Source organism: Staphylococcus sp. HMSC068G11, from assembly GCF_001815825.1.
Lineage (GTDB): Bacteria > Bacillota > Bacilli > Staphylococcales > Staphylococcaceae > Staphylococcus > Staphylococcus epidermidis.
Map to the genome: position 1 here is coordinate 199,534 of NZ_KV822098.1, position 57,671 is coordinate 257,204.

General features: G+C 33.1%; 55 protein-coding genes, 1 tRNA gene and 1 pseudogene (2 of these 57 only partly in view). 4 read left to right on the forward strand and 53 right to left on the reverse strand.

Features of this window, described 5'->3' with window-relative positions:
* From coaBC to gmk, 3 genes are all read right to left on the reverse strand, one after another.
* A protein-coding gene (coaBC, locus tag HMPREF3058_RS09110; RefSeq protein WP_002491373.1) for a bifunctional phosphopantothenoylcysteine decarboxylase/phosphopantothenate--cysteine ligase CoaBC crosses the window boundary here: on the reverse strand, positions 1 to 1,082 show its 5' portion. It extends 118 nt beyond the left edge of the window; only the first 1,082 of its 1,200 coding nucleotides appear in the window; it begins with the start codon at positions 1,080 to 1,082; its stop codon lies off the left edge, out of view.
* A 538-nt stretch (positions 1,083 to 1,620) separates the two neighbouring features.
* A complete protein-coding gene (gene rpoZ / locus HMPREF3058_RS09115) occupies positions 1,621 to 1,833 on the reverse strand; it encodes a DNA-directed RNA polymerase subunit omega (protein WP_002491402.1) in 213 nt (70 codons plus the stop codon).
* Positions 1,833 to 2,456 (reverse strand): guanylate kinase, encoded by a 624-nt coding sequence (gene gmk / locus HMPREF3058_RS09120; protein WP_002446251.1) that lies wholly within the window; start codon positions 2,454 to 2,456, stop codon positions 1,833 to 1,835. The genes rpoZ and gmk overlap by 1 nt, the downstream gene beginning before the upstream one ends.
* Positions 2,457 to 2,725: 269 nt before the next feature.
* On the opposite strand from gmk, the gene HMPREF3058_RS09125 reads away from it, so the two are divergent.
* Positions 2,726 to 4,423, forward strand: coding sequence for an Rqc2 family fibronectin-binding protein (locus tag HMPREF3058_RS09125; protein ID WP_002486622.1), 1,698 nt, complete (start codon positions 2,726 to 2,728; stop codon positions 4,421 to 4,423).
* A 62-nt stretch (positions 4,424 to 4,485) separates the two neighbouring features.
* Here the strand turns inward: HMPREF3058_RS09125 and HMPREF3058_RS09130 are convergent, their stop codons facing one another.
* From HMPREF3058_RS09130 to bshC, 31 genes are all read right to left on the reverse strand, one after another.
* Positions 4,486 to 4,893: a VOC family protein gene (locus tag HMPREF3058_RS09130; RefSeq protein WP_002446249.1), complete on the reverse strand. Its 408-nt coding sequence runs from the start codon at positions 4,891 to 4,893 to the stop codon at positions 4,486 to 4,488.
* A 540-nt stretch (positions 4,894 to 5,433) separates the two neighbouring features.
* Positions 5,434 to 5,640 carry a hypothetical protein gene (locus tag HMPREF3058_RS09135; RefSeq protein WP_002475937.1) on the reverse strand — a complete coding sequence of 69 codons (207 nt, stop codon included), beginning with the start codon at positions 5,638 to 5,640 and terminating at the stop codon, positions 5,434 to 5,436.
* 25 nt (positions 5,641 to 5,665) lie between these two features.
* Complete coding sequence (gene pyrE / locus HMPREF3058_RS09140; RefSeq protein ID WP_070731375.1) at positions 5,666 to 6,277, reverse strand: orotate phosphoribosyltransferase; 612 nt, start codon at positions 6,275 to 6,277, stop codon at positions 5,666 to 5,668.
* Positions 6,278 to 6,970 (reverse strand): orotidine-5'-phosphate decarboxylase, encoded by a 693-nt coding sequence (gene pyrF / locus HMPREF3058_RS09145; protein ID WP_002457397.1) that lies wholly within the window; start codon positions 6,968 to 6,970, stop codon positions 6,278 to 6,280.
* Between the two features lie 34 nt (positions 6,971 to 7,004).
* Positions 7,005 to 10,178 (reverse strand): carbamoyl-phosphate synthase large subunit, encoded by a 3,174-nt coding sequence (gene carB, locus HMPREF3058_RS09150; protein ID WP_002446245.1) that lies wholly within the window; start codon positions 10,176 to 10,178, stop codon positions 7,005 to 7,007.
* Positions 10,171 to 11,271 carry a carbamoyl phosphate synthase small subunit gene (locus HMPREF3058_RS09155; protein ID WP_002491407.1) on the reverse strand — a complete coding sequence of 367 codons (1,101 nt, stop codon included), beginning with the start codon at positions 11,269 to 11,271 and terminating at the stop codon, positions 10,171 to 10,173. The genes carB and HMPREF3058_RS09155 overlap by 8 nt, the downstream gene beginning before the upstream one ends.
* Positions 11,272 to 12,549: a dihydroorotase gene (locus HMPREF3058_RS09160; RefSeq protein ID WP_002446243.1), complete on the reverse strand. Its 1,278-nt coding sequence runs from the start codon at positions 12,547 to 12,549 to the stop codon at positions 11,272 to 11,274.
* A 17-nt stretch (positions 12,550 to 12,566) separates the two neighbouring features.
* On the reverse strand, positions 12,567 to 13,448 hold the full coding sequence (locus HMPREF3058_RS09165; RefSeq protein ID WP_002491376.1) for an aspartate carbamoyltransferase catalytic subunit: 882 nt from the start codon (positions 13,446 to 13,448) through the stop codon (positions 12,567 to 12,569).
* A 25-nt stretch (positions 13,449 to 13,473) separates the two neighbouring features.
* Positions 13,474 to 14,781, reverse strand: a complete 1,308-nt coding sequence (locus HMPREF3058_RS09170; protein ID WP_002446242.1) for a uracil-xanthine permease family protein — start codon at positions 14,779 to 14,781, stop codon at positions 13,474 to 13,476.
* A gap of 232 nt (positions 14,782 to 15,013) precedes the next feature.
* A complete protein-coding gene (gene pyrR, locus HMPREF3058_RS09175) occupies positions 15,014 to 15,541 on the reverse strand; it encodes a bifunctional pyr operon transcriptional regulator/uracil phosphoribosyltransferase PyrR (RefSeq protein ID WP_002491393.1) in 528 nt (175 codons plus the stop codon).
* A 301-nt stretch (positions 15,542 to 15,842) separates the two neighbouring features.
* Positions 15,843 to 16,760, reverse strand: coding sequence for an RluA family pseudouridine synthase (locus HMPREF3058_RS09180; RefSeq protein WP_002446240.1), 918 nt, complete (start codon positions 16,758 to 16,760; stop codon positions 15,843 to 15,845).
* A gap of 2 nt (positions 16,761 to 16,762) precedes the next feature.
* Entirely contained in the window at positions 16,763 to 17,248 is a 486-nt protein-coding gene (gene lspA, locus HMPREF3058_RS09185) for a signal peptidase II (RefSeq protein ID WP_002457401.1), read from the reverse strand.
* Between the two features lie 88 nt (positions 17,249 to 17,336).
* Positions 17,337 to 17,807 carry a CHAP domain-containing protein gene (locus HMPREF3058_RS09190; RefSeq protein WP_002446238.1) on the reverse strand — a complete coding sequence of 157 codons (471 nt, stop codon included), beginning with the start codon at positions 17,805 to 17,807 and terminating at the stop codon, positions 17,337 to 17,339.
* 4 nt (positions 17,808 to 17,811) lie between these two features.
* Positions 17,812 to 18,609 (reverse strand): VOC family protein, encoded by a 798-nt coding sequence (locus tag HMPREF3058_RS09195; protein WP_002446237.1) that lies wholly within the window; start codon positions 18,607 to 18,609, stop codon positions 17,812 to 17,814.
* Between the two features lie 768 nt (positions 18,610 to 19,377).
* Positions 19,378 to 22,128 (reverse strand): isoleucine--tRNA ligase, encoded by a 2,751-nt coding sequence (gene ileS, locus HMPREF3058_RS09200; RefSeq protein WP_002490488.1) that lies wholly within the window; start codon positions 22,126 to 22,128, stop codon positions 19,378 to 19,380.
* A 313-nt stretch (positions 22,129 to 22,441) separates the two neighbouring features.
* Positions 22,442 to 23,098: a DivIVA domain-containing protein gene (locus HMPREF3058_RS09205; RefSeq protein ID WP_002446235.1), complete on the reverse strand. Its 657-nt coding sequence runs from the start codon at positions 23,096 to 23,098 to the stop codon at positions 22,442 to 22,444.
* Between the two features lie 22 nt (positions 23,099 to 23,120).
* Entirely contained in the window at positions 23,121 to 23,897 is a 777-nt protein-coding gene (locus tag HMPREF3058_RS09210; protein WP_044555208.1) for a YlmH family RNA-binding protein, read from the reverse strand.
* A 141-nt stretch (positions 23,898 to 24,038) separates the two neighbouring features.
* A complete protein-coding gene (locus HMPREF3058_RS09215) occupies positions 24,039 to 24,329 on the reverse strand; it encodes a YggT family protein (RefSeq protein WP_001830086.1) in 291 nt (96 codons plus the stop codon).
* An 11-nt stretch (positions 24,330 to 24,340) separates the two neighbouring features.
* Positions 24,341 to 24,934 (reverse strand): cell division protein SepF, encoded by a 594-nt coding sequence (locus tag HMPREF3058_RS09220; protein ID WP_002446233.1) that lies wholly within the window; start codon positions 24,932 to 24,934, stop codon positions 24,341 to 24,343.
* 13 nt (positions 24,935 to 24,947) lie between these two features.
* Entirely contained in the window at positions 24,948 to 25,616 is a 669-nt protein-coding gene (locus HMPREF3058_RS09225; protein WP_002457405.1) for a YggS family pyridoxal phosphate-dependent enzyme, read from the reverse strand.
* A 25-nt stretch (positions 25,617 to 25,641) separates the two neighbouring features.
* A complete protein-coding gene (gene pgeF / locus HMPREF3058_RS09230) occupies positions 25,642 to 26,433 on the reverse strand; it encodes a peptidoglycan editing factor PgeF (RefSeq protein ID WP_070731377.1) in 792 nt (263 codons plus the stop codon).
* A gap of 283 nt (positions 26,434 to 26,716) precedes the next feature.
* Complete coding sequence (gene ftsZ / locus HMPREF3058_RS09235; RefSeq protein WP_002446230.1) at positions 26,717 to 27,901, reverse strand: cell division protein FtsZ; 1,185 nt, start codon at positions 27,899 to 27,901, stop codon at positions 26,717 to 26,719.
* 32 nt (positions 27,902 to 27,933) lie between these two features.
* Positions 27,934 to 29,328 carry a cell division protein FtsA gene (gene ftsA / locus HMPREF3058_RS09240; protein ID WP_002446229.1) on the reverse strand — a complete coding sequence of 465 codons (1,395 nt, stop codon included), beginning with the start codon at positions 29,326 to 29,328 and terminating at the stop codon, positions 27,934 to 27,936.
* 105 nt (positions 29,329 to 29,433) lie between these two features.
* Positions 29,434 to 30,825, reverse strand: coding sequence for a cell division protein FtsQ/DivIB (locus HMPREF3058_RS09245; protein WP_002457408.1), 1,392 nt, complete (start codon positions 30,823 to 30,825; stop codon positions 29,434 to 29,436).
* Between the two features lie 15 nt (positions 30,826 to 30,840).
* On the reverse strand, positions 30,841 to 32,190 hold the full coding sequence (gene murD / locus HMPREF3058_RS09250; protein WP_002486280.1) for a UDP-N-acetylmuramoyl-L-alanine--D-glutamate ligase: 1,350 nt from the start codon (positions 32,188 to 32,190) through the stop codon (positions 30,841 to 30,843).
* Position 32,191: 1 nt separating this feature from the next.
* Positions 32,192 to 33,157 carry a phospho-N-acetylmuramoyl-pentapeptide-transferase gene (gene mraY, locus HMPREF3058_RS09255; protein ID WP_002491401.1) on the reverse strand — a complete coding sequence of 322 codons (966 nt, stop codon included), beginning with the start codon at positions 33,155 to 33,157 and terminating at the stop codon, positions 32,192 to 32,194.
* Between the two features lie 188 nt (positions 33,158 to 33,345).
* Positions 33,346 to 35,673 carry a penicillin-binding protein gene (locus tag HMPREF3058_RS09260; RefSeq protein ID WP_002475929.1) on the reverse strand — a complete coding sequence of 776 codons (2,328 nt, stop codon included), beginning with the start codon at positions 35,671 to 35,673 and terminating at the stop codon, positions 33,346 to 33,348.
* Positions 35,654 to 36,055 carry a cell division protein FtsL gene (gene ftsL / locus HMPREF3058_RS09265; protein WP_002446224.1) on the reverse strand — a complete coding sequence of 134 codons (402 nt, stop codon included), beginning with the start codon at positions 36,053 to 36,055 and terminating at the stop codon, positions 35,654 to 35,656. The genes HMPREF3058_RS09260 and ftsL overlap by 20 nt, the downstream gene beginning before the upstream one ends.
* A gap of 12 nt (positions 36,056 to 36,067) precedes the next feature.
* Entirely contained in the window at positions 36,068 to 37,003 is a 936-nt protein-coding gene (rsmH, locus tag HMPREF3058_RS09270; RefSeq protein WP_002446223.1) for a 16S rRNA (cytosine(1402)-N(4))-methyltransferase RsmH, read from the reverse strand.
* Positions 37,004 to 37,017: 14 nt separating this feature from the next.
* Positions 37,018 to 37,449, reverse strand: coding sequence for a division/cell wall cluster transcriptional repressor MraZ (gene mraZ, locus HMPREF3058_RS09275; protein WP_001830185.1), 432 nt, complete (start codon positions 37,447 to 37,449; stop codon positions 37,018 to 37,020).
* A 143-nt stretch (positions 37,450 to 37,592) separates the two neighbouring features.
* Positions 37,593 to 39,206 (reverse strand): bacillithiol biosynthesis cysteine-adding enzyme BshC, encoded by a 1,614-nt coding sequence (gene bshC, locus HMPREF3058_RS09280; protein WP_002491406.1) that lies wholly within the window; start codon positions 39,204 to 39,206, stop codon positions 37,593 to 37,595.
* Between the two features lie 182 nt (positions 39,207 to 39,388).
* Here bshC and HMPREF3058_RS09285 point away from each other — a divergent pair, with 182 nt between their 5' ends.
* Positions 39,389 to 39,829 carry an N-acetyltransferase gene (locus HMPREF3058_RS09285; protein ID WP_002446220.1) on the forward strand — a complete coding sequence of 147 codons (441 nt, stop codon included), beginning with the start codon at positions 39,389 to 39,391 and terminating at the stop codon, positions 39,827 to 39,829.
* Between the two features lie 106 nt (positions 39,830 to 39,935).
* Here HMPREF3058_RS09285 and HMPREF3058_RS09290 read toward each other — a convergent pair whose 3' ends face one another.
* From HMPREF3058_RS09290 to HMPREF3058_RS09310, 5 genes are all read right to left on the reverse strand, one after another.
* A complete protein-coding gene (locus HMPREF3058_RS09290) occupies positions 39,936 to 40,622 on the reverse strand; it encodes a YjjG family noncanonical pyrimidine nucleotidase (protein WP_002446219.1) in 687 nt (228 codons plus the stop codon).
* A 106-nt stretch (positions 40,623 to 40,728) separates the two neighbouring features.
* Positions 40,729 to 40,863: a beta-class phenol-soluble modulin gene (locus HMPREF3058_RS09295; protein WP_001830095.1), complete on the reverse strand. Its 135-nt coding sequence runs from the start codon at positions 40,861 to 40,863 to the stop codon at positions 40,729 to 40,731.
* Between the two features lie 55 nt (positions 40,864 to 40,918).
* Positions 40,919 to 41,053 carry a beta-class phenol-soluble modulin gene (locus HMPREF3058_RS09300; RefSeq protein WP_001830095.1) on the reverse strand — a complete coding sequence of 45 codons (135 nt, stop codon included), beginning with the start codon at positions 41,051 to 41,053 and terminating at the stop codon, positions 40,919 to 40,921.
* Positions 41,054 to 41,104: 51 nt separating this feature from the next.
* Complete coding sequence (locus HMPREF3058_RS09305) at positions 41,105 to 41,239, reverse strand: beta-class phenol-soluble modulin (RefSeq protein WP_002446218.1); 135 nt, start codon at positions 41,237 to 41,239, stop codon at positions 41,105 to 41,107.
* A 55-nt stretch (positions 41,240 to 41,294) separates the two neighbouring features.
* Positions 41,295 to 41,426 (reverse strand): beta-class phenol-soluble modulin, encoded by a 132-nt coding sequence (locus tag HMPREF3058_RS09310; RefSeq protein WP_001830076.1) that lies wholly within the window; start codon positions 41,424 to 41,426, stop codon positions 41,295 to 41,297.
* A gap of 351 nt (positions 41,427 to 41,777) precedes the next feature.
* On the opposite strand from HMPREF3058_RS09310, the gene HMPREF3058_RS09315 reads away from it, so the two are divergent.
* Positions 41,778 to 41,851, forward strand: a tRNA-Arg gene (locus tag HMPREF3058_RS09315).
* A 238-nt stretch (positions 41,852 to 42,089) separates the two neighbouring features.
* Here HMPREF3058_RS09315 and HMPREF3058_RS09320 read toward each other — a convergent pair.
* The 13 genes and pseudogenes from HMPREF3058_RS09320 to zapA form a co-directional block, all read right to left on the reverse strand.
* Positions 42,090 to 42,599: a YfcE family phosphodiesterase gene (locus HMPREF3058_RS09320; RefSeq protein WP_002446217.1), complete on the reverse strand. Its 510-nt coding sequence runs from the start codon at positions 42,597 to 42,599 to the stop codon at positions 42,090 to 42,092.
* Entirely contained in the window at positions 42,592 to 43,179 is a 588-nt protein-coding gene (locus HMPREF3058_RS09325; RefSeq protein ID WP_002446216.1) for an XTP/dITP diphosphatase, read from the reverse strand. The genes HMPREF3058_RS09320 and HMPREF3058_RS09325 overlap by 8 nt, the downstream gene beginning before the upstream one ends.
* A gap of 14 nt (positions 43,180 to 43,193) precedes the next feature.
* Positions 43,194 to 43,997, reverse strand: a complete 804-nt coding sequence (gene racE / locus HMPREF3058_RS09330; RefSeq protein ID WP_002446215.1) for a glutamate racemase — start codon at positions 43,995 to 43,997, stop codon at positions 43,194 to 43,196.
* Positions 43,998 to 44,159: 162 nt separating this feature from the next.
* Complete coding sequence (sdhB, locus tag HMPREF3058_RS09335; RefSeq protein ID WP_002446214.1) at positions 44,160 to 45,002, reverse strand: succinate dehydrogenase iron-sulfur subunit; 843 nt, start codon at positions 45,000 to 45,002, stop codon at positions 44,160 to 44,162.
* A complete protein-coding gene (gene sdhA, locus HMPREF3058_RS09340) occupies positions 45,002 to 46,768 on the reverse strand; it encodes a succinate dehydrogenase flavoprotein subunit (protein WP_002446213.1) in 1,767 nt (588 codons plus the stop codon). The genes sdhB and sdhA overlap by 1 nt, the downstream gene beginning before the upstream one ends.
* 153 nt (positions 46,769 to 46,921) lie before the next feature.
* Positions 46,922 to 47,536 carry a succinate dehydrogenase cytochrome b558 subunit gene (locus tag HMPREF3058_RS09345; protein ID WP_002457415.1) on the reverse strand — a complete coding sequence of 205 codons (615 nt, stop codon included), beginning with the start codon at positions 47,534 to 47,536 and terminating at the stop codon, positions 46,922 to 46,924.
* A gap of 140 nt (positions 47,537 to 47,676) precedes the next feature.
* A pseudogene (locus HMPREF3058_RS12455) lies at positions 47,677 to 47,870 on the reverse strand (hypothetical protein).
* Positions 47,871 to 47,901: 31 nt separating this feature from the next.
* Entirely contained in the window at positions 47,902 to 49,686 is a 1,785-nt protein-coding gene (uvrC, locus tag HMPREF3058_RS09350) for an excinuclease ABC subunit UvrC (protein WP_002486269.1), read from the reverse strand.
* A 97-nt stretch (positions 49,687 to 49,783) separates the two neighbouring features.
* Positions 49,784 to 50,098 carry a thioredoxin gene (gene trxA / locus HMPREF3058_RS09355; RefSeq protein ID WP_001830148.1) on the reverse strand — a complete coding sequence of 105 codons (315 nt, stop codon included), beginning with the start codon at positions 50,096 to 50,098 and terminating at the stop codon, positions 49,784 to 49,786.
* Positions 50,099 to 50,356: 258 nt separating this feature from the next.
* Complete coding sequence (locus tag HMPREF3058_RS09360; RefSeq protein ID WP_002499347.1) at positions 50,357 to 52,705, reverse strand: endonuclease MutS2; 2,349 nt, start codon at positions 52,703 to 52,705, stop codon at positions 50,357 to 50,359.
* A gap of 9 nt (positions 52,706 to 52,714) precedes the next feature.
* Positions 52,715 to 54,424, reverse strand: a complete 1,710-nt coding sequence (polX, locus tag HMPREF3058_RS09365) for a DNA polymerase/3'-5' exonuclease PolX (protein ID WP_002486265.1) — start codon at positions 54,422 to 54,424, stop codon at positions 52,715 to 52,717.
* 74 nt (positions 54,425 to 54,498) lie between these two features.
* Positions 54,499 to 55,020: a CvpA family protein gene (locus tag HMPREF3058_RS09370; RefSeq protein WP_002446207.1), complete on the reverse strand. Its 522-nt coding sequence runs from the start codon at positions 55,018 to 55,020 to the stop codon at positions 54,499 to 54,501.
* Positions 55,021 to 55,287, reverse strand: a complete 267-nt coding sequence (gene zapA / locus HMPREF3058_RS09375) for a cell division protein ZapA (RefSeq protein ID WP_001830081.1) — start codon at positions 55,285 to 55,287, stop codon at positions 55,021 to 55,023.
* A 258-nt stretch (positions 55,288 to 55,545) separates the two neighbouring features.
* Between zapA and rnhC the strand changes: the two genes are divergently transcribed.
* The gene (gene rnhC / locus HMPREF3058_RS09380; RefSeq protein ID WP_002446206.1) at positions 55,546 to 56,472 is read left to right on the forward strand and encodes a ribonuclease HIII; all 927 of its coding nucleotides are present in this window, start codon (positions 55,546 to 55,548) and stop codon (positions 56,470 to 56,472) included.
* Between the two features lie 51 nt (positions 56,473 to 56,523).
* Here the strand turns inward: rnhC and pheT are convergent, their stop codons facing one another.
* Positions 56,524 to 57,671, reverse strand: partial view of a phenylalanine--tRNA ligase subunit beta gene (gene pheT / locus HMPREF3058_RS09385; RefSeq protein WP_002446205.1) — the 3' end only. It continues 1,255 nt past the right edge of the window; the window shows 1,148 of its 2,403 coding nt (coding positions 1,256-2,403); its start codon lies off the right edge, out of view — the gene reads right to left on this strand; the stop codon is at positions 56,524 to 56,526.

Consider the following 57,671-nt stretch of genomic DNA (forward strand, 5'->3'; position numbering starts at 1 on the left):
GAACTAAAGCCTATTGATGTATCACCTACATTGTTCGAAATGATAACATCTGCATTTTTTCTTTTGAGTTTGTCTAGAGCATACTGTTCAATATTTTGTGTTTCAGCAGCAAAACCAACAAGATATTGGTGCGTTTTATTTTCTCCTAAGTATTTTAAAATATCCTTAGTACGCTTAAATTGAACAGATAATCCTCCTTCTTGTTTTTTTAATTTATGTTCAAGTATGTCCATTGGTGTATAGTCAGACACCGCCGCTGCTTTAATCACTATATCTTGTTTCGCAAAGCGTTCGGTTACAGCTTGAAACATATCCTCTGCACTCTCAATTTTAACAACATTAATCCCTTCCGGTAGAGATAAGTGGGTAGGACCACTAATTAAAGTTACGATTGCCCCCTTATCTCGTAATGCTTCAGCTATAGCATATCCCATTTTTCCTGATGAACGATTTGATACGTATCGAACTGGATCAATAACTTCAACTGTAGGCCCAGCGGTAACTAATGCGTGCTTTCCGGAAAAAGAGCTTTTTACAACATTTTCCTGTTGAGTAAAAAATTTATTAATAACAGATAGGATTTGCATGGGTTCTTCCATTCGTCCTTTTGCTACATAACCGCATGCTAAATAGCCACTACCAGGTTCAATAAAATAATATCCGTCTTGACTTAGCACTTTCATATTATGCTTAGTACGCGGATTGTTATACATATTTACATTCATTGCGGGTGCAACGAATTTTGGTGTTGTTGTAGCAAGTAATGTAGAAGTAATTAAATCATCAGCAATTCCAACACTTAATTTTGCGATAGTATTAGCAGTTGCTGGCGCGACTATAATCGCATCTGCCCAGTCTCCTAATGATACATGTTGAATCTCTTCAGGATTTTCTTCTTTAAATGTATTTGTGTAAACAGGATTTCTACTGATTGCTTGAAAAGCTAGTGGAGTAACAAACTCTTGAGCATGATCAGATAGCATAACTCTTACATCATAGCCGTATTGTATTAATTTACTTGTTAAATCAATTGCTTTATATGCTGCGATACCGCCTGTAACAGCTAATAAAATATGTTTCATTATTTATATTCTCCTTTAATACTTTATCGATACGCCTAAATTAGAAATGGAACGGAATAATTTAGTTATGTGTTATCTATTAATTATCAAATTTAAAGGCAACTTTGGCTATGCAAAAGCGCATCCTTCGTAAAAAGAGAGCGGAATAGAATTCATAATAAATTCATTATCCCACCCTGTCGCAATATGACCTTAAATAGAGAATCTAACAAAATTTTCATAACAGAAACTCAGACCCTGACACGTTTTATTTTAAGTATATTTTCAGGGTAGTCAATCTACTGCGAAGAGATTTAATGGCTAAAACTAGTCATTTATGTTTCAGATTCATTGACGACATATTTATAATTATTATACACAAATTAATCATTAAATTAAAAAAGTGACTATTACTAAATGTAACTTTCAAGTTGGACAAAGAATTTTAGTCAGATTTCAAGCTTGTTTTAAGCGCTATTCAACTATTTTGTATGTTACTAGTAATTAAAAAACCTAGGACAATTTTTATGTCCCAGGCTCTACCAATATAAATAAAACTTTATCCTAAATATTCTTTCGGTACAACAGGTTCTATTTTACCATCAGCAATTTCTTCTAAAGCTTTTCCAACAGGTTTAGCTGATTGGTACTTATCTAAAAGCGCTGTTTCGCGTCTTTCATCTAATTCACGTGCTCTTTTAGCCGCCGTAGTGGCAATAAGATATTTTGAATTCACCTTTGCAGTAAGTTGGTTTAACGGTGGATTTAACATTATTTTTTGACCTCCAGTAACATTTTTCTATATTTAGCTTCGATTCGCTCTCTTTTTAAATGCTCAGCTTCAACAATTGACTGAATTCGATTCTTAGCGAGTTCAACCTCGTCGTTAACTACAACGTAGTCGTATAAATTCATCATTTCTACTTCTTTTCGCGCCTCGTTCACACGGCTTTGAATCTTTTCATCTGATTCAGTTCCTCTACCAACAAGACGTTCTCTCAAGTCATCTAAACTTGGAGGCGCTAAAAATATGAACAAAGCATCTGGAAATTTCTTTCTTACTTGCTTAGCACCTTCAACTTCGATTTCTAAAAAGACGTCATGACCTTCTTCCATAGTATCCTTTACATATTGTACAGGTGTACCATAATAATTACCTACATATTGTGCATACTCAATAAACTGGTCATCTTTAATTAACGCCTCAAATTCTTCCTTTGTTTTGAAGAAGTAATCTACACCATCAATTTCACCTTCACGCATATGACGTGTTGTCATTGATATAGAATACTTATATGAAGTAGTTGGGTCTTCAAATATCTTTTTTCTAACAGTTCCCTTTCCAACACCTGAAGGGCCTGAAAGAACAATTAACAGTCCTTTTTCCTTATCCATGCCTTACGACCTCTCTAAGCTATTCTTCTATTATTTAAATATAATATCATATTGCTACGATATATGTATAGCCGTACTTTGTTATAGAGTCAAATTCATCTTATTTCGTCATATTTTTAAAATTTTTATGCACTTCATTTCACCTTTATAAATTGCTTTAAAAATTAAGAATATTCAACTTTAAAATAATTTACAGTCTTTAATCATGACCTCTCACTTTACGCATGTTACAATATGATGAATGAAAAAGTATAAGGTGGCAGATAATTATGGCATATGATGGCTTATTTACTAAAAAAATGATTGAATCATTACAGGGTTTAGTCTCAGGCCGAATTCATAAAATAAATCAACCAGAAAATGACACAATAATTATTGTAGTTAGACAAAATCGTAAAAATCATCAACTACTTCTATCGATTCATCCTAGTTTCTCTCGTTTACAATTAACTACTAAGAAATACGACAATCCATTTACACCACCAATGTTTGCAAGAGTTTTCCGTAAACACCTTGAGGGAGGCTTCATAAAAGCAATTCGACAGGTTGGTAACGATAGACGTATAGAGATTGATATCGAAAGTAAAGATGAAATTGGTGATACAATATATAGAACTATTATATTGGAAATAATGGGTAAACATAGTAACCTTATCCTTGTCGATGATCAACGTAAAATCATCGAAGGGTTTAAACATCTAACTCCTAACACAAATCAGTACAGAACCGTTATGCCTGGCTTCAAATATGAAGCACCACCAAATCAAAATAAAATCAATCCTTATGAATTAACAGGGCAAGAGGTATTAAAATATATTGACTTTAATGCTGGAAAGATTGCCAAGCAATTACTTAATATATGTGAGGGCTTTAGTCCACTAATCGCTAATGAAATTGTGAATCGTCGTCAATTTATGACTCAAGAAACATTACCTGATGCTTTTGATGAAGTCATGGCCGAAACCAAATCGGCATCTACTCCTGTCTTTCATAAAAATCATGAAACAGGTAAAGAGGATTTCTATTTCATGAAACTTAATCAATTCTATGATGATATAGTTGAGTATCATTCACTTCATGAACTATTGGATCGCTTTTATGATGCACGTGGTGAGAGAGAAAGAGTAAAACAACGTGCAAATGATTTAGTCAGATTTGTACAACAGCAACTGCAAAAACAACAAAATAAATTGAGTAAACTTATCGATGAGTATGAAAGTGCTAAAAACAAAGAAACTCAGCAATTATATGGAGAGTTGATCACAGCTAATATATATCGTATTCAACAAGGTGACGATTCTGTTATAGCGTTGAATTACTATACTGGTGAAGAAGTAAAGATTCCACTTAACCCTACAAAATCGCCATCAACTAACGCTCAATACTATTATAAACAATATAACCGTATGAAAACACGAGAGCACGAATTGACTCATCAGATTAAACTGACTAAAGAGAATATTGATTACTTTGATAATATTGAGCAACAGTTAAAGCACATTACCGTAGATGATATCGATGATATTCGCGATGAACTTGCTGAACAGGGATTCATGAAGCAAAGAAAACAAAGTAAAAAGAAAAAGCAGTCTAAAATTCAACTTCAAACGTATCATTCTACTGATGGGGATACGATTTTAGTAGGTAAAAATAATAAACAAAATGATTATCTTACCAATAAAAAGGCACATAAAAATCATTTATGGTTCCATACAAAAGATATTCCAGGATCTCATGTTGTCATACTCAATGAGAGTCCAAGCGAAACAACGATTAAAGAAGCGGCAATGCTAGCTGGGTATTTCTCTAAAGCTGGTAGTTCAGCTCAAATTCCTGTAGATTATACAGAAATTAGACACGTTCATAAACCTTCTGGGGCAAAACCTGGATTCGTGACATATGACAACCAAAAGACCCTATTTGCAACACCTGATTATGATCATATTCAACAAATGAAAGAATCATAACATAAAAAAAGACAGCAGAATTGAATGCACATATCATTCAACATTCTGCTGTCCTTTTTAATCTATTTGTTTTCTGGTAAAGCAAGTTGAAAACTCACGCCAAATTTATCTTGAACCCATGCAAACTCTCTAAATGGTGGCATCTCTGTTTTAGGCATTAAAATGGCACCCTCACTTTTCAAACCATTAAATAAACGTTCCATCTCCATAGTATCCTTAACAGTGACATATAGTGACATTGCTGGATTCATAGGCAACTCTTCCCCACTATTTGCATCTATCGCCATAAATACTTGGCCATTTAACGTAAAGATGGAGTGTTGCACTGAGCCAGGCGTGCCCGGTCCTTCTTCGCCATACTTCACCATTGTAATAATTTCACTATCTTCAAATAAACTTGTGTATAATTGAATTGCTTCTTCAGCTTCATCATTAAACATTAAAAACGTCGTAATTTTTGGTATGTCCATATGCTACTCCCTCTTTTATATCGTATTCTTGTTATTTAAAAATCAATCTTACTTATTATTTTAACATGTATATCCTTTCATTGTAGAATGTAGTTATATAGGATCTAAAAAATTAGAACTTTAATATAGTTTGATTCTTAATTTGATTGATAGTTCGATTAAGATTGGAGGCGTTGTTATGCTCATACATTATGGTGTGCCATTATTAATATTTGCATTAGTTCTATTAATAGGATGGCTAATGACTAAGATGTTTATACGTTAATTTTGGGAAATTATTATAACCTTTGTTTTATCGTAAATGATGCGTGTAGAATTTCTTGATTTGAATATAATTATTTCAAATATGCATTGAAGGTAAAGTACAATTGTACGATGAATTAGAATACTCTCGTGATTTTTCTTCTCAGCTTATTTCCACAATTCATTCTGACTTTTTAATAAAAAATTTACTATGATTTCGCAGTTAATTCATAAAAAACACTCCAAAAGTTAATTGATTCATCACTTTTGGAGTGTTTTTACAATATCGATTTATAGTTAATGATTTAAATTTTTCTTGGCACGTTTAAAAATTTCAATTGAATGTTTAAATACTTCATCATTCATTGTTTTTGAAATATTTTCTTTACTAGAATGGTCTGATTGAGAATAAGATGGAATTCTATAATCATCTCGTCTATAAAGAAACTCATTACAATGTTTTATTAAAGTATAAAGATGATTATTATCATTGTTTTGTTCCATTAGACGCCCCCTCACCATTCATATATTACGATAAGTTATCTCGCCAATCAACTAATGTTTGGATGTCATTTAAAGAGATTTTACCTTCATCTTTCGCAACTTCTATAAGCTCATTATAATCACTTAAAGTATAAAACGGAATATGAGCCTTATTAAATGTCTCGTCTGCTTTTGCAAGACCATATGTGAATATAGCAACGACTCCAAGCACATTAGCTCCCGCTTCTTCCAATGCTTCGACAGCTGTAATCGAAGAACCTCCAGTAGAAATTAAATCCTCGACTACAACGACATTATTATTCTCGCTTTTTGCACCTTCTATTTGGTTTTGTTTACCATGGCTTTTACTTTTTGATCTAACGTAATTCATAGGTAATTCCATTTTTTCTGAAATGTAAGCTGCATGAGGGATACCAGCAGTGGCCGTACCCGAGATAATTTCAACGTTAGAAAAATGTTCTGTAATTAATTGAATTAACCCATCTCTAATCGCATTACGCACTTCAGGGTACCCTAAAGTTATTCGATTATCACAATAAATAGGCGATTTAATTCCTGAGCTCCAAGTAAATAAATCATTTGGAGATAATGAAACTGCCTCTATGTCTAATAATGCTTTAGCAATATTTTTAGCCATTTAACTTAACCAACTTTCTTTTATTTTATGATAACTGTCAATTGGATGCTCACTTTGAGTGATAGGTCGACCTACTACGATATGTGTTGACCCCAAAGTTTTAGCTTCCTCAGGTGTTGTAATTCGTTGTTGATCATTACGAGCTGCGCCTTTCGGGCGAATACCTGGTGTCACTTTTAAAAAGTCAGAACCTAGTTCTTTAGAAATCATCTTAGCCTCAAGAGGAGAACATACGACACCGTCTAATCCAGCTTTTTTAGTAAGACGCGCATAATTTAGAACTGCCTCCTCTATAGAGGTTTGAATATTTTGTTCTTCATGTAATTGTCTTTCAGTAGTTGAAGTTAATTGAGTAACTGCAATGATTTTAATATCAGCATTATGTTTTCTTAACCCTTTTTTAGCTTCTTCCATCATTTTAATACCACCGGCAGCATGAACATTGACTAAATCAATGTCTAAACGTGCTAAGCCTTCCATTGCTTTGCTCACAGTATTAGGTATGTCATGTAATTTTAAATCTAAAAAGATATCATGACCTCTTTTTTTAATGGATTTAATTAAAGCTGGCCCTGTTTGATAAAATAACTCCATCCCAATTTTGACGCATAACGGTTCATTAAACTTATTTAAAAATGTATGAACCTCGTCTGCTGATTTAAAATCTAATGCTATAATGGGTAGATTTCTCACACTCATCTTCTCCTTTTAACTTCTATCATTAAGATTATACATTTCTCATAGTAAACGTCATGCTTTCAATGACATTTGTTAAAGCACTGGCAGTATCTAATGATGTTAAACAAGGCACACCATTTTCAACTGTTGTACGTCGAATTTGGAAACCATCTCGTTCGATTTCTTTTCCTTTTGTCATAGTATTAATGACAATTTGCACTTCTCCATTTTGAATTCGTGTCAGTAGATCATCCTCGCCACCGATTTTACCTACGACCTCAACTGGAATATTATGATCTTTTAACTTTTGTGCTGTTCCACGAGTCGCTAATATTTTGTAGCCTATTTCATTTAATCGATGTGCAATCTTGACTATTTCATCTTTATCTTTATCACTTACAGTCATCAATACTGTACCATGATCTTTCACTTCAAATCCGCTACCAGTGAGACCTTTGTATAGCGCTTTTTCAAGTGTAAGGTCTTTACCCATAACTTCACCTGTAGACTTCATCTCTGGTCCAAGCGTAATATCTACATTTTTTAATTTATTAAAACTAAATACGGGTGCTTTAACATATACGCCTTCAGAATAAGGTTGGATACCTTGCTTGTACCCCATTTCAGCAAGCGTTTCACCCATAATTGCACGCATCGCTAATTGAGCCATTTGAATATCAGTAATTTTACTTAAGAATGGTACCGTACGGCTTGAGCGCGGATTAACTTCTAACACATAGACACCGTCGTGAGCTATGACAAATTGAATGTTAATAAGACCTTTAATATTTAAACCTTTTGCTAATTTAATTGTGTAGTCTTCAAGTGTATTAATTTCGTCTTGAGTCAGTGTTTGTGGCGGATAAACTGCAATAGAATCTCCACTGTGAACACCTGCACGCTCTATATGTTCCATAATTCCTGGAATCACGACAGTCTCCCCATCTGAAATAGCATCCACTTCTATCTCTTTTCCTGTTAAATAGCGGTCTACCAATACAGGATGTTCTGGACTTGCTTTAACAGCTTGAGTCATATAATTTTCAAGCTCTTGATCATTATCAACAATCTCCATTGCACGACCACCAAGCACGTATGAAGGACGAACTACAACCGGATAACCTATTTCTCTTGCATTTTTAAGAGCTTCTTTAGGTGATGTAGCAGTTTTCCCTTGTGGCTGAGGTACAGATATTTCACGTAATAGCGCTTCAAATTCTTTTCTATCCTCAGCTCGATTTAAATCTTCTAATGATGTTCCAAGAATTTTAACACCATGCTGTGCTAATTTATCGGCTAAGTTTATTGCTGTTTGACCACCAAATTGTACTACAACACCTTTAGGTTGTTCTAAGTTAATGATATTCATGACATCTTCTTCTGTAAGTGGTTCAAAATATAATTTGTCAGAAATTGAAAAGTCAGTAGATACAGTCTCCGGATTATTATTCACAATAATAGCTTCGTAACCAGCATTTTGAATCGCCCATACTGCATGTACAGTTGCATAATCGAATTCAACACCTTGGCCAATTCTAATTGGTCCTGAACCTAGTACTAGAATTTTCTCTTTATCAGTTACTATAGATTCATTTTCATCTTCATACGTACCATAATAGTACGGCGTTGTGGATTCAAATTCAGCTGCACATGTATCAACCATTTTATAAACTGGTTTAATATTTTGACTCATACGTAGTTCATATATATCTTTTTCTTCCATATCCCATCGATGAGCAATCACTTTGTCACTAAACCCATAATCTTTAGCGTATTTTAAATACTCTAAATCGCCTTGATGATTTTTAAGTTCATGCTCAATATCAATAATGTTTTGGAACTTATTTAGGAAGAAATAGTCAATTTTTGTCATATTATGAAGTTCTTCAAGAGATGTTCCTCTACGAATTGCTTCTCCGATAAAGAACAATCTTTCATCATCTTGATGTCCGATACGCTCTTTAATGTAATCTAATTCATAACTTTCTCCATTTGGTAAACCTAAATGATGAACACCATATTCAAGTGAGCGAATGGCTTTCAGTAAAGATTCTTCATATGTACGACCGATTGCCATGACTTCGCCTGTCGCTTTCATTTGAGTTCCAAGTTCACGTTCACCTTTTTCGAATTTATCGAATGGGAAACGTGGAATTTTAGAAATAACATAGTCTAAAGTGGGTTCAAATGCAGCATATGAGGTTCCTGTAATAGGGTTAAGCATTTCATCTAGTGTTAAACCTACGGCAATCTTAGCGGCTAATTTTGCAATAGGATAACCCGTTGCTTTGGAAGCTAAAGCTGATGAACGAGACACACGTGGGTTGACCTCAATGATGTAATAATTCAATGAATGCGGGTCAAGTGCTAGTTGCACATTACATCCACCTTCAATACCTAAAGCACGAATTACCTTTAAGGATACGTCTCGTAGCATTTGATATTCTACATCTGATAGTGTTTGACTCGGTGCAACAACGATTGAATCTCCAGTATGAATGCCTACAGGATCTATGTTCTCCATATTACATACTACGATGGCGTTATCATTTTTATCACGCATAACTTCATATTCAATTTCTTTATAACCTGCAATTGATTTTTCTATTAAACATTGTGTAGCAGGGCTATAATGCAAACCATTACTAACAACTTCTTTTAATTCAGCATCATTATGGCAAATACCACCGCCAGTACCCCCCATCGTAAATGCAGGACGTACAATTAACGGATATCCAACTTGTTCTTTAAATTCAAATGCTTGTTCTACTGTATTAACGATATCGCTTTCTGGTACAGGTACATTTAAATCATTCATTAATGTTCTAAACATTTCACGATCTTCTGCTTGTTGAATAGACTCTAGCTCTGTCCCCAACAACTTTACATTATTAGCTTCTAACACGCCACTATCATGAAGTTGAATCGCCATGTTCAACCCAGTTTGACCACCTAAAGTAGGTAATAATGCATCTGGTTGTTCTTTTCTAATAATACGAGCAATAAAATCGTGCGTTAATGGTTCTATGTACACCTTATCGGCAATTTCTTTATCTGTCATTATTGTTGCAGGATTAGAATTAACTAAAATAACTCTGTAGCCTTCTTCTTTTAATGCTAGACAAGCTTGTGTTCCTGCATAGTCAAATTCTGCAGCTTGTCCAATAATAATTGGGCCTGAACCGACTACTAAAATTGTCTGAATATCATCTCTTTTAGGCATTGATTTGACGCTCCTTTTCTTTGAAATCCTTCATCATTGTTATGAACTCATCAAATAAGTAATTAGAATCACTTGGACCTGGTCTTGCTTCAGGATGGTATTGGACTGAAAACGCTGGAAGTTCTTTATGTCTTAGTCCTTCAACAGTACCATCGTTTAAAGCAATGTGTGTAACTTCAAGGTCAGTATTTTTAAGCGAGTCACGATCAATAGAATAGCCGTGATTTTGGCTCGTGATATCTATTTTACCTGTTCTTAAATCTTTAACGGGATGGTTCGCACCACGATGTCCAAATTTCATTTTGAATGAAGTTGCGCCTTGCGATAATGCAAAAAGTTGATGACCAAGGCAGATACCAAAGAATGGTATCTTTCCTAATATGCCTCTGATCATATCTAAAGCCACGTCAACTTCGTCTGGATCACCAGGGCCGTTTGATAGCATGACACCATCTGGAGACATGCTTAAAATCTCTTCAGCTGACGTATCATATGGTACAACTGTGACGTTGCAACCACGTAAATTTAATTCACGAACGATATTTTGCTTTTTACCAAAGTCGAGTAAAACGACACTTAAATCGGAACCTGTTGATACATATGGTGTTTTTGTAGAAACCGTTTGAACTTCATCTCTAGGTAATTCAGCAGTTTTCAACTGTTCAACAAGTTCCTGAATGTTATCTTTATTATCTGTAAATCCAGCTCTCAAAACACCATGATTTCTAATTTTACGAGTAATGCTTCTAGTATCTACACCTGATATACCAGGAATATGATATTGAGCAAGTGTGTCGTGTAAAGTTTTTTGGTGTCTAAAGTTACTAGGATGTGTACTTGCTTCCTTTACTACTACCCCATTTAATTTAGGTGTTAATGATTCAAAATCATCGCGATTGATACCATAGTTTCCAATTAGTGGGTACGTAAAAGTTATGATTTGACCTGTGTAAGACGGGTCAGAGATTGTTTCTTGGTACCCCGTCATAGCAGTGTTGAATACAATTTCGCCTATAGATAAGTCATCTGACCCTAAGCGATATCCTTCATAATAAGAGCCATCTTCCAGTACAAGATAACGTTTTTCAAGCATCTACTTTTCCTCCTCGAATACTACTTCACCTTTAAGCATTGTTAGTGTTGGATTTCCATAAACTTTTTCACCAATAAATGGAGTGTTATCAGCTTTAGATAAGAAATCTTCACTTTTGATTTCTTTTTCAGTATTTAGATCAATAATTGTTAAATCAGCATAACTATCTTTGTGTAATTTTCCATAATTTAAGTTAAAAATAGTAGCTGGTTTAATAGTGAAATAATCAACTAATTGTTGCAGTGACCAATTACCTCGTCTTACAAAGTGTGTATAAAGTAATGGGAATGCTGTTTCACTACCTACGATGCCGAAAGGTGCTTTTGTCATAGGTTGTTCTTTTTCTTCTTTAGCGTGAGGTGCATGATCCGTTGCAATACAATCAATTGTTCCATCTAATAAGCCTTCTAAAAGTGCTTCTCTATCTTCATTACTTCTTAATGGTGGATTCATTTTGTAGTTTGAATCATCACCAGGAACATCATTTTCAGTTAATAATAAATGATGTGGTGTAACTTCTGCTGTTACATGGATACCAGCTTTTTTAGCGTCTCTGATTACTCGAACACTTTCCTTAGTTGAAACATGGCACACATGATAGTGACAACCAGTTGCTTCAGCTAATAGTACATCTCTAGCAATTTGTACAGATTCAGCAATATTTGGAATACCAGGTATGCCTAATTCTTCACTACGTTTACCTTTATGCATTGCACCACCATAGATTAAGCTATTATCTTCGCAGTGTGCAACAATCGGTTTTTTAACTTTTGCAGCTTGCTTCATAGCAGCATACATCATACTTGCTGTTTGAACACCCACACCATCGTCTGTAAATGCAAACACACCTTCTAGTGCTAATTTTTCAAAATCAACAAGTTCTGTACCTGCTTGTCTCTTAGTAATAGCAGCATAAGGCAACACTCTAACTTGTGCTGTTTCAGAAATTCTTTGTCTTAATTCTCTAACATGTTCAACTGTATCTGGCACAGGTCTTGTATTAGGCATAGGACATACTGTAGTAAAACCACCTCTTGCAGCGGCTTTTGTACCACTTTCTATTGTTTCTTTATGTTCACCACCTGGTTCACGTAGGTGCACATGAACATCTACAAAACCTGGAGCAATTAAATTTCCTTTTGCATCAATAACTTCAATATTTGAAGATGAAGCATTTATCTTACTACTAATTTGTTTAATGCGTTTACCATCGATTAATATTTCTGTGTCTTTTAGGATACCGTTTTTTAAGATTTTTCCGTTTTTAATTAATTTCATGTAGAATTAACCCCTTTCTATTGTAAAAGCGCACTTATTACTGCCATTCTTAAATACATTCCATTTTCCATCTGCTTAAATATTCGAGACTTAGGTGCTTCAACTAGCTCGCTTTTAATTTCAACACCTCTATTTACAGGAGCTGGATGCATTACAATGGTTTCCTCTTTTAATTTATCATATCTAGCCTGTGTTAAACCAAATTGTTGATGATATTCCTCAGCAGCAAAGTTAGCTTCACCTGAAATTCCATGTCTTTCATGTTGAACTCTAAGCAACATAACAATATCTACTTTATCAATGACTTCATCAATTTCAACATAAGGCGCCTCTAATGTATTATCTACCCATTCTTTTGGACTTGAGAACATTACGTTGGCACCTAATGATGTTAAACTATGATAATTACTTCTTGCGACACGAGAATTTTTAATGTCACCACATATTAGAATATTCAATCCTTCAAACGAACCATATTCTTCATATATTGTCATTATGTCTAATAAACTCTGAGTAGGATGCTGTCCACTTCCATCACCTGCATTAGCAATTGGAATATTTAATTGATCCAGTTCTTCGTAATAAGAATTTTGTGAGTGACGTATGACAAGTAAATCAACACCTATACTTTCAAGTGTTTTACATGTGTCATAAAGTGACTCACCCTTTTTTACAGATGATGTACTTGTTTCAAAATTAATAAGTTTTAATCCTAATTTTTGTTCTGCCATCTCAAAGCTACACTTTGTTCGAGTTGAATTTTCGAAGAATAAGTTTGATACGTATTGACCGTTAAATTGAGGTAATGGTCGCTCACCAGATTTGAATTGGCAAGCAATAGTAATTAAATCATAAATTTCTGAATTAGATAAATGCTCCATTGATAATAAGTGTTCCATAAAGCGCCTCCTATAGAAATAAAGCTTAATTTATTTGGTTTTTCTCTTTTGGCAAAATTAAATTTAATATTATTCCTGAAAGTGCTGATAATGCCATTCCTTCAATTTGTAAATTGATACCTATGCCTTTTAAATTGATAAGAAGATTACCAATCCCGACAACAAGCACAACTGATGCTATAACTAGGTTGCGATTGCTTGAGAAATCTACTTGACTTTCAACAAGCATTCTTAAACCACTAGCTGCTATAATACCGAATAATAAAATTGAGACACCACCCATCACTGGCGTAGGTATTGAAGATATTAAAGCAGTGAACTTACCAATAAATGCAAGAATGATAGCTATAACTGCCGCACCACCAATTACGTAAATACTGTATATTTTGGTAATCGCTAGTACACCTATATTTTCACCATAAGTTGTACTAGGAGGCCCCCCTATCATACTTGCAAACATAGTTGAAACACCATCACCAATGATTGATTTATCTAAACCTGGATTTTCAAAGAAATTTCGTCCTACTATTTTGTTAATTACCATTTGATGACCAATATGTTCACTTACCGTCACAAACACCACGGGTATCATCACGAGAATGAGTCCTAAATGAAAAGATGGTGTGTAATCTTTAAATGGTAGATAAATATGAGGAAAATCTATCCATTTCGCTTGTGCTATTGGAGCAAATTTAACTATGCCCATGAAAATGGATACAATATATCCCACTATAATACCTATAAGTACAGGTATAAGTGATAAAAACCCTTTGAAGAATCCTTGGACGATGATGGTTACTGCTAATGTAATCAAAGCAACAATTAAGTAACTTAAGTTATACCCTTTCATCTCAGCAGAATTTTCAAACATAGCCATGTTTACTGCTGTAGGAGCTAAACTTAACCCAATAACCATTATTACTGGTCCGACAACTACTGGTGGTAACAAGTGCATTAACCAATGTGTTCCACTCAATTTAATGAAAATACCTATAATCACGTACATTAATCCACTCATAAATAATGCAACCAGCATATCTCCAAGACTATGTGTACTTAACCCTGTGATGATAGGTGTAATAAAGGCAAAACTTGATCCTAGGTAGGCAGGAATTTTTGCTTTTGTGATTAATATGTATAAAAGTGTACCAATACCTGATGCCAACAAAGCTGCTGATATAGGCAGATGTGTTAAAAATGGTACAAGTACAGTTGATCCAAACATTGCAAATAAATGTTGAAGGCTTAGAAATGCCCATTGTGCTGGTTTTGGTTTATCTTTTACATCAAGAACTGGCTGAACGGTACGCTCAAACATTTGCTCATTTTCCATGTTGATTCATTTCCTTTCATAAAAAAAGTCTCTTCACAATCAGTAGAGTGTAAAGAGACTAAAATGAAATATATCTAAGTGTAATGTTAAGTTAAGCTTTTATCATCACATTTATCAATGAAGCTTCCATTGGATATTTATAGTTTACATAATCTTTTTATAGTCATATGTTCATCTATCCATATGAATTACTTCACCTTTTTCAGTCTCTCGTACTGTTTTAAAAGGATAATTATTCAATGACGACTGCATTTCTGTCGTCAATTTCTTCTAAATAAACTGAAACAGATTCATCTCGTGCAGTAGGTATATTTTTTCCTACAAAATCTGCGCGTATAGGGAGTTCACGATGACCACGATCCACAAGTGCTGCAAGCCCTATTTTAATAGGTCTTGTATGTAATAAAATCGCATCTAATGAGGCTCTTACTGTACGTCCGGTATACAAAACATCATCAATGATAACAACCACTTTGTTATTAATATTTACATTAATATCAAAAGCGCGTTGATCAGCTTGTTGCACTACCTTATCAACGTCATCTCGAAAATGTGTAATATCGATAGTACCTGTTGGTACTAATTGTTGTTCAATTGAATTTATTTTATCTTGTATACGATGTGCTAAAAAAGCACCCCTAGTTTTAATGCCTAATAGAACTAAATCTTTGGTTCCCTTGTTATATTCTAGAATTTCATGAGCAATTCGTGTAATTGTACGTTGTATCGCTGCATCATCTAAAATAATTCGTTCAGACATTGTTTCACCTCTTTTAATATAAAAAAACTCATATCTTTAATAAAGATATGAGACAAAAAGTTAAAGAGAATAAGCAATATTCCCTATCATATTCACATTCTTAAGTTATAAACACAGCAAAAGTATTAGTAACTTAATCATCAAAATATTATTATCCTAATTATTCATATCTTCGGAGCCTCTCTGGACCCTCAATTAAAGATGACGTTTTTATATTTAAACTGTTATAAGTTTAAATCTTTTAATAGTATAAGTCAATGGCAAAGTTAGTATTTATAATAAAAAACGATGTCACATTCGTTTAAGCATCTCTACGTCTTATATCATCTAGTAATTTTTCAAAATCGTTAGGTAATGTTGCATGCTTCTCAATGTATTTATGTGTTACAGGATGTTCGAAACCAATGATACCAGCATGTAAAGCTTGTCCACCGATATCTAACGTTTTTTTTGGTCCATACTTCGGATCCCCTACAAGAGGATAACCAATATATTTCATATGTACACGAATTTGATGTGTACGCCCTGTTTCTAATTGACATTCTATCAATGTATAATCTTTAAAATGCTCTAATACATTAAAGTGTGTCACAGCTTCTTTACCGTCATCAACCACAGCCATAGCTTGTCTATCGTTTTTATTTCGACCAATTGGCGCGTCAATTGTGCCATAATCATGAGGTATATTACCATGAACTAACGCCGTGTATTTTCGTTTAACAGTTTTAGACATAAGTTGTTCAACTAAATGACGATGGGCAACATCATTTTTAGCAACCATTAATAAACCAGACGTATCTTTATCTATTCTATGAACTATACCAGGACGTATTTCGCCATTAATTCCTGATAAATCTTTAATTTGATACATTAATCCATTTACTAATGTCCCACTATAATGGCCTGGAGATGGATGTACAACCATACCTTTTGGCTTATATACAATAGCAACATCTTCGTCTTCATAATAAATATCTAAATTTAAGTTTTCAGGTTTGATATCTGCCTCTACGACTTCTTTCTCGGTTACAACAATTTTGTCATTTAACTTGACCTTATAGTTCGATTTAATTACTTTACCATTTACCTTGACTAAACCTTCTTTAATCCAATCTTGAAGTTGACTACGTGACCAATCTTTATTTAAATCTGAAACAAGTTTATCTATACGTTGTCCAACTTGTGATTGTTCAATAATATTAAAATTATAATTTCCCATAACTAGACCTCCTTCTTATTTATGATTGCATCTTTAATCAGTGTGATGATTACGAATATAACTCCAATTGTTAAGCTTGAATCCGCAATATTAAAGATAGGAAAATCGTAACCGAATATATTCGTATCAATAAAATCCACAACTTCACCATGTAATACGCGGTCAATAAAATTTCCTAAGGCTCCAGCGAATAATAGGCTTATTGCAACCTGCATAAATAAATTAAATTGTGCTTCTTTAATATAAAAAATAACTAAAACGATTAAAATAATGATAGTAATAATATAGAAAAATAGCATTTTACCACTCAAAATCCCCCATGCTGCACCGTTGTTTCTATGGGATGTAATATTTAAAAAGTTAGGGATAATTTCATATGAATCTCCAACCTTCATTGAGATTGTAATAAGCCATTTAGAAACTTGATCGAAAACTAGTACAATGAATGTCATAAGTAAAGAGATGCTAATATAGTATTTCTTTTTCAAAGAAGTGCCTCCATTCTTTTTAATGTCATCTAAAGCAACACTTAACATTATATCCTAGAACGTAATTTTGAAAAAGCTATCTTGTCTATTATGTTTTTATCTTTTGAGGATGAATATAATAATAATTTTTAATGTCATAAGTATGAATTGTTCGTTTTGTGATTTCATAAGGTTTTGTATAGTTCATTTCTGAAACTTGTATAGAACCATCTTCATTTATTGTTTCTATATATGCAACATGACCGTATTTCCCTTTAGAAGATTGTAATATTGATCCTTTTTTAGGGTTACGGTCAACAATGTATCCATCATCAATTGCTTTTTTATCCCAATTCTTGGCGTCGCTCCAAGTATTGTTTATCTTATTCCCATCATTTTTAACACGTTCAAAGACATAATATGTACACTGACCCTTTTTATATGTATTGATTTTCATAGGATGATGTGACGTAAAACGACTTTGCACACGCTTCATATCTTGAATAATAAACTCGTCAATAACTGCTGCTATTGTCAAGATAACACTAACAACAACCATTACTATGATTGCTTTTTTCATATCATCACACTTCTTTTATTCTATTAAATCTAAAATAAATACCATCAGGTCCTTTAAGATTTTTATGTGTCGTTTTTGGATAGTGAAAATCTATCATAGCTAAACCATAGGTATGTTCATTATCTACTCGTTTTGTCGCAGATAACCACTGATTAACAGCCAAATGATTATAATAATCGTTTGAAGATAAAAATAGAGAATAATCGTCCATATATGCTGATTCTTCTAATCCAAAATAATGTAAATAATATGATTTAACATCAGAAATTCGAATGGACTTAATATGCAATGAACCTAATTTAGTTTCATCTGGTATGCCTTGCCATTGAGTATGAGAGACATTTTGCAATAATCGAGGTACATTAATTGGCGCAATATCCATTCTAATTCTGCCTTCTTTCTCATCAATCCATGATTCTGTCTCACGATCGACATAAAACTTTATGGCATTGCCCTCTGGATCCTCAATAAATAAACATGTTGCAACACTTTGTTGTCCACCGTTCACTGGTACTTCAAAATCACTTAAATGTACGAGTAAATCAGCTAATGTAGTCAATGTAGGCAACAATATACCAATATGGAAAAGACCTGCTTCAGACATTAACGGTTCTCGTCCATTCTGTATTTCAATAAAAGTAATAAATTGATTTGAATCGCCAACTTCAAATTGTACAGCAGTTTTAGATTCATTGATAAGATTAAATCCTAAAACATTCTCATAAAATGTTTTAATAGTTTCTTTATCTTTAATATTGATAGTTACACCATTTACAAAATTTGCATTTTTGTTATGAAACATCTTATTTTCCTTTCAATGATTACTTTTCTTTTAAATAATTAAATGATTACTTTGTTGAAAGTGTATGTTTATCTTTTAAGCGCAGTAATAAAAAATATGTACGTGTTTCTTCTCTTAATCTTTCTCTTTGTTTATCACTCACATAATAAAGAGAATTGACAATCTAAATGCTATCTAAATTTAGCAACAATGTTTATTAAAAAACATATGCCTGTGTTTTATTAATAATTAAATATTTTTGTCCAAGACGTTTGATTATGAATTGTATCTATACAAAAATTTAATACATTTAGATAAAATTATTATATTGATGCTTTTATTATTAAAGCCTAATGAGTTCAATCAGTAATGTGAACAATTACTACACTATCCAACACTTTGTATTTTATATATTATGACTAAAAATTAAATTGAACTCAAATGATTGATTTATACCTTATTAATATTGTTATCATTTTATGCCTGAAGATTCAATACAATCACTGTGCTTATAATGAGAAAAATATTCTATGACAAAAAATGTAATGAATATGTATTTACGAAACTTGTTCAAGTTCATTAAAAATTAAACATTAAATAGAGAAGTCTGCTTTATCAACTTACCTTTAAAAAGCTAGTGAAATTTCTTTATTTGAAATCTTATAACTTCACAATAATAACTATAAAATAAGCCCAAAATGAATTTCATTTTGGGCTTTCTTATAGTATTTAAACAATCATTTAAAATTTATTTTCTTGAAAGATACGCTCACTTGTAAAAACTTTTTATTATACCAAAGTTTTTACTACTTCTTGACATCGTGGGCATAAATGTTCAAGTTCACCTACTGAACCTAATTCTTCTGTATAGTTCCAGCATCTTTCACATTTTTCACCTTCAGCATGTTTAATATGGATATCTCCATATTGATATGATACACCATCATTCACTTTATCTTTAACTTCAACTTGTGAAACGATAAATAATTGTTGTAAGTCATTAAATTGTTGTAAAAATTCCGCTGTATTAAATGATTCATTGCTTCCAATAACCACTTTAGCTTCTAATGACTTACCAATTACTTTTTCATTACGTGCTTGTTCTAATGCACGATTAACATCATCACGTAAATTCATAAATGTATTCCATTTTTCTAACAATTCTTCGTCTACATCAACAACTTTAGGCATATCTGAAAGGTGTACACTTTCTTCTTTTACATGAGGTGTATGAGACCAAACTTCTTCAGCTGTATGCACTAAAATGGGTGCTAGTAATTTAGTCATGTCAACAAGTATTTGATATAAAACGGTTTGCATGCTACGGCGTTTATGAGAATCTTTTTTCTCAATATAAAGTATATCTTTACCGTAATCTAAATAGAAGTTACTTAGTTCAACATTGATAAAGTTTTGAACTTCTTGATAAATATTCAAATAATCAAAATTCTCATAGTTATTAATCGTACTCGCTGTGAATTCACGTAAACGATTTAGCAAATAGCGATCTACTTCAAGTAGATTTGTTTCAGCAATACTATCCGTTTCAGGATTGAAATCGTTAATATTACCTAACATAAATCTTAAAGTGTTTCGAATTTTACGATATACATCAGACGTTTGTTTAAGAATTTCATCGGAAATACGCACATCAGAGAGGTAATCAGTACTGCTTACCCATAAACGTGCAATATCAGCGCCTTTTTGTTTAACAACTTGATCAGGAACTATAACGTTACCTAATGACTTACTCATCTTCTTACCTTCACCGTCCATGACGAAGCCATGTGATAACAAGAATTTATATGGTGCTTGACCACGTGTAGCTACAGCAGTTGTAATTGAAGAGTTAAACCAACCGCGGTACTGATCACTACCCTCAAAATAAAGGTCTGCTGGGAATGAAAGTTCAGGTCTCGTTTCTAATACACCACGGTGTGATGAACCAGAATCAAACCAAACATCCATAATATCAGTTTCTTTAGTAAATTCACCGTTAGGGCTTCCAGGATGACTAAATCCTTCAGGAAGTAATTCTTTAGCTTCTTTTTCAAACCAAATATTTGAACCGTGTTTTTCAAATAAATCTGCAACGTGATTTACTGTCTCTTTAGTCATAATGATATCGCCATTTTCAGCATAAAATACCGGTAAAGGAACACCCCATACACGTTGACGAGAAATTACCCATTCGCCACGATCACGAATCATATTGTAAATTCGTGTTTTACCCCAGTCTACTTTAAAGTTCGTGTCTTCAATTGCATCAAGAATATCCTGTCTTACTTTATTAATGGAAGCAAACCATTGTGGTGTAGCTCTAAAGATAACAGGTTTTTTCGTACGCCAATCATGAGGATAACTATGTGTAATAAAGTCAAGTTTAAGTAGTGCGTCTTTTTCTTTTAAAAGATCAGTTACGGCTTTGTTTGCTTTGTCGTAGAACATTCCTTCAAATGGTCCACCTTCTTCAGTGAATACACCTTTATCATTTAAAGGACTAATTACTGGTAAATCATATTTTTGACCTACAATATAGTCATCTTCCCCGTGACCGGGAGCTGTATGGACACATCCCGTACCAGCGTCTGTCGTAACATGTTCACCGTTAATTACTAACGATACACGATCTAGGAATGGATGTTGTGCCTCTACAAATTCCAATTCTTTACCTGTGAATTCTTTCTCTAATTGTATAGAATCTTTATCCCAACCTAATGCTTCTGCGACTTCTTCTGATAATGCTTGGGCAACAATGTATTTATGTCCATCAACATTATACTGACCATATTTTAGCTCTGGATGAACTGTAATTGCGACATTTGATGGAATTGTCCATGGTGTAGTTGTCCAAATAATAAATTGTGCATCAGAATCAACTTTACCTTTACTGTCTTTTACGTCAAAAGCAACGTAAATTGATGCAGAACGTTTGTCATGATATTCTATCTCAGCTTCTGCAAGTGATGATTCACTTGAAGGTGACCAATACACAGGTTTTTTTCCTTTATAAATCAAACCTTTATCTGCCATTTCTCCAAATAATCTTATTTGTGCGGCTTCATATTCAGGTGTTAATGTAATGTAAGGATTATTAAAATCACCACGTACACCAAGGCGCTTAAAATCTTTCTTTTGAATGTCGATTTGTTTTAATGCAAATTCTTTACATTTCTCTCTAAATTCTGCAACTGACATTTTTTTGCGATCAACGCCTTTTTTAGTTAAAGCCTGTTCAATTGGTAAACCATGAGTATCCCAACCCGGCACATACGGTGCATAAAAACCTTGCATTGTTTTATAACGAACAATAAAATCCTTTATGATTTTATTTAATGCATGTCCCATATGTAAATTACCATTAGCATATGGTGGTCCGTCATGCAAAATGAATGATGGATTATTTTTATTTTTTTCTAACGCTTTGCGATATTGGTCATCATTATCCCACATTTCTTGAATTTGAGGTTCTTTATTTGGTAAGCCACCTCTCATAGGAAAATCAGTTTTCGGCATTAATAGGGTATCTTTGTAATTCATTATATTCACTCCTTGTAATGATAAAAAAGAACTCTAAGTTCAATTAAAAGGGACGGTTAATCCGCGGTACCACCCTACTTAACTCAACTTAGAGTTCTCTTAAGAATATTTATAAAATTGAAAAGCCAGTGATATAAGAAACAAACAATATGCTAGGCTCACACCATTCCTAGCTCGCTGTACTATGTTCACTGTTTCTTACGCGTCTGTCTTTATATCATATCAATAAATTGTTATTTAGAAAATGCATTTTTAATAAACAATGAAATTTCTTCGTTATTTTTACATCAAATGGTTAATTTGTGATTCGTTTTTAATTATTTGATGTTGATTGTGATGATTCGCTATTTGTATTTGATTGACTCACAGATTCTGAACTTGATGTAGAAGGTTGATTAGCCGATAATTCTTGATTTTGCTTTTGTTTCATTGCACGTTCTTCAGGTGTCAAATCATTTTCATTAAGATGATGAATATCTTCTAATGTCACTTGCTCGGCGTCTAAATCATAATTGAGTAAGTAATCCCAATCTTCACTTTTGAGTAAGTCAAGTTGTGCTTCAACAAGCATACGAAAACGAGAGCGGAAAACTTTAGATTGTCGTTTCATGTCTTCAGTTTGGAAAGCTAGACGACGTGCTTTTTCAATTGCATCATTCACAATACTGTCAGCTTGTACTTGTGCTTTTGATAAAACGGCTTCAGCTTCTTTAGTTGCTGCTTGTTTTGTCTCTTCTCCTACTTTTTGTGCTTGAATAAGTGCATCACTTACTGATTGGTGAACATCTTTATATGATTTAATATTGGAATCTCTATCTTCAATGACTTTTTCAAGTTGCTTTTTATCTTCTTTTAAACGTTCGATTTCATTACTTAGTTGCTCTAAGTAATTTGCAACTTCTGTAGGTTCTAAACCATTTTTTACTCGTGTAAATTCTTTATTCTTAATCTCACTTGGTGTAAAAGGCATGATAATCCTCCTTGATTAATAGCTATTTAAATAGTGTTTGATAATGAATGTGTAACTTGTTCTTTTTTGTTTTTCCACCTATTTCAACAATTTGAGCTCTACCATAACCTTGAATTGACAATAAATCATTCTGCTCTAATTGAAAATCTGTAGAATCTATTACAGTATGGTTAACTTTGACTCTTTTTTTTATAATTAATTGTTGTGCAATATTTCGAGATTTATGAATTATCTCTTTCAAAACTACATCTAATCTCAAAGCGCTCACAGTTGTACTATGAACTTTCCAATTCTCTTCTGATTGTATCATATCTTCAGTAGGAATAGAATTAAGTTTAACTGTGGCTCCCTTAATACGCGTTAGTTCAGATATAATATATGATTCTAATTGTTTTGTCAAAACAAACTGTATATCTTCTCCAACTATAATATCACCGAGTTGATCTCTTTGTATTCCCAGTGACATGAGTGTTCCAAGAACGTGCTGATGTTGTATTGTTACAAATTTCTTAGGATATTGAAGTTCAAATAAAGTCAGTTCAAAGTCCTCAGGCTGTGGCTTAAAATATAATGGTGCGATGATTGCACGTTTCCTTTCTGCATGTGGTCCACCAAAAAATGTGACATGTAAATCTTGATAACTACGCGTAATGACCTCAAGTATATATTGGCCTCGCGGGTCCAAGAAATGGGTTAGAACCGGAGCATAATTAGCATCAGCCTGCTTACATTTATCGATGAATTGATCGATAGCATCTTGTTCTTCCTTTCTAAAATGCTGATATATATCGATGGTTATCTACTCCTTTTATGTTGAAAAATTTTTAAAAACACTACGACTATAATACTGTCAACAATAAGTTATATGATAAAACGAGGTCAAAGTCTAGCTACTTTGCCTCGTTATGTTGAATAATATAAAGTTAGTGCGTGTCATATTTTAAGATAAATATGCAAGAATTAAATTAAATATTTTTACCAAACCACTTTGGAATAAAACTAGAACGAAGATTGCCGCGATAGAAGAAATATCTATAAAGCCAATAGGAGGAATAATTTTACGGAAAGGTTCTAAGAAAGGTTCATATAACTTTCCTAAAAATTCTCCAAACTTAGACTCTCTTATACTCGGAACCCAAGAAGTAAAGAAATATATAATCATTCCAAAATAATATATTTGAACTAAAAATATAATAAATCGGAAAATTGTACTTAGCAAACCAATATCCATAGCTGAACTCCTTATTCGTAATGTTGCTCCATATTCTCGATGTGATCAGTTATACTGCCGGCTACTTCAACATTATCAGGTGTGCATAAGAAAATATCAGTACCCACGCGCTGAATATCTCCACCAATTGCGTATACCGTACCACTTAAAAAATCAATAATACGCTTTGCTGATACTTGATCAATGCGTTGTAAATTTACTAAAGTTGCACGTCTATTTTTTAATTCGTCGGCAATATCTTGAGTATCTGAAAAGACACGTGGTTCAAACAGACACATTTTTGAACTTTCCTGAGCAGTATATGATTGTGATGCTTGATTCATTGTTACAACGTTTCTAGAATTATTTTTTGAATTATTATTCATACGATAATTCCTTTCTTCAGAAGTTGTATTCGATCTCAAAGTGTTCTTTTGAGGTACAGATTTAATCGCTTGTTGCTTATTGTTAAAAGTTTGTGGTGTCGCTTGATTCTCATTACGATTGTAATCTTCGCGCTCTTGAACACGTTCACGTGATCTAGAAGATTCTCGCTCTTCAGGTCCTTCAACTTCCTCTTCTTCTTCAACTACAAAAAAATTATTAAATAAATCCTTTAAAGCCAAGGGGGGCTCACTCCTATTCTCCTACAAGTTTAGTCCCAATTCTGACAAAGGTTGCACCTTCTTCGACTGCCATTTGATAATCATTACTCATTCCCATAGATAATTCTGTACAAGGCGCATGTGCTAAATTGAATTGTTGTATTTCATTTCTTTTATGTCTTAACTCTTTAAATAAATTTTTTATGTACGATAGATCATCAGTCAATGGTGCCATCGTCATTAATCCAATAATTTGGATATTTTCGTATTCTTTGATTTGATTTATAAATTGATTTACTTCTTCAAGAGCTATGCCATGTTTAGATTCTTCTCCAGAAACATTTACTTGTAAGAAACATTTTATAACATGATTTGCTCTTTTGTTAATCTCCTTAGCTAGACTCAAACGATCTAAAGCATGAAAATAATCGACTTCATTTATAATATCTTTAACTTTCCTTGATTGTAAAGAACCAATGAAATGTAATTTAATATCGCTTGGTAGAGATTCTTTCTTCTTTTTGAATCCATCTAATCGATTTTCACCGAAATGTCTTATTCCTGCTTTATACGCTTCTCTAGCTCGCTCTATTGTAACATATTTTGTTACTGCAATCACGTGAGGTTGTGCTGAATGGGCACTTTTTTTAACGCTTGCATCAATTTCCGTTTCAATCTTAGCAAGATTCTCTTTAACATCCATAAATTATTCACCTACTTTATACACTTTACTTCCGTCCAATAAATGCTAACATACGTCCCGTCTGTCCTTTTTCAACACGATATGAAAAGAATAAATCTAAGTTTTCTGAAGTTGAATATTCGGTAATGTATATGTTTTTTGATGGAACTCCAGCTTCTTCTAGAAGAAGTGCGTTAGCCTTTTTTAAATCAATACCATGTTTATTTTTGCCTCTGCTCTCAATATATAAAGTTGAATCAATGGTTAATTCCTCAAATTTATTTTTTATATCATCATTGATTTCATAAGAATTTGAAGTTGCTGGACCGATTACAATCTTTAAGTCTTCATAATCAAAATCCACTTTTTTTAGCATTTCTTTTACTATTTGACCATATGTTCCTCGCCAACCTGCATGTGCTAATCCAATATAGCCATGTGATTCACTATAAAAATATACCGGTACACAATCCGCATAACACATAGTAAGGAGAATGTGAGAATCGAAAGTATACATTCCATCTATGCCATGTAAATCATCAGTTAGTTTATCAATATTTGTTCCTTTATGTTCACTTGTAACTTGAACGATGCGATTATCATGTGTTTGTATAGGAAAAACCCATTCATCTCTTGGATAACCAATAAGATTCGCTAAGATATCTTGATGATGTGTAATATGATGTGCACTGTCGCTGATATATCTCGCCATATTAAAACTATGATTAGGATAAGGACTTAAACCATTTTCTCGAGTAGTGAAACCTAACTTAATATCAGTATGCTCATCAAATTGATAGTCTAAATAATGAGTTTTCTTAATAAATCTCTCTTTCAAAATATTTCACCACCCCTATATATACATTCCACTGTACACTTAATTTCAAATCGAAATGTTCTACAAATAATCTAAGTATTAAGTAACCAATTATAAAACAATTATATATCATACTTAAATTTATTTAAACTTGTATCAATTACTAACTTGCAACAGAAAAATTTAGTTAAACATTGATTTAAATAGGTTTTCAGGTTAGTTAGATACTCCAACACGAAAAAAATGCCTGAGACTATAAAATGTCTCAGGCTATTTAAAATACAGTGATTATATATACTGACGATTAGCGTCTAGTTCTTCTAGAACGTCTTTCTTCTCTATTTCTAATAAAGCTAGGAATATCATCATCTTTAGTAGTGTGGCTTCTTTCACTTACACTTTCACTTGATTGTGAATGAGAAGTGTGTGCAGAGAATGAATCTTCTTTAGCACTAGCACCAGATTGATGATTAGAACTACTATTTACACTTGAACCAAAACCAGTACTTGTAGCTTTACGACCTTGTGAAGAAGGTTTATCTTCAAAACCAGTTGCGATAACAGTAACTACAATTTCATCTTGAAGCTCTGGGTTAATAACTGTACCGAAAATCATATTCACATCTTCATCTGCAGCATCTTGAACAATATCAGCTGCTTCTTGCGCTTCAAATAAAGACAGTGATTCTCCACCTGTAATGTTCATAAGTACACCTTGAGCACCTACAATTGATGTTTCTAATAATGGAGAAGAAATTGCTTTTTTAGCGGCTTCGACTGCTCTGTTTTCACCAGATGACACACCGATACCCATTAACGCAGAACCTTGATTAGACATAATTGTTTTAACGTCTGCAAAGTCTAAGTTCACTTCACCTGATACTGCAATTAAATCTGAAATACCTTGTACACCTTGACGTAATACATTATCCGCTTCTTTAAATGCTTCCATCATCGGCGTAGATTTGTCAACGATATCTAATAAGCGATCATTTGGAATAACAATTAATGTATCCACTGCTGCTTTCATAGATTCTACACCAGCTGCCGCTTGTGTTTGGCGCTTACGACCTTCGAAACCGAATGGACGCGTAACAACACCTACAGTTAAAGCACCCATTTCTTTTGCAATTTTAGCAACAACCGGCGCAGCACCTGTTCCAGTACCGCCACCCATACCAGCAGTTACGAATACCATATCAGCACCTTGGATAGCATCTTCAATTTGTTCTCTTGATTCTTCTGCTGCTTTCTTCCCAATTTCAGGATTAGCACCAGCACCTAATCCACGTGTTAATTTTTCACCAATTTGAATTTTTGATTCAGCTTTTGATAAGTTTAAAGCTTGTCCATCAGTGTTGATAGCAATAAATTCCACATTATTCATACCATGGTCAATCATACGGTTAACGGCATTATTTCCGCCGCCACCTACACCGATGACTTTCAATGTGGCTAAATGATTAAATCCTTGTTCAAATTCTAACATTTAATTTTCCTCCTAGTCTTTATGGCCAATAATCATTCAAATAGAGATTTCATTAATTTTTTAAACTTACTTTCTTCTTTGGCTTTGCCTTCTGTTTGTTGTTCATCTTCTAGATGATTTTCACGGTCTTCATAAGACTCTTCACGAGGCGCTTCTGGTGCTACCTCGTCATTTTCTTTTTTGTTTGATTTACGCTTAAACCAATCAAAACCGCTTGATTTTGTTTCACTATCTTTATCAGATTCGATAACTTCTTCTTCAAATTCTTCATTATCTTGATAACTAATTGTAACATAATCTAATAACTCGTCAAAAGCGATACTACTAGAAATTGTAGAAATAGCAGAAGAAAATTCCGGTTTTCTGATACCCATTTGTGACGGTGTATGAATTCTCACTTTTTCACTAACCATATCTTGTAGTAATTCTTTTACACCTAGTAAATTTGCAGATCCGCCAGTAACTACAAATCCTCCGTTTACTTTTGTAAGTCCTAGTTCTTGTAAAACATCAAAGACTTCAAAGAATATATCTTCGACTCTTTGTTCAATAAAGTCACTTAAATCTTTTTGAGTATATTGAACATGTTCATCTGAATCAACTTGATCTACTGAAAAGACATCTTGATCTGAAGCAGAGTCATAAAATGCATGACCATATTGATGTTTTACCTTTTCAGCTGTGTCATATGTAGTATTTAGTCCTTGAGCAATATCATCCGTAATGTCTCGACCGGCCATTTCTATAGATTCAGCATCTACAAGTTCTCCTCGTTCATAGAAAGCAACTTGCGTTAAATCTTCACCGATATCAATGACACAAGCGCCTAATTCTTTCTCCGTTGGTGTAAGAATAGAACCATAATTATACGCATCAGAATAAACATCTAACACGTCAACACCACATGCCTCAACACATTTAATCATATTGATTAAAATAGATTTTTGGATTGCGATGACACCTGCATCTACTTTTAATGAATGTCTTGCAATTAATTCTTTTGGATCTGAAACTTCATTGTCTTTGTCAACTACAAAACGAATTGGGAATACATTTATCACTTCAGTTTCAGGTACATCATTTTTATCTCGGATACCTTCTAAAACTGATTCAATATGTGTGCCATCAATTTCAGTATCCTCGTAAAATTCAATTTCATTTGATTCATCATATACTTCGGTACCGATGATAGGTAGTTTTAAAAATACATCTTTTATATCTACACCAGAGGCAATTGAAGCCTTCTTAATTGTATCTTTAATTGCTTGTCTTGCAATATCAAAATCATCAATTAAACCATTCTTGATACCACTTGTGTAGGTTTGCCCTGTACCTATCACATTAATTCCGTTGTGAAATTTTTCGCCTACTATTGTTTTTACGCTTGATGAACCTATATCTATGCTCACATAGTAATGTTCCTCCATAGATAGGCACCTCCTGACAAATTATACTATTTAAGTACACTATGTTTAGTGTACAATACGTTGAATAGCTTGTGAACTATAAACACATACTATTATCGAAATTTTTTAATTATTTTCTTTAGATTGTTTATTAATTTTATTCAACACATTTTGAAGTTCTTCTTTTGCATCATTTTCTTCTTGTGTTGACTTGGTTACATTTTGTTCAGTACCCGATTGAACAGTTGATGAACCTTGATAAGGAATAAATGACGCTCCAACCGATAAATCAATATACCCATTTGTCTTAAGTTCGCCAGAATCATCTCTGCTTAATGATTGTGACATTTGAGGATAATATTGCATTTTGTCTGCAATCGTTGTAATGTCACCAATGACTTGCATATTATCTTTGGTAAAAATCTTTATGCGACTTTGTTTATTTTTAGTTGGTGCGTAACTCACCTCTGCTATTAAGTTTCTCACTTTAGGTGACATTTCAGATAAAGCTTTTATAATTCGTGTTTTTTTGTCTCCTTTGAACCCATCAATGATAGGTCCATCATGTGAAACTTCATCTTTGTATTCTGTTAATTCTTTACCATCTTCTATAATTGGCACATATTTATCTTTATTTTTTTCTAAACCAACAATTTGGTACTCAGTCACGTTAACAGTTAACGTGTTTGGTAATTGTTTATGAATATCAACTTCTTTGATTAAAGGGTTCTGTTTTAAGTTCCTAATCGCTTTATTTTTACTAAAAGTATACATTCGTGAACGTGAAGTAACGTTAAGTTCTTTCTTTATTTTACTCGTACTTACGTTGTTATTACCTTTAATATTTACATTTGATATTTTACTTAGTGGTGTAAACATATAGAGTAAAATGAGAACAATGATAAGAATGAGTAGTGTGATAATTGTATATTGGATTCTTTTTTGCTTTTTACGTCTTATGGCTCTTTTTTCTTCTAAACTAAGAGGTTTAATTTGAGTTACCTTCTCATTACTATTGAACGATGTAAATGTTTCCTTTTCTTTTTTAGAAGTAAATTTACTTAGTAATTTATGTTTTTTAGAATGACGAGAGTCTTTAGTTTGTTTTTCGCTCTGATGATCAGCTAGAAATTCCTCTTCGTCTTCATTACTTTGACGCGTTTCGCTTGTTTGTTGAACACTACGATCATTTAATTTATCATTATTATATTTTTGATTGTCATCTTCATCATTAACATTATCCTCAATTAAATCACTTTTTATTTCTTTATCTTGATTATGCGACTTGTGATTATCAATAAATTTATCCATTGGTTTAGTTTCTAACTGTGATTGTGTAGACGTAGCATCTTTTTCTTTACTTTGATTATCTATGCGACGTCTTCTGCGTTGGCGAGCGTTTTTATTCCGTCTAAAAAGCTCTAAGTCTTCATTACTTTGACTATCATTCAAATGGATTGTATTATCGTCTTTATTCGACATATTCTCATTATTAGGTTGATTTTTATTCTCTTCCATGAGCATTCACACTCCTTAGTATGATGGCAAGTGCGCTCGGAATCTATCGATAAACTTCTCACCACGTTCTTCAAATGTATGATACTGATCCCAACTTGCACAAGCTGGTGATAATAAAACAACATCATTGGGCTCGACTATATCTTGAATTTTATCAACAGCATCCTCTACGTCTGTTGCTTTAATCACATACTTACCTTGACTATTGCCCAATTTAGCAAATTTATCTTGTGTTTCTCCAAAAACAACCATCACACGTACATTTTCCATATAAGGAATAAGTTCATCGAATTCATTACCACGATCTAATCCACCACACAACCAAATAATTGGTTGATCAAAAGAGTTAAGCGCAAATTGAGTAGCTAAAGTATTAGTTGCTTTTGAATCATTATAATATTTATTTGTGCGATTTGTACCAATATACTGAAGTCTATGATCAATACCAGAAAAAGTAACAAGACTATCTACAATAGCTTTGACTGGCACACCAGCAATGATCGATGCTAATACAGCTGCTAAAATATTTTCCAGGTTATGTTCTCCCGGTAGTACTAAGTCTTTAGTGTTAATAATGCGAATGCCGTTAAAAACGATGAAACCATCTTTAATGTATATCCCATCAACTTCTTGCTGTGTTGAAAAATAAAATGTTTTTGCTTCTAGATTTTCTGATTCAATTAGGTGTCTTTGGTGATAATTACAAATGAGATAATCATCTTTAGTTTGATTTTTATATATTTGCTTTTTAGCATTTTGATAGTTCTCTAACGTTTCATGGTAATCCAAATGTGCAGAATAAATATTTGTAATGATAGCGATATGTGGTTTATATTTCTCAATACCTAATAATTGAAAAGATGATAATTCTGTTATTAAATACTCATCTGATTTAACTTCTTGTGCAACGTTTGAGGCTACATAACCAATATTTCCAGAAAGCCGTCCAGTTAACACGCTTTTTTGGAACATATCACCGATTAGTGAAGTGACAGTTGTTTTACCGTTAGTTCCAGTAACTGCTATGATTGGTGCCTCAGAAATTAAATAGCTAAGTTCAACCTCTGTTAAGATTTTAAGCCCTCTTTTTGCTGCTTCTTCAATAATTGATACAGTATATGGAATACCTGGATTTTTCACAATGATGGGATTATCATCTAATAAAGAAAAAGGATGACTACCGCTAATTACCTCAATGCCCATAGATTCTAAATCTTTAGCATGTGCATCCTGTGAAAGATCCTTTCCATCATTGACTTTAACGTTAGCACCTAATTTAAGGAGAAGTTTCGCCGCTTCATATCCACTTTTTGCTAAGCCTACTACTAAAACATTTTTATTTTCTAATTCAGTGTAATTTAGCAATTTAATGCACTCCAATCCATAAACCTATTAATCCTGTAATTAAACCTACCGTCCAAAATACTGTTACTACCTTCCATTCACCCCAACCACTTAATTCAAAGTGGTGATGTATAGGACTCATCTTGAAAATACGTTTCTTCGTTAATTTATATGAGGCTACTTGTAACATTACAGATAATGTCTCAACTACAAACACAAAACCAATTAATATTAATGATAATTCTTGATTCAACATGATTGAAATCGTCGCAAAAATACCACCTAAAGCAAGACTTCCTGTGTCTCCCATGAAAACTTTCGCTGGATTTAAATTGTAAGGTAAGAAACCTAGTAAAGCGAAAATCATTATAATACAAAATATGCCAATAGCCGGTGAATCTAACATGTAACTCATTACAGCATACATAGCAAAACCTATTATTGACAAACCAGTTGCCAATCCATCTAAGCCATCTGTTAAGTTTACAGCATTTGAGAAACCAACTTGCCAAAAGACAATAAATATCACATAAGCAAATGACAACGGAATATCAAAATTCACAAATGGAATATGCAAATCTGTCGTAAAATGTACAAGGTGAAAAACATTACTTAGCACAAAAAATATAACTGCAATAATTATTTGTGCTAGAAACTTTTGTTTACTAGTTAATCCTTGGTTATTCTTTTTAACTACAATAATATAGTCATCAATAAATCCAATAAGACCAAAACCGATTGTTACAAATAGTAACAAAATAATAGGATTGGAATGGTCTACAAAGATAATTGCAATGATGGAGGTAATTATAATACTAATTAAAAATGTAAGCCCACCCATAGTAGGTGTACCTGTTTTTTTCATATGGCTTTGAGGCCCTTCTTCACGGATACTTTGTCCAAATTTCATACGTTTCAATGTTGGAATAAGTATTGGGACTAAAATAAATGTTATCAGTAATGCGATGATCGCGTATATAAAGATCATATAAATCTCCTTTTCTTCACTTTCTAATTTTAGTTCTTTTTATTTGTAAATAACCTTTAATATTTTATCAGTTTTTGTTTTATTTTAATATACGACATTATCTATTTATTAAATAAGGTTGGGACCATTCGTGAGCTAATCCCTAAAATGTTAATCCCAACCTGTTGTTGATATCAAGTTCTCTTAAATTAATTATTTCTCTCAGAACCTGATGTTTCATTTGTGCTGTCATCAGAATCATTTTTCGAGTCGGCGTTCGACTTTTCATTCTTACTTGATGAAGACGCATTTGAATTATCCTCATCAACTTTATCTTTCTTTGATTTTTTATCCGAAGAGTCCTCATCAGTTTTCTCTTGGTCATCATCCGTATCTTCAGCAGATAATGATACTTCTATCTTATCTTTATTTTTAATGATTTGACCTTTTGAGATACTTTGATTCGTGACAAATCCATTACCTTTAGTAGAAACTTTAATTTTCGTTAAATCTTCAAAAGCAAGTACATCTTCTTTTGTCCATCCGGTCATATCCGGCATTGTTAATTCCCCGTCTGTCATTAACATTACTTTACTGTGCGGTAGGACTTTGGTACCTGACTTAACTGATTGTTGTTTAATTTGTTTGCCATTACCAATCGTAATAGGTTTAAGAGATTGAGCATTGACGCTATCCTCTGCTTTTTGAACTTCATCTCCTTGCACGTTAGGCACTTTACTATAGTCAGTTTTTGATGAAGTATCACTAGATTTTCCAACATTTAAATATTTCAGCGTATTCTCCATAATTGGTTTAAATGCTTTGCTCACACCCATTTCATATGCTTCTTGATCATTTTTTTGAGCAAGACTCATACCTGCATAGACAATGACTTTAGGATCTTTCTTAGGTGCATCCCCCATGAAACTTACAAAGTAAGGATTTTCACCTTTAACATAACCGCCTCCATTTGAATCAGCTACTTGTGCTGTTCCTGTCTTACCTTCAATATCATAACCTTTTACGCGATAATTCATGGCATGACTCTTCTTACTATTTACTACTTTATCAAGTTCTTCTTCAACTTTATTGGCTGTTTCTTGCGTTACTGGTTTACCGGCAAACTCTTTTTTACCAGAGTAATAATTCTTTTTAGTTATTGGATTATCGATACTACTTACAAACCATGGTTTAAGCATATTTCCTTTATTAAAGAATGCCGATTGTGCTTGAATCATTTGAGCAGGAGTAACAGTTGTTGATTGACCAAATGCTGACGTTTTTTGTTGTAATTCATTTGCCCAACCAATATTACCTGCAGCTTCTCCATCAAACATACCACCCGTTTTTTTGCCAAATCCAAAGCGTTCATACCAAGATTTCATTTTATCAGCACCAACCAAATCTTGTAAGTGCATCATCAATGTATTTGATGAATAAGTAAAACCTAACGACATGGGTATACGTCCCCAACCAGTTTTATTCCAATCGGAAATTTCAGAGCCCATAATATTTCTATGACCTGATTTATACTTTTCATCCGGTTTGAACTTACCTTCTTGAATTGCTGCAGCTAAGCCGTATGTTTTAAAAGTAGAGCCCGGTTCATATGTATTTTGATATAAATCGTTCGCCCACTTTTTGCCAAAATCTTTACCTGTTTCAGGATTAAAAGTCGGACGTTGGCTATATGCAAGTATTTCACCAGTTTTTGCGTCCATTACTACTGCAAATAAATCTTTTGGAGCATAACGTTCAACCATGTCATCAAGCGCTTCTTCCACAAAAACTTGGATATTAGAATCAATTGTTAAGTGTACATCGTCTCCACGTTTAGGTTGTTGCTCTTTCTTCGTATTAGGTGCAATGTAGCCCCATATATCATGAATATATTTAAGTGCACCTCTTGATCCATTTAAATAACTATTAAATATTTTTTCAACACCTAATGCACCATTTAATTCACCAGTATCAGGGTCTTTCTGTGCCATCCCTATTAAATGGGAAGCAAAATTACCATTAGGATAAAAGCGCTCAGTTTCTGGGTAAAGTGCTATACCAGGTAATTTCATTTTCTCTATTTTTTCTTTTTCTTGATAAGTTAAATTAGTACCTTTCTGACCAAATTCGATTTGAAAGGCTTTCTTATTATTAAGTCGTTTTTCTATTTCATCAGCATCCATATCTATGATTTCAGCTAATTTTTTTGCTGTCTTTTTTTTATCAACCACGTGTCGAGGCTTTTTACTTTCTTTACTTGCTTTTTTATCCACAACTGCAACAAGTTTATATCTTTCTACATCTTCTGCTAAAACTTTACCATTACGATCATAAATCTTACCTCGTTCTGGTTGTTGAGAATTTTTGACTAAATATTTCTCATTGGCTTTCATAATTAAATCTTGACCATTGGAGTGGCCAGTAATCATTATATAAGAAAACCTTAGCACCAATATAAAAAAGAGCAGTCCGAATAAACCAACAAGTAGGACTGCTCCTATTTTATTTTTTTTAATTTTAATTTTTCGCTTCGCCATTATTACGCACTACCTTTACATTGTCGTTCTCTAGGCTCATGCCCTGCTTCTTAGCCTTGTCGTAAATGCGTTCATATGAAGAATTTTTCTTAATTTCAGACTTTAATGCGCTGTTTTCACTAGATTGTTTCTCTATTTTTTGATCCAAATCTGCAATTTTTCCTCGCGTATCGTACGCATCCATTTTTAAAGATAGCATATAAATACTTATTAGAGCAATTACAGTTATTAATGCTATGTATAAAATTTTTTCAAATCTAGTAAGTTGAACAACAACTTTTCTTTTAACGGTTTGTTTTTCAGGACTCGATTGTGGTTGTCTTTGTGGGATACTGGTTTGTGTCGCTTCATCATAAGGTTGATAAATTTTTTCTACAGCCATTATACTTACTCCTTATTTTAATATTTCTGCTACGCGTAACTTGGCGCTACGTGCTCGATTGTTTTCGTTTAAATCGTCATCAGTAGCGGTAATCGGTTTACGATTCACTCGTTTTAACTTAGGTGTATATGCTTCAGGAATAACAGGTAGACCTCTTGGTACATCTGGACCTTTCTCAAACTCTTGGAAAATTTGTTTACACAAACGATCTTCCAAAGAGTGGAAAGTAATTACTGATATTCTACCTCCGACCTTCACACATTCAATGGCTTGCTCAACTGAATCTTCAAAAGCTGACAACTCATCATTCACAGCAATTCGAATAGCTTGGAACACGCGTTTTGCAGGATGTCCCCCTTTCCGTCTTGCTTTCGCTGGTATGCCTTCTTTAATGACATCAACTAGTTCTAAAGTTGTTTCAATCGGTTGTTGTTCTCGGTGGGCTTCAATTCTACGTGCAATTTGTTTAGAAAATTTCTCTTCGCCGTAACGATAGAAAATCTTAACTAATGCTTCATAAGACCATTGATTAACTACTTCATATGCAGAAAGTGATTGTGTTTGATCCATTCGCATATCAAGTTTTGCATCATTGTGATAACTGAAACCTCTTTCAGGCACATCCAATTGAGGACTTGAAACACCTAAGTCATAATAAATACCATCTACTTTATCAATTTCTAATTCATTTAAAATATTTGTTAATTCTCGAAAGTTGTTATGAACAAAAGTGACTTTGTGCAAATGTTCTTTTAAAACTTCTTTCGCATTTTCTATGGCTGTTAAATCTTGATCAATCGCAATAAGTCTACCTTTATCATTTAATTGATTAAGTAAATAGAGGGCATGTCCTGCTCCACCTAACGTACAGTCAACATACACACCATCTTCTTTAATATTTAAATAATCAATGGTTTCGTTTAACATGACGCTCACATGATGAAACATTTAAATTCCTCCATTTAAAAATCAAAATCTATTAAATCTTCAGCAATGTCTTCGAAACTTTCTTCAGATTCATCATAGAAATCATTCCAAGTTTCTCTGTCCCAAATCTCAATACGATTTGAAACACCAATTACTGTACATTCCTTACTTAAATTGGCGTATTTTCTTAAATTTTGCGGAATATTAATACGCCCTTGTTTATCTAATTCTACTTCTACAGCACCTGAGAAGAACATACGCATAAATTTACGCGCGTCTTTTTTTGTCATAGGTAAGGTTTTCATCTTCTCTTCAATTTGCTGCCATTCTTCTAGAGTGTAACCAAATAAACATTTATCAAGGCCTCTTGTGATAATAAAACGTTCATTTAGATCATAACGAAACTTGGACGGTATAATCATACGTCCTTTTGTATCCAATTGATGATCGAATTCTCCCATGAACATTTTTTATCACCTCACCTTATTTATAATTTACCACATCTCCCCACTATCCTCCACTAATTATACAAAAAAGGTGCAAATAATTTGCTCAAACACAAAAAAACCCGTTTTATCTTTAAGATAAAACGGGTAAAAACACTGTCATATCAATGTTTTATAATCAAATGATCAAACGAGTAAGAAAGTGGTGGATAGGTGGAGGGACTGAACACATCTATCCCAAAATCATTCATAATTTGAAGTGGATTCCAAACTCTTTCTTGTAGACCACCCATTGGATGGAGTGTTTCACTGATTTCTCTAAACTGTCGCATACTTATATCATTTTCTCTTTCAATATTCAGTAGGTATCGTTTGATTAAATAATCGTATTGATTGAGATGAATTTGATTATTTTTTTCTAAAAGAAGTTGGTTGTCATGGTTATTTTCCACATAAGTTAATAAATTATTATAAAGTTCTTGTTGCTGAGTTTTCATTTCTTCTACTTCATTTATAAAATTATTTGACGCTTTTTCACGAACAAAACGTTGACGTTCCTGTTCTACTCCATTTGCAATGACAGACTCTATTGATAAATTATATTGTTTTAATAACTTTTTAGTTCTAGCATACAAATACGTGATTCTTAATCTCGGCATAACAATAGGCATTTCTACATTTAACGTATCAAAAACACCTTTTAATTCTGCCCAATATTTGATTTCGCTTGGACCTCCGATAAATGCTACTGTGTTAAACAACCATTCCTCTACAACTGGACGTGTAACAACATTATTAGAAATTCTTTCAGGCTCTCTTTCTATGATATCTAACAAATTTTGTTTCGTGTAACGTTTCTCAGTTTTATTCAGTTTAAAATAAGTGCCATCAAAATTTAAAAGCTGTCTCATTCCGTCTTCATGGATAAACAAATGCGTGTTTGTCTCTGTTTGTATCATTGATGGAAGTTGTTGTTGAGTTGTTCGTATCTGAGTTTCACGAAAAGATTGATCGACTTGATCCCTCTTTTCTAATATCTCTTTAAACAACGGTTTCTCCATCTGTCTTAATTCAGGGTATTGAGCATCAATGAGTAGAATGCCATAGTCCTTAAACACTTCATGTATCAATCCCTTAAAAATATCAGTCCATGAATCATATTGATTAATAATATTGACGCACATTTGATAAACATCTTGAGTATGTACAGTTTCCTTTATTTCTTTAAAAAAGTGATTTAATGATGCTTTTAATTCGTTCTTATCAGGAGTATATCTTAAAACATTACTATCTGGTGGTGTCATCGTATGATACTTTACTTTTTTCAAAGTAGTTTCTTTATTATTGAATGCATACGTATGATTTACCTCTTCAAAATCATGGTCCTCACCAGCAATCCAAAACACAGGTACAATAGGCGTATCGTATTTCTCAGAAAGTTGACGACTTAAAGTTATAATTGAGAAAATCTTATGAAACGTATACAGTGGACCCCCAAAAAGACCAGCTTGTTGTCCACCAATCACTACTTTTGCACCATCAGCTAAAGCATCTATGTTATTCAGTTGCTGATGTGTTAAATTTAATTCATTCATGTAAGATTTAATCACTCGTGATAAATGAAATTCCCTTCCGTTATTAGGTGTTTTTAATCTTCTATCAAAGCTTTCTTTTTGCGATGCATCATATTCATAAAAAGATGTAATTTGAGATTCACTATTTTTTATTTTATTAATGAACTGATCTTGTTCAGTTAACTTTAACGTATTACACTTCATGTTTTTACTCCTTCATTATCACTATTCCTCATATAGTATAAAGATTATATTTCTTATTGACAATTTAACGGCTTATACATTAATTTATCTAAATTTTTGACAAAACAACTAAGTATGATTATTAAATGAAAAAGCATTTTAAAGAGGGTATAATAAAATAAAGAAACAAAGGGGGAAACGATATGGGTGAAGTTAAACATTTACAAATCAACTACAAAACTGATGAGCTTTTCGCTGATTTCAGAGAATTTGGTAACAAGAACCTATATATGATTGAGGAGCTAAAGGGACAAATGATTGATGCAAGTTCCGATTCTCCTTTTTATGGAATTTTTGTTGGTAATAAATTAGTTGCGAGAATGGCACTACTTGATAAAGGAGAAGTAGAAGAAACTTATTTTCCTAATAGCAATGACTATATTCTACTTTGGAAATTAGAAGTATTAGATACTTACCAAAGACGTGGATATGCTAAGCAACTATTAAACTTTGCTAAAGAAAATAAAAAACCAATTAAAGCTATTGCTAGAAATAACTCAAAAGCGTTCTTTTTAACACAAGGTTTTAAAGATGTAGCAACCAAAAATCCTGAGGGGCACGACATCCTAATATGGAATCCATAATGTCGTAACAATAATATATCAATTAAACTGAGCCAACACTTGTAGTGATAAATTTTACAAGCGTTGGCTCAACTTACACTTCTTCAATTGTCTTTTTCTCTCCTATTCACTCAACAATGTGAACCATTTCTGATAAGTCATTAATGATATAATCCGGTTGAATAGACGTATGGTTTTCTTTTTGTCTGATATTAAACCAACATGTTGATATATTAGCATTTTTACCACCTAAAATGTCAGACGTTAAAGAATCTCCCACAATCAGAGTTTGATTCCTGTTATTCTCTCCGATATGTTCAAACACAAAATCGAAGAACTCTGTCATCGGTTTTTGAAATCCAGTTTGTTCAGATATAAAGACGTCTTGAAATATTTCATTAAATTGTGTCTGAGCAATTCGTCGTAGCTGTGTTTCTGTTACACCATTGGTTACTATATATAGAGAATGATTTAATTTTAATTGTTGTATAACTTCTAATGTATGATCAAATAATTTAACCGGTGCCTTTGCCAATTCATCTCTAAAGCACTCATCAGCTTCTTTTCCATTTACATGAATATGATAGTCATTAAAATAATTAATAAATCGTTGTGACAGCACTTCATCTTTAGTCAATTTATTTTGTTGAAATGCTTCCCAATGGGCTTGGTTCACTTTCCTAAAATGTTCGAAATCCTGTTGACTTGGCTGATGATTATATTTCTGCGCTAAATTATAAAACGCTTTTTTCTCAGCATCATAAAAATCCACTAATGTATCGTCGAAATCAAATAATATATTTTTGAATTTCATATTCAAATCTCCTATTTATTAACAATCTTTTTTAATAAAATAGTAACAAATAAAATGGCACAAAAAAAGACCAGAGCATTCGCTCTGGCCAATAATTAATTGTGTATTAGAAACCGAAGATTTTACCTAATACGCTAACGCCACTTTCTACGATGTCAACGATACTAGTTCCTAATTTAGTCCAATCTTGATCTTGTGCTGCTTTTACTGTATTTGCAATAGCTTCTGCTAATTTTGACATGTTTATCTCTCCCTAATTAATTATTTAAATTTATATTTTAAAAGACTATGATTAATTAAAATCCGAAGATTTTACCTAATACGCTAACGCCGCTTTCTACGATGTCAACGATACTAGTTCCTAATTTAGTCCAATCTTGATCTTGTGCTGCTTTTACTGTATTTGCAATAGCTTCTGCTAATTTTGACATGTTTATCTCTCCCTAATTAATTATTTAAATTTTAAAGTTTTAATTTTTAAATTATTGACCTAATAATTTAGAAATAACACTAATACCATTTTCAACAATACCAGCGATGCCTGAAGCTAATTGAGACCAATCTTGGTTGATTCCTGCATCTACTACACTTCTAATTGCGTCAAATAATTGTTCCATTATTCAAAACTCCTTTAAATAAATTTTATTATTATGCGAGATCGTTGATGATGAACTAATTTCCCAAAAATCGATTCACCATATCAACGCTACTTTCTATGATGTTAACAATACTTGCCCCTAATTGAGTGCCATCGTTAGTGATGGCTGCTTCTAAGATGTCTTTAAAAGCGTTAAATAATTTCATTATTAACACTCCTAAATGAGTTAATAACTCCAAAACGATTGGATACGATTGCGATTCGTTATCTCTATCGTTTTGTTACCTTTACTATAAAGTTAATTTGACTCAATTTGTTGCATTTTTCATACTAAATAATTAAGAGTTCCTAACTGTTAATTTTCTTAGGTTTTACAACAGTTAGGCATGCACAACTGTATTGCACTCTATTTTATTGATATAAACATATAGGATTTTATATCAAATTAACATTTATGTATAAAAACCTCTATTATAGTGAAAAATATAAATAATTTTTATTAGGTACCTATTGCTAAAAGACATATATTTAGATATAATAATTCTTGTGTTGAAAATGTCCTGGTAGCTCAGCTGGATAGAGCAATGGCCTTCTAAGCCATCGGTCGGGGGTTCGAATCCCTCCCAGGACGCTATAAAAAAAGGAGTCTCATTGAATGAGGCTCCTTTTTTATTATGTAAAATACAATAATATAATTCAACAGAGATTAAAACCCGCTATATATTACAAAAGAGCAAACTTAATAAGGCGTAAACATCACGTAAGTTTAACTTAGCCATCGATGACCACATCATTAATAAACCTGAAACATTTTAATGTCCCAGGTTTATTCTTTATATAAAAGTTTTGCTCTTATTATTCCTAACTGTCTAATATTCAATCTTAACTGTTTCGATGACCTGATTTTCTCTATTTCTAAAATTCAAAATGATGGTATTTTCATGATCCTTGTATACGAGCTCAGCAAAAGTTTCTTCGATTTGACTACGTGATTGAGAAATACTACCAGGATTAATTACATGGATGCCACCTATTTGCTCATATTTTGCCACATGTGTATGTCCATAGAAAGCAAACAAACATCCTAATTCTTTTGCCTTTTCAGCAAGTTTCATTCGTGTTTGGTTTACTTGATAAAGATGACCATGAGTATAAAAGGCACGAACTCCGTTTTCTTCAGTGATTGCTTCTTCTAAAAACTCTGGATAAAAATCACAATTACCTTTCACACGCTGATACAAACTAAGTTCTGTGTCATTATAACTAAATTCAGAATCCCCTAAATGTAAAAATTTATCTGCATCTTTATGTAGATCATAAATATGATATAAGATACCTGTTTCTTTGTGATTATCACTAAGAATAATCCACTTAGACATGTTGTTCACCCTCTAAATATTCTTTTAACAATAGAATAGCATTTCCACGATGACTGATTTTACCTTTTTCATCATTTGTAATTTCCGCCATCGTTTTATTTAATTCTGGAACGAAAAATATTGGATCATAACCAAAACCATTTTTTCCATGTCGTTCAGTTGTTATCACTCCGGAAACTGTTCCTTTAAATGTTTTTGTTTTTTCATTAGGCGCACTCATACTAATCACACAAACAAATTGAGCACGACGGTCTTGAACATCTTCTAAGTTCGTTAACAACTTTTCAATATTATCTTCATCATTCTTACCTAATCCTGCATAGCGCGCTGAATATACGCCTGGTTCCCCATTTAATGCGAACACTTCAAGTCCACTATCATCTGCAATGACACGCTTATTTAATGCATGTGCTGCCGCTTCGGATTTTAACTTAGCGTTTTCTTCAAATGTGGCACCTGTTTCTTCTACATCAAAATCTTCAATCAACTCAGAAATTCCAATAACATTTTGATTTTTAAAAATAGCTTTAAAATCGTTTATCTTACCTTGATTATTAGTTGCAATAACAATATCTTCCATATCATTCTCTCCTTCTATGAATCATTTACAGTTATTCTTTTGACTTCAACTTTCATATTTAACCATTCATCAATAATATTTTTAATATGTGTGGTGTCACCAGTCGCAAAAAATCGATGTTGGGGATGTTCTGTGTAACTGGCATGCTCATTGCTAAACGTGAGTAATGCACTTACTTCTCTTGCTGTTTCTAAGCCAGATGAGATAACTGTTTTAGTACCACTAAAATATTCATAAATAGGCTGATATAACAACGGATAGTGTGTACATCCTAAAATAACCGTGTCCGCATCACTGTTTCTCCATTGCTTCAACGTTTGATGAATCACAATATTAGTGATTGTAGGGTCTTTATAGCGCATTTGTTCAACTAGAGGAACAAAGCCCGGGCATGCAACACTATAGACATTCACATTTGGATTTATCTTTTTTATATGTGTGCGATACGCTTCTGATTTAATTGTTCCTTCGGTTCCTAAAACTAATACATTTTGATTTTTTGTAGTCATTATCGCAGTTCTTGCTCCAGGTTCGATAACACCAATGACAGGAATAGGTAATATGTTTTGTAAATAATCTAACGCAACTGCCGTAGCAGTATTGCAAGCAATAACCAGCATTTTTATATCAAATTCCATCAATTTTTGAGCTAGTTCCGTTGTGAATTTTTTAACTTCTTCTCCTGGTCTTGGACCATATGGACAACGTGCTATATCACCTAAATAATAAATAGTTTCATTTGGTAACTGTCTCATAATTTCTTTAGCAACAGTAAGACCACCAACACCTGAATCAATGACTCCAATAGGTTTATTCATACTTCTTCACCCTTATTTTTACAATTACCTTACATTGTATCACAGTATCATATAACTGTAGATATTTACGTTTATAGTTCTTGTAAAGTGAAATTCCTATATTTATTCTACAATCAGCAAAAAATGACCAAGGCGAAGTTGCCTTGGTCACTATAAGCTATATTAATCTACTTGATGGTCTGAACCAAAGAATGATTTAAACATATGGAAAGAGGTTTCTCTATTCATTGCGGCAATTGACGTTGTCAATGGTATACCTTTAGGACATGCATTCACACAGTTTTGAGAATTACCACATTCTTGCAGTCCACCTGCACTCATCAATGCATCTAAACGCTCATCTTTAGTCATAGAACCTGTTGGATGTAAATCGAACAAACGTACTTGAGAAATAGCTTGTGCACCAACAAATTTATTGTTTTTTGTGACATTTGGACATACTTCTAAACATACACCACAAGTCATACATTTAGACAACTCATATGCAGTTTGACGTTTTTTTTCTGGCATACGTGGTCCAGGTCCTAAGTCATATGTTCCATCAATAGGAATCCATGCTTTCATTCGTTTTAAGTTATCGAACATTCTTGAGCGATCAACTTGTAAATCTCGAATGACAGGGAAAGTACTCATAGGTTCAAGACGAATAGGTTGTTCTAATTGATCAACAATAGCTGAACATGATTGTCGTGCACGGCCGTTGATTACCATTGAACAAGCGCCACATACTTCTTCGAGGCAATTCATATCCCATGTGACTGGTGTCGTTTTTTCACCTTTAGAGTTGACTGGATTTCGTCTGATTTCCATCAAACATGCGATTACGTTTAAATTTTCCTTATAAGGAATTTCAAATGATTCTTCATAAGGTTTTGATTCGCTATTATCTTGACGTTTAATTATCAATTTTACTGTTTTTTGTTTTGGTTGTTGATTTTGACCTTGTACTTGAGTTTGTGGATTACTTTGAGTTTTTGGAGTTTCTTTTAATGATTGATCAGCCATTATTTATTACCTCCTTTAGACTTACTTGTGTAGTCACGCTTACGAGGTGGAATTAAACTTACATCTACTGGCTCATAAGTAAATTCTGGCTTTTCACTTCTACCTTTATAACGAGCCATGGTTGTTTTTAACCATTCTTCATCATTACGTTCTGGGAATTCAGGTTTATAATGTGCACCTCTAGATTCGTTACGATTATACGCACCAATCGTAATCACACGAGCAAGAACCAACATATTCCATAATTGTCGTGTGAAGAATACTGCTTGGTTGCTCCATGTTTGCGTATCTTCCATATCAATATCTTCATAACGTTTCATAAGTTCTTGAATTTTTTTATCTGTTTCAAGTAACTTTTCATTTTCACGAACCACAGTTACGTTAGCTGTCATAATTTCACCTAATTCACGGTGAAGTTTATAAGCATTTTCAGTACCACGCATATTTAATAAATGATCAAATTTTTCTTTCTCTTCTTTAACACGAGCTTCGAAAATACTGTCATCTAGATCTGTATACGATTTTTCAACATTTTCAACATATTTGATAGCGTTAGGACCTGCTACTGTACCTCCATAAATAGCTGAAAGTAAAGAATTAGCACCTAAACGGTTACCACCATGTTGTGAGAAATCGCATTCTCCAGCTGCAAATAACCCTTTAATATTAGTCATTTGATCATAATCTACGTATAAACCACCCATTGAATAATGTACTGCTGGGAAAATCTTCATTGGAACTTTACGTGGATCATCACCTGTGAATTTTTCATAAATTTCAATAATACCACCTAATTTAACATCTAATTCGTGTGGATCTTTATGAGATAAATCAAGGTATACCATGTTTTCTCCATTGATGCCTAACTTTTGGTTAATACAAACATCGAAAATTTCACGTGTCGCTATATCACGTGGAACCAAGTTACCATAGTCTGGATATTTTTCTTCTAAGAAGTACCAAGGTTTACCATCTTTATACGTCCAAATACGGCCACCTTCACCACGAGCTGATTCACTCATAAGACGTAATTTGTCATCACCTGGAATCGCAGTCGGATGTATTTGAATGAATTCACCATTTGCATAAATCGCACCTTGCTGATAAACGATGGACGCCGCTGAACCTGTATTAATCATTGAGTTCGTCGTTTTACCAAAGATAATACCAGGACCACCTGTTGCCATGATAACAGCGTCTGAACCGAATGATTGAATTTCTGATGTTGTCATATTTTGAGCGACAATACCTCTTGCAGCATCTTCTTCGTCTTTAACAATACCTAGAAATTCCCATCCTTCGTATTTAGTTACTAAACCATCCACCTCAAATGAACGAACTTGCTCATCTAATGCATAGAGTAACTGTTGACCTGTCGTTGCGCCAGCAAATGCTGTTCTATGATGTAGTGTACCGCCAAAACGTCTAAAGTCTAATAAACCTTCTTTCGTTCTGTTAAACATAACCCCCATGCGATCTAACAGATGGATGATTTTAGGTGCAGCATCAGCCATTGCTTTGACTGGTGGTTGATTGGCCAGGAAGTCTCCACCATAAACAGTATCATCAAAGTGAATCCACGGTGAATCTCCCTCACCTTTAGTATTAACAGCACCATTTATGCCACCTTGTGCACAAACAGAGTGCGAACGCTTTACCGGTACAATGGAAAATAAATCTACATGTGCACCTTGTTCTGCCGCTTTAATTGTTGACATCAGACCGGCTAGTCCTCCACCGACAACAATAATTTTTTTCTCTGCCATAGAAATGTCACTCCCCTGAATATTTAAATCTCAAGCCCTACTTTTAATTTTCAGATATAAACTAACTACTAAACAGTTAATCTTTAACGTTTCATAATTTCTTAGTAGTAAATTTATCTATACTCACTTATTTCAAAATGAAAATTCGTATACTTATATAAACGCAATAACAGCTGCAACACCAATATAAGAAATCACTAAAAATACTATGAGTGAAATCCAAGTAAAAACACGTTGTGATTTTTTAGATTGTAAAAAGCCCCATGTTACACAAAATGACCATAAACCATTAGCAAAATGGAAAACAACAGCAATGACACAAATAATGTAAAAGATTGCCCATAACGGATGTTGTAATGTTTCATGCATTAGATTATAGTCCACAGATTTACCATAAAAAGCTTTCTGCAAACGTGTTTGCCATAAGTGCATTGCAATAAAAATAAATGCTAAAATACCACTTACACGTTGGAAGAAAAACATCCAGTTTCTAAATAATGAGTAATGTCCGATGTTCTCCTTAGCAGTGAAAGCGATGTGTAAACCGAACAAACCATGGTATAACAATGGTATATAAATAAGTATAAATTCCATCACAATAAGGAATGGTAAAGATTCCATAAATCCTGACGCTCTATTAAAAGCTTCAGCACCTTGCGTTGCTTGATGGTTTACCATTAAGTGTACAATTAAAAATGCACCTATCGGAATAACCCCTAATAACGAATGTAATCTTCTAAGGTAAAATTCATTCTTTGATTGAGCCAAAAAGAGTCCCCCCTGCGAAACTTATAATTTAAATTGCTAATTCTTAGAAACTTGTATGCAAAATGCCCTAAAGTTTTACATAAAAGACCAGCGTTGATTTACTTTTTTATTTAGTACTTGTCTTTATAATTAATATCGACCTATACACAAGTAGGACTTAAAAAAGTAAAAAGCCAGTCATTGAGCAGTAAGTTTAAAGATTTGGAAATCTATTAGTTGTGACAATTAACATGAAGTGATAACTTTTCTCATTTAGAAAACGCTTCCATACAACTTTAAAAAAATTAGCTTTTGATACGTACATTGTAACATTAATTTCACAATTTTTGGGCATGAGAATGATTCTCATGCCCACTTTTTAATAATTATTTGTTTTGTAACGCGTTTTGAAGGTTTTTAGCAACCTTTTCAGGCAATCCTGCTTGTCTTAATTCATCAAAAGACGCTTCTTTCATTTTCTTAATCGATCCAAACGTACGTAATAATGAAGTTTTTCTCTTAGTTCCAATACCATCAATGTCATCAAGAACAGATTTCAGACCTGTTTTTTGACGTGTTTGTCGGTGGAATGTAATTGCAAATCGATGAACCTCATCTTGTATGCGGTGTAATAGATAAAATGCTTGACTATTCTTTTTTAAAGGTACTATTTCAGCACTTGCTCCATAAAGTAGTTCAGATGTTTGGTGTTTATCATTTTTTTGTAAACCAGCAACTGGTATATCTAGCCCAAGCTCATTTTCGAGTACATCCATCACACCATTCATATGACCTTTCCCACCATCAACTATTATTAAATCTGGTAGAGGTAGCCCTTCGTTAAGTACACGAGTATAGCGTCTACGAACGACCTCTCTCATAGATTTATAATCATCAGGTCCTTCCACTGTTTTAATCTTATATTTTCGATAATCTTTTTTATGAGGTTTGCCATCTACAAATGTAACCATTGCTGAAACTGGATCAACACCTTGAATATTTGAATTATCAAAAGCTTCAATTCTTATTGGTGTTTGGATACCCATACGCTCTCCTAGTTCTTCAATTGCTTTGATGGTTCTTGACTCATCTCTAGCAATTAATTCAAATTTATTATCGAGTTGCACTTCAGCATTGTGATTCGCTAAATTAATCATGTCTTTTTTAGCTCCTCGTACTGGTTGAACAATCTTAGTATCTACCACCGACTGAATGATATCCTTATCAAGATTTTTAGGTACATGAACTTCTTTAGGTATTAGATGCTGATTTAAACTATAAAATTGACCTATAAAAGTATAAAATTCTTCTTCCTCTGTTTGTTGTATTGGTATCATTGTAGCATCACGTTTAATCATATTACCTTGTCTAACGAAGAAGACTTGAACACACATCCAGCCTTTAGAAACACTATAACCAAAAACATCTCTAATTGTATTATCCGAAGACATAATCTTTTGTTTTTTAGTTAAATTGTGAATGTGTTGAATCATATCCCTATATTCTTTTGCTTGTTCAAAATCTAACTGTTCACTCGCTTTATTCATGCGTTCTTCTAAATGATTCAAAATTGTTTTATCTTCCCCATTTAGAAAGTCCGTAATTTCTTTTGTCATTTGAGCATACTTCTCTAAATCAACATCATAGACACACGGTCCCATGCATTGTCCAATATGGTAATAAAGACACAGCTTATCTGGCATATTATCGCATTTTCTAAATGGATAGATACGATCAAGTAATTTCTTTGTTTCTTGTGCAGAATACGCATTAGGATATGGACCAAAGTATTTACCTGAATTCTTTTTTACAGTACGAGTAACAAGTAATCGTGGGTGCTTTTCTTTGGTAATTTTAATAAAAGGATAACTTTTATCATCTTTTAATAAAATATTATATCGGGGTTGATACTGTTTTATAAGATTAAGCTCTAGCAGTAGCGATTCTGTCTCACTTGATGTCACGATAAATTCAAAGTTACGTATTTCTCCAACTAAACGGGTTGTTTTAGCATCATGTGCGCCCGTAAAATAAGAACGTAGACGATTTCTTAAACGTTTTGCCTTCCCCACATATATAACCTGATCATTTCTATCTTTCATTAAGTAACAACCCGGCTCTAAAGGGACTACGTTTAATTTTTCTTTTATTTTCTTTTGATATTCCTCCAAAGGGCTCCTCCTTTCCATTATCAAATTAATTAATGAAAACAAAATAAAGCTGGAGCAATTACTCAATGTAATGCCCCAGTCTTTATTTATGTTAATCTTATAGATGTTTATCTAATACTTCTGCTAAGTTTTCTTTAGGTTGGAAACCTACAACTTTATCAACTGGTTCGCCATCTTTAAATACAATTAAAGTTGGGATACTCATTACTTCATATTTCGCTGCAGTTGATGGGTTTTCATCAACATCTAATTTTAAGATGTCAGCTTTACCATCATAGTCTCCTGCTAGTTCTTCTAAAACTGGTGCAATCATTTTACAAGGTCCACACCAAGTCGCCCAGAAATCAACTAATTTAACACCAGATTCAATTTTGCTATCAAAATCAGAATCAGTTACTTTTACGATTGCCATAATGCCAATCCTCCTTAATTTTCAATGATGAACAAATTATAACAGAGATTAATCACCTTTGCATTATAGATGCTCTTAACAAACATAGCGAGTTTAGAGCGACTTAACACATTAGTTATTATGGTAATGTGCGCCCTTGTCCTTTCGTTAAACTTTATACTTTAAGTTAAGCACTGTTATTAAATATTTTTAATACTGAGTTCTATAAAATCGTTCATTTAATTATTCAGATATAGTCACATTACTCATATCTAAAGGTTACTTGAGTTCTGCCACAGTGACACCAAATCCACCTTCACTAGGCATACCTCCCCTAAATTGTCTAACGCTTTTATGTTTTTTCAAATGTTGTTGAACACCTTTTTGAAGTGCCCCCGTACCTTTACCATGAATAATATAAACTTGTTCGTAATTGCTTAAAACCGCCTGATCAAGATATTGATCTAATTCATTTAAAGCTTCTTCGTAACGATATCCTCTTAAATCTAGTTCTGTTTTAATAGTTTGTCTATTTTGTCTTGTTACCATTTTTGTAGGTTTTTCTTTTTTCTTTTTCGTTTTTTCTAAATCTTCAATAGGTAATTTCATTTTAATGATTCCCATTTGTACAACTGCTTCTTCGTCACCTACAAGTTCAAGCACTTCACCTTTTTGACCGTAAGATAGAACTTTCACTTCATCTCCAGTATGAATCGTATCATACTTTTTCTTTTGAACATGTTGCTTAATTGATTTTACCTCATATTGATCATCAAGTTGTTTCTTTTTATCAATTAATTCATGTTCTTTTACCTCAGCGCCCTTATGATCTCTTAGATTTCTAAGTTCTTTAAGAATTTCGTCCGCTTCTTTAGTCGCAGATTTCACACGCTGATTAGCTTTTTCTTTAGCTTCATCCATCAATGATGTCTCATAATTTTGATACTGTTGGTATTGTTTAGACAAAGCATCGTGGGTTTGCTGTGCTTCCCTCACAAGTCGATCTAATTCTATACGTTGTTGATCAACACGTTTTGAATTTTGTTCTAATGATTCAATCATGGCATTGATCTCTTGCTCGTCTGTCCCTATCATTGTCTTAGCTTTATTAATGATGTTGAGACTTAGACCAAGTTTTTTCGATATATCAAAGGCATTAGATCTCCCTGGAACACCCATTAATAATTTATAAGTCGGGCTCAGTGTTTCAACGTCAAATTCAACGCTTGCATTCATGACACCTTCACGATTATAACTATAAGCTTTTAATTCAGGGTAATGTGTTGTTGCCATAACTAAAGACCCTAAACGGCGTACATAATCTAAGATACTCATTGCGAGTGCCGCACCTTCACTTGGATCTGTACCTGCGCCTAGTTCATCAAATAAAATGAGACTATTTTGATCTGCATCTTGTAATATTTCTACTATATTTTTCATGTGAGATGAAAATGTTGATAATGATTGTTCTATAGATTGTTCATCTCCAATATCACAATATACATTTTCAAAGATACTTAATTGACTTCCATCCAGTGTAGGAATTAACAATCCTGATTGTGCCATGACAATTATCAATCCTAGTGTTTTTAAAGTAACCGTCTTACCACCCGTGTTTGGTCCAGTAATTATGACTGTTTCTACATCGTCAATAAATTCAATTGTATTTGCTACAACAGTATCTTTGTCTAATAAAGGGTGAAATGCATTAGGTAAATATATAGTTCGATCCTCTTTAAATGTAGGTTTTGTCCCTTTTATAGTGCGCGCATAACGAGCTTTAGCAATTAAAAAATCAATTTGACCCATAACCGATTCAGCAATGAGTAATGCGTCAGCTTCCGCCGAAACAAATCCCGTCAATTCAGTCAATATACGTTCACGTTCAACTGCTTCATCATTACGCAAACGACTGATTTGATTATTCATCTCTACAACAGAATTCGGTTCAATATATAGTGTTTGTCCTGATGCCGATTGATCATGAACAATACCATTGAAATCTTGTCTATATTCAGCTTTCACCGGAATAACATTGCGATCATTTCTTACTGTTACAATTGCATCAGATAGTTTTTTTTGATTCCCTTGATTTTTCACTATTCTATCTAAATTTTGACGAATTCGTTGGTTTGTTCTTGAAATTTTACTTCTAATACTTTGTAAAGTATAACTTGCATGGTCAAATAAATCGTGTGCATCACATTTTTCATTAATTTCTTTAAATAAATCTGTAAGTATCGGTAGATGATTCATTTTATCATGCAGTATAGGATATTTAACCTCTTCATCTTCTTCTAGCATTTGATTGTAAAATGTTTTAAATTGATTTTGCACTTGAACTAGGCGTTTAATTCTGTTTAATTCTGCCACATTTAAAACGCCTCCTATGCTGGCCCTATGAACAAGTGGAGACACTTTTGCTAGACCACTTAAACTTGGTAATCGATGCTTGTTATAGATTTGTGAAATTTCGTCTGTTTCATTCATTTGAAATTCTACTGTATCAAAATTACTAGCGGGAGCCATCTCTTGTACTTTTTCACGACCTAGATCACTTATAGTTTCATCTGCCACAAATGATTTAATCTTTTCAAATTCCAAGACATCTAATGTTTTTTGTCTCATGCAATCCCTCTATTTCTTATATTTATTCGTTTCAACAAATGAGCGAAAGGCTTCCTTCGTCATTGTATTAATGACCCTCTCTTTATTGACAAATCCTTTTTGTGCAGTAGCAACACCATATTTCATGAAATCAAGATGATTTGTATGATGAGCATCCGTATTAATTGTTAACTTAACCTTTGGATATTTACGAACGATTTCTGCATTTAAATCTAAACGATGTGGATTTGCGTTAATCTCTAAAATTGTATTTGTTTCTTCGGCTAAATTCATTAACTTTTCAATATTAGCTTTATAACCTTTTCTACGTCCAATAATACGACCGGTTGGATGAGCAATGTGACGCACATATGGATTTCTACATGCTGTTTCCAAACGTTTCATGATTTCGTCTTCAGATTGATTAAAGCTTTGATGAATAGCTGCGATAACATAATCAAGCTGTGCCAATACTTCGTCATCGTAATCTAATGTTCCATCAGGTAGAATGTCCATTTCTGTTCCTGAATATATATCTATTTCCTTATACTCTTCATTTAATTGCTTTATTTCTTCATTTTGTCTTAGCAGACGGTCGACTTGTAATCCATGAGCTACTTTTAAACTTTGTGAGTGATCTGTAATGACCATAAATTCATAACCTTTTGCAATATTTGCCTCAATCATTTCTTTAATCGAAAAGGCACCATCACTATATGTTGTGTGCATATGCAAATCTCCATTGATGTCACCTAATTGAATGATTTGACTCAGATCTTTATCAAACTCACTACCGTCTTCACGCATGGCAGGCGCAATCCAATCTACACCAAAATGATGATAGATCGCTTCTTCACTTTGTAATTGTAATAGCTTACCATCTTGTTGTTCGATACCATACTCACTAACCTTTTCGTCACGTGCTTTTGCTAATTGTCTTATTCTAATATTATGATCCTTCGAACCGGTGAAGTGTTGTAAAGTATGGTAAAAAGCAGCAGGTTCTATCAATCTAAAATCAACACCAATCGTCTCATCATCATAAGCTAATTCCAGAGAAATTTTAGTATCCCCAACAGCAACATCTTTGACTTTATTCGGAATACGGAGTAATTGTTGTTGAACTTTTTTAGGCTCTGATGTACTAATTATGAAATCTAAATCTTTACTCATTTCCTTATATCTTCTAAAACTACCAGCAGTTGAATATTGTTTAACTCCTTCTAGCTGTTCAATAAATTTTACAATTTCTTGGTTGAGACCTCTCATTAGCTCTATAGGATAACGATCCTTTTTAGCACCTATCGCCTTCACTGCTTCTAAAATGTTTTGCTCTGTCTTTTTTGCAAAACCGTTTAAAGCACTGACTTTACCTTCTTCACAGGCTTTTTGAAGTGTTTCTTTATCAGTAATTTGAAGTTCTTGATATAGTTTTGCTATTTTTTTACTGCCTAATCCCTGTATTTTCAACAGTGGCACTAACCCTTCAGGTACTTCATCTTGAAGTGCTTGAAGAGTCGATGATTGACCTTTTGTTTTAAATTCATTAATAACTTCTCCTACGCCTTTTCCAATGCCTTTAAGTTCTTTTACATCATCAATCTCTTCTAATGTACGCTCATCAACCTCTAAACTTTGTGCAGCTTTTCTATAGGCTGAAACTTTAAATGTATTTTCTCCTTTTAGCTCCATATATATAGCTATTTTTTCTAATAATTGAATTACATCTTTTTTTGTCATCAATATCACTCCATAAAAAGAAGACCAGGACATAACATTAACGTTCGAACTTGTCCTGACCTCATGTCATTACTTTATAAATTTAAAATAAATTGTGATAAATAAGGAATTTGTTCAATCACAACTCGACTTAATAGCGATTGAGATAATTGGTACTGTATAAATGAATGCGGATATAGCGATAATAAATAAAGTCCAATTTGTAAATATATAAAAACCGCTATGATACTCAAAACGACACTCGATATCCGACTTACTAAATGTATCTTTTTATACGTTATTATATTATCAAATGTAACAACAACTAGATACAAAATAAGCTTACACATACCAAATATTATAATAAATGCTATCACTTTTTCAAATCTGTATTGCAAATGATCATAAGGTATAGTATAGACCATATCAAACGCCACTGTTTTAGGAAATGGCACAAAAACAACTAAACGTTGCGCAATAGATTGATAATATTGTGACGCAATAAATAAAGATACAATTGAAGAAGCAAAATGCAATATCGATAACCAAATACCTCTACGAAACCCTATCACTATAAAGTAACAAATAATAATAAGAACAACTATATCAATGAGCATTTATTCATCTCTTTGTTTTAATTGATTTATTTCTTGCTGTAATCGTCTGTTCTCTTCTTCTAAAATAACTTTCTCATGCATAATATTCACAGATGTTAAAATCGCTTTTCGAGTTGTATCTAAACCTGCTGATTTTTGACCTAATTCTTGCATTTTTTCATCAACAAGATGTGCTACATAACGAATATGTTCAGGGCTATCTTCGCCAATGATTGTGAAATGTTGATCATTAATCGTAACATTTATTCTATTTTTAAATTCACCCATACTAATTTCTCCTGACCTTGGATTAAAATGATTTTAACTTAAACAATTATTCAAATTCCAATTTATTAAATTGTAAATTGTAGTATTTTACATAATTTTACTTATCATCAAATATTATACATGAGTGTAAATACCAATGTAAACGTCTGTTATTAAAAGATAATACAGATGACATATTCAACAATATCATTTAAGACTATCTTCAATATTAAAATTTGATAAAATATAAAAGAGTACAAAAAAGAGAGGATTCAATTAATGGGAAATGTAGTATACAAACTCACGTCAAAAGAAATTCAATCATTGATGGCTCAAACTACTTTTGAGACGACGAAGTTGCCTCAAGGTATGAAAGCTCGTACGAGATATCAAAATACTGTTATCAATATCTATAGTTCTGGCAAAGTAATGTTTCAAGGTAAGAATGCTGAGCAAGTAGCGAGTCAATTGCTACCAGATAAGCAATCAACAACTGGCAAACATACATCATCAAATACAACTAGTATTCAATATAATCATTTTCATTGTATTGGTAGCGATGAAGCAGGCAGTGGCGACTATTTTGGTCCATTGACTGTGTGTGCAGCTTATGTGAGCCAATCACATATCAAAATCTTAAAAGAACTTGGTGTAGATGATTCAAAAAAACTAAACGATACTAAAATCGTCGATCTTGCAGAACAGCTCATTACCTTTATCCCGCATTCTTTATTAACATTAGATAATGTTAAGTATAACGAACGACAAAGTCTAGGATGGTCTCAAGTTAAAATGAAAGCTGTCTTACATAATGAGGCTATCAAAAATGTGATTCAAAAAATTGAGCAAGATCAACTGGATTATATTGTTATTGATCAATTTGCAAAACGAGAAGTTTATCAACATTACGCATTATCAGCATTACCTTTTCCTGACAAAACAAAATTTGAAACAAAAGGTGAGTCTAAATCACTAGCAATCGCGACAGCAAGCATTATTTCTCGCTATGCATTTGTTAAACACATGGACCACATCTCTAAAAAACTACATATGGAAATCCCAAAAGGCGCAAGTAATAAAGTAGATTTAATTGCCGCTAAAGTCATTCAAAAATATGATATTCAACAACTTGATACTATTTCAAAAAAACATTTTAAAAACAGAGATAAAGCAATTCATCTAATAAATCAAAAATACAATAAATAAAAGGACTTACGCACTAGTATTTATTACTAATGCGTAAGTCCTTTATGATAATTATCTAATAATAGCACCATGCTTTTTAAGTGCTTCTAAAATTTTATCATGCACAGCATTTACACGTTCATCGGTAAGTGTGTTTTCTGTATCTAGATAACTAAGTCTAATTGCAATAGATTTTTTCCCTTTTTCTAAATGTTCACCCTCGTATACATCAAATACGAGTGTATCATTTAAAATATCTTCACCATTCTCATGAATAATGGATAACAATTCAGAAGAAGTAACTTCATGATTAACTTCTAATGCAATATCACGTGTTACACCTGGAAATCTAGGTATAGGCTCATAATTAATATATCCTACAGAAACTTCCATCATTGCATCATAATTAAGTTCAAATACATACGTGCGCTTTAAATCATTGTTAGCAGCCAACGTAGGGTGTAGCTCACCTATGAAGCCAATATCTTTACCATTAAGTGACACAATTGCTGTTCTTCCTGGATGTAACCCATCTATTTGACCAGCTCTAAAATCGAATTGAAGATTAAGCTTTTCAGCAACACGTTCAACAATACCCTTAGTTAAATAGAAATCAACGGGCTCTTTCTTGCCTTGCCATTTGTTATTAACAAAGTCTCCAGTTAATATACCGCTCAAGTATTCTACTTCATCTGGTAACTCACCTTCACCGTTACCAAAGAAGACACGTCCGATTTCATATAACTTAACATTTGTATTTTTACGAGCAACATTGTATGATACTGCATCAATTAAATGCGGCAATAAACTTTGACGTAATGTGGAATGTGCTTCACTCATAGGCATAAGTAATTCAATTGTAGAACGATTTTGTAATGCAAAATCTGTAGCATGATTTTTTGATACCAATGAATAAGTAATAGCTTGGTCTAGCCCAGCGCCCTCAAGTGTTTCTTTAACAGTACGCGTTTTAAACTGTCGATCTGTTAGTTCTCCACTTGTAACATCTTTAAATACAGGTAGCGTTGATGGTATGTCATCGTATCCATATATACGCGCTACTTCTTCTATTAAATCTTCTTTAATAGAAATATCTTTACGTCTTGATGGAACATTCACGATAATGTCACCATTTTTATTTTCAGTTTTAAATCCTAATTGCTCAAAAATATCAATGATTTCTTCATCAGTTAAATTAAAACCAATTGTACGGTTAACTT

Bases quoted from the DNA above. Each gene is read 5' to 3' on its own strand.
- rsmH (WP_002446223.1), bottom strand. From the start codon at position 37,003: ATGTTTCATCATGTGAGCGTCATGTTAAACGAAACCATTGATTATTTA.
- sdhB (WP_002446214.1), bottom strand. From the start codon at position 45,002: ATGGCTGATCAATCATTAAAAGAAACTCCAAAAACTCAAAGTAATCCA.
- HMPREF3058_RS09180 (WP_002446240.1), bottom strand. From the start codon at position 16,760: ATGGGAAATTATAATTTTAATATTATTGAACAATCACAAGTTGGACAA.
- HMPREF3058_RS09130 (WP_002446249.1), bottom strand. From the start codon at position 4,893: ATGGACATACCAAAAATTACGACGTTTTTAATGTTTAATGATGAAGCT.
- HMPREF3058_RS09290 (WP_002446219.1), bottom strand. From the start codon at position 40,622: ATGAAATTCAAAAATATATTATTTGATTTCGACGATACATTAGTGGAT.
- HMPREF3058_RS09205 (WP_002446235.1), bottom strand. From the start codon at position 23,098: ATGCCTTTTACACCAAGTGAGATTAAGAATAAAGAATTTACACGAGTA.
- rpoZ (WP_002491402.1), bottom strand. From the start codon at position 1,833: ATGTTAAATCCACCGTTAAACCAACTTACTGCAAAGGTGAATTCAAAA.
- zapA (WP_001830081.1), bottom strand. From the start codon at position 55,287: ATGGGTGAATTTAAAAATAGAATAAATGTTACGATTAATGATCAACAT.
- HMPREF3058_RS09295 (WP_001830095.1), bottom strand. From the start codon at position 40,863: ATGTCAAAATTAGCAGAAGCTATTGCAAATACAGTAAAAGCAGCACAA.
- ftsA (WP_002446229.1), bottom strand. From the start codon at position 29,328: ATGGAGGAACATTACTATGTGAGCATAGATATAGGTTCATCAAGCGTA.
- HMPREF3058_RS09305 (WP_002446218.1), bottom strand. From the start codon at position 41,239: ATGGAACAATTATTTGACGCAATTAGAAGTGTAGTAGATGCAGGAATC.
- racE (WP_002446215.1), bottom strand. From the start codon at position 43,997: ATGAATAAACCTATTGGAGTCATTGATTCAGGTGTTGGTGGTCTTACT.
- trxA (WP_001830148.1), bottom strand. From the start codon at position 50,098: ATGGCAATCGTAAAAGTAACTGATTCTGATTTTGATAGCAAAATTGAA.
- carB (WP_002446245.1), bottom strand. From the start codon at position 10,178: ATGCCTAAAAGAGATGATATTCAGACAATTTTAGTAGTCGGTTCAGGC.
- pyrR (WP_002491393.1), bottom strand. From the start codon at position 15,541: ATGTCTGAACGAATTATTTTAGATGATGCAGCGATACAACGTACAATT.
- HMPREF3058_RS09215 (WP_001830086.1), bottom strand. From the start codon at position 24,329: ATGGATATTGGTTTGCTAAGTACAATTTTCCGATTTATTATATTTTTA.
- gmk (WP_002446251.1), bottom strand. From the start codon at position 2,456: ATGGATAAGGAAAAAGGACTGTTAATTGTTCTTTCAGGCCCTTCAGGT.
- HMPREF3058_RS09155 (WP_002491407.1), bottom strand. From the start codon at position 11,271: ATGCTTGAAAAACGTTATCTTGTACTGGAAGATGGCTCTTATTATGAA.
- HMPREF3058_RS09225 (WP_002457405.1), bottom strand. From the start codon at position 25,616: ATGGATGTTAAAGAGAATCTTGCTAAGATTGAAACGGAAATTGATGCA.
- sdhA (WP_002446213.1), bottom strand. From the start codon at position 46,768: ATGGCAGAGAAAAAAATTATTGTTGTCGGTGGAGGACTAGCCGGTCTG.
- HMPREF3058_RS09325 (WP_002446216.1), bottom strand. From the start codon at position 43,179: ATGGAAGATATTGTTATTGCAACTAATAATCAAGGTAAGATAAACGAT.
- pyrE (WP_070731375.1), bottom strand. From the start codon at position 6,277: ATGGCTAAAAATATTGCTAAAGCATTATTAGACATAGAGGCAGTTTCA.
- HMPREF3058_RS09125 (WP_002486622.1), top strand. From the start codon at position 2,726: ATGGCATATGATGGCTTATTTACTAAAAAAATGATTGAATCATTACAG.
- polX (WP_002486265.1), bottom strand. From the start codon at position 54,424: ATGACAAAAAAAGATGTAATTCAATTATTAGAAAAAATAGCTATATAT.
- HMPREF3058_RS09165 (WP_002491376.1), bottom strand. From the start codon at position 13,448: ATGGAACACTTATTATCAATGGAGCATTTATCTAATTCAGAAATTTAT.
- HMPREF3058_RS09370 (WP_002446207.1), bottom strand. From the start codon at position 55,020: ATGCTCATTGATATAGTTGTTCTTATTATTATTTGTTACTTTATAGTG.
- ftsL (WP_002446224.1), bottom strand. From the start codon at position 36,055: ATGGCTGTAGAAAAAATTTATCAACCTTATGATGAAGCGACACAAACC.
- HMPREF3058_RS09360 (WP_002499347.1), bottom strand. From the start codon at position 52,705: ATGAGACAAAAAACATTAGATGTCTTGGAATTTGAAAAGATTAAATCA.
- HMPREF3058_RS09170 (WP_002446242.1), bottom strand. From the start codon at position 14,781: ATGGAAAATGAGCAAATGTTTGAGCGTACCGTTCAGCCAGTTCTTGAT.
- HMPREF3058_RS09135 (WP_002475937.1), bottom strand. From the start codon at position 5,640: ATGGAACAAAACAATGATAATAATCATCTTTATACTTTAATAAAACAT.
- rnhC (WP_002446206.1), top strand. From the start codon at position 55,546: ATGGGAAATGTAGTATACAAACTCACGTCAAAAGAAATTCAATCATTG.
- HMPREF3058_RS09260 (WP_002475929.1), bottom strand. From the start codon at position 35,673: ATGGCGAAGCGAAAAATTAAAATTAAAAAAAATAAAATAGGAGCAGTC.
- mraY (WP_002491401.1), bottom strand. From the start codon at position 33,157: ATGATCTTTATATACGCGATCATCGCATTACTGATAACATTTATTTTA.
- HMPREF3058_RS09160 (WP_002446243.1), bottom strand. From the start codon at position 12,549: ATGAAATTAATTAAAAACGGAAAAATCTTAAAAAACGGTATCCTAAAA.
- HMPREF3058_RS09285 (WP_002446220.1), top strand. From the start codon at position 39,389: ATGGGTGAAGTTAAACATTTACAAATCAACTACAAAACTGATGAGCTT.
- HMPREF3058_RS09190 (WP_002446238.1), bottom strand. From the start codon at position 17,807: ATGAAAAAAGCAATCATAGTAATGGTTGTTGTTAGTGTTATCTTGACA.
- mraZ (WP_001830185.1), bottom strand. From the start codon at position 37,449: ATGTTCATGGGAGAATTCGATCATCAATTGGATACAAAAGGACGTATG.
- HMPREF3058_RS09195 (WP_002446237.1), bottom strand. From the start codon at position 18,609: ATGTTTCATAACAAAAATGCAAATTTTGTAAATGGTGTAACTATCAAT.
- HMPREF3058_RS09300 (WP_001830095.1), bottom strand. From the start codon at position 41,053: ATGTCAAAATTAGCAGAAGCTATTGCAAATACAGTAAAAGCAGCACAA.
- HMPREF3058_RS09320 (WP_002446217.1), bottom strand. From the start codon at position 42,599: ATGTCTAAGTGGATTATTCTTAGTGATAATCACAAAGAAACAGGTATC.
- HMPREF3058_RS09245 (WP_002457408.1), bottom strand. From the start codon at position 30,825: ATGGAAGAGAATAAAAATCAACCTAATAATGAGAATATGTCGAATAAA.
- ftsZ (WP_002446230.1), bottom strand. From the start codon at position 27,901: ATGTTAGAATTTGAACAAGGATTTAATCATTTAGCCACATTGAAAGTC.
- ileS (WP_002490488.1), bottom strand. From the start codon at position 22,128: ATGAATTACAAAGATACCCTATTAATGCCGAAAACTGATTTTCCTATG.
- bshC (WP_002491406.1), bottom strand. From the start codon at position 39,206: ATGAAGTGTAATACGTTAAAGTTAACTGAACAAGATCAGTTCATTAAT.
- HMPREF3058_RS09310 (WP_001830076.1), bottom strand. From the start codon at position 41,426: ATGAAATTATTTAACGCTTTTAAAGACATCTTAGAAGCAGCCATCACT.